Source organism: Clostridium sp. AF22-10 (assembly GCF_003478725.1).
Classification (GTDB): Bacteria; Bacillota; Clostridia; order Lachnospirales; family Lachnospiraceae; genus Otoolea; species Otoolea fessa.
In genome coordinates this window covers 115,343-161,796 of the sequence record NZ_QUFZ01000007.1, presented here as the reverse complement: position 1 = coordinate 161,796, position 46,454 = coordinate 115,343, and the positions used below count along the sequence as shown (strand labels likewise).

Annotated in this window: 44 protein-coding genes and 3 pseudogenes (1 of these 47 cut by a window edge); 39 read left to right on the top strand and 8 right to left on the bottom strand. The window is 46.1% G+C overall.

Going from position 1 to position 46,454, the window contains the following annotated elements:
* Positions 1 to 170 precede the first annotated feature (170 nt).
* Positions 171 to 836: a hypothetical protein gene (locus tag DWX91_RS07275; protein WP_118468472.1), complete on the top strand. Its 666-nt coding sequence runs from the start codon at positions 171 to 173 to the stop codon at positions 834 to 836.
* 164 nt (positions 837 to 1,000) lie between these two features.
* On the opposite strand, the gene DWX91_RS07270 is transcribed toward DWX91_RS07275, so the two are convergent.
* The gene (locus DWX91_RS07270) at positions 1,001 to 1,498 is read right to left on the bottom strand and encodes a hypothetical protein (protein WP_227589495.1); all 498 of its coding nucleotides are present in this window, start codon (positions 1,496 to 1,498) and stop codon (positions 1,001 to 1,003) included.
* A 254-nt stretch (positions 1,499 to 1,752) separates the two neighbouring features.
* Between DWX91_RS07270 and DWX91_RS07260 the strand changes: the two genes are divergently transcribed.
* The 6 genes from DWX91_RS07260 (at position 1,753) to DWX91_RS07235 (ending at position 6,130) form a co-directional block, all read left to right on the top strand.
* Positions 1,753 to 2,637 (top strand): endonuclease/exonuclease/phosphatase family protein, encoded by an 885-nt coding sequence (locus DWX91_RS07260; protein ID WP_147352818.1) that lies wholly within the window; start codon positions 1,753 to 1,755, stop codon positions 2,635 to 2,637.
* A 4-nt stretch (positions 2,638 to 2,641) separates the two neighbouring features.
* Positions 2,642 to 3,082: a hypothetical protein gene (locus DWX91_RS07255; protein WP_118468468.1), complete on the top strand. Its 441-nt coding sequence runs from the start codon at positions 2,642 to 2,644 to the stop codon at positions 3,080 to 3,082.
* A gap of 49 nt (positions 3,083 to 3,131) precedes the next feature.
* Positions 3,132 to 4,154: a hypothetical protein gene (locus tag DWX91_RS07250; protein WP_118468466.1), complete on the top strand. Its 1,023-nt coding sequence runs from the start codon at positions 3,132 to 3,134 to the stop codon at positions 4,152 to 4,154.
* A 361-nt stretch (positions 4,155 to 4,515) separates the two neighbouring features.
* Positions 4,516 to 4,893, top strand: a complete 378-nt coding sequence (locus DWX91_RS07245; protein ID WP_118468464.1) for a TnpV protein — start codon at positions 4,516 to 4,518, stop codon at positions 4,891 to 4,893.
* 47 nt (positions 4,894 to 4,940) lie between these two features.
* Positions 4,941 to 5,501 carry a CPBP family intramembrane glutamic endopeptidase gene (locus tag DWX91_RS07240; protein ID WP_118468462.1) on the top strand — a complete coding sequence of 187 codons (561 nt, stop codon included), beginning with the start codon at positions 4,941 to 4,943 and terminating at the stop codon, positions 5,499 to 5,501.
* A 35-nt stretch (positions 5,502 to 5,536) separates the two neighbouring features.
* Positions 5,537 to 6,130, top strand: a complete 594-nt coding sequence (locus tag DWX91_RS07235) for a VanZ family protein (protein ID WP_118468460.1) — start codon at positions 5,537 to 5,539, stop codon at positions 6,128 to 6,130.
* A gap of 94 nt (positions 6,131 to 6,224) precedes the next feature.
* Here DWX91_RS07235 and DWX91_RS07230 read toward each other — a convergent pair whose 3' ends face one another.
* Complete coding sequence (locus DWX91_RS07230; protein WP_118468458.1) at positions 6,225 to 7,031, bottom strand: helix-turn-helix domain-containing protein; 807 nt, start codon at positions 7,029 to 7,031, stop codon at positions 6,225 to 6,227.
* 483 nt (positions 7,032 to 7,514) lie between these two features.
* On the opposite strand from DWX91_RS07230, the gene DWX91_RS07220 reads away from it, so the two are divergent.
* The 9 genes from DWX91_RS07220 (at position 7,515) to DWX91_RS07175 (ending at position 13,556) form a co-directional block, all read left to right on the top strand.
* Positions 7,515 to 7,703 carry a hypothetical protein gene (locus tag DWX91_RS07220; protein WP_002304353.1) on the top strand — a complete coding sequence of 63 codons (189 nt, stop codon included), beginning with the start codon at positions 7,515 to 7,517 and terminating at the stop codon, positions 7,701 to 7,703.
* Positions 7,700 to 8,041 (top strand): DeoR family transcriptional regulator, encoded by a 342-nt coding sequence (locus DWX91_RS07215; protein ID WP_005930726.1) that lies wholly within the window; start codon positions 7,700 to 7,702, stop codon positions 8,039 to 8,041. The genes DWX91_RS07220 and DWX91_RS07215 overlap by 4 nt, the downstream gene beginning before the upstream one ends.
* Positions 8,034 to 8,330 (top strand): DUF3847 domain-containing protein, encoded by a 297-nt coding sequence (locus DWX91_RS07210; RefSeq protein WP_002594808.1) that lies wholly within the window; start codon positions 8,034 to 8,036, stop codon positions 8,328 to 8,330. Before DWX91_RS07215 ends, DWX91_RS07210 begins: the two co-directional genes overlap by 8 nt.
* 300 nt (positions 8,331 to 8,630) lie before the next feature.
* On the top strand, positions 8,631 to 8,843 hold the full coding sequence (locus DWX91_RS07205; protein ID WP_118468456.1) for a DUF6199 family natural product biosynthesis protein: 213 nt from the start codon (positions 8,631 to 8,633) through the stop codon (positions 8,841 to 8,843).
* A gap of 254 nt (positions 8,844 to 9,097) precedes the next feature.
* Positions 9,098 to 9,352 carry a CPCC family cysteine-rich protein gene (locus tag DWX91_RS07195; protein WP_118472994.1) on the top strand — a complete coding sequence of 85 codons (255 nt, stop codon included), beginning with the start codon at positions 9,098 to 9,100 and terminating at the stop codon, positions 9,350 to 9,352.
* Positions 9,353 to 9,373: 21 nt separating this feature from the next.
* Positions 9,374 to 9,778, top strand: coding sequence for a hypothetical protein (locus DWX91_RS07190; protein WP_002594806.1), 405 nt, complete (start codon positions 9,374 to 9,376; stop codon positions 9,776 to 9,778).
* A 182-nt stretch (positions 9,779 to 9,960) separates the two neighbouring features.
* Entirely contained in the window at positions 9,961 to 11,541 is a 1,581-nt protein-coding gene (gene mobQ / locus DWX91_RS07185) for a MobQ family relaxase (protein ID WP_118472995.1), read from the top strand.
* Positions 11,542 to 11,605: 64 nt separating this feature from the next.
* Positions 11,606 to 12,253, top strand: coding sequence for a CHC2 zinc finger domain-containing protein (locus DWX91_RS07180; RefSeq protein WP_118472996.1), 648 nt, complete (start codon positions 11,606 to 11,608; stop codon positions 12,251 to 12,253).
* Positions 12,219 to 13,556 carry a virulence-associated E family protein gene (locus tag DWX91_RS07175; RefSeq protein ID WP_118538579.1) on the top strand — a complete coding sequence of 446 codons (1,338 nt, stop codon included), beginning with the start codon at positions 12,219 to 12,221 and terminating at the stop codon, positions 13,554 to 13,556. Before DWX91_RS07180 ends, DWX91_RS07175 begins: the two co-directional genes overlap by 35 nt.
* 29 nt (positions 13,557 to 13,585) lie before the next feature.
* On the opposite strand, the gene DWX91_RS07170 is transcribed toward DWX91_RS07175, so the two are convergent.
* Positions 13,586 to 13,783 carry a tweety protein gene (locus tag DWX91_RS07170; RefSeq protein ID WP_082868657.1) on the bottom strand — a complete coding sequence of 66 codons (198 nt, stop codon included), beginning with the start codon at positions 13,781 to 13,783 and terminating at the stop codon, positions 13,586 to 13,588.
* 15 nt (positions 13,784 to 13,798) lie between these two features.
* On the opposite strand from DWX91_RS07170, the gene DWX91_RS07165 reads away from it, so the two are divergent.
* The 4 genes and pseudogenes from DWX91_RS07165 to DWX91_RS07150 form a co-directional block, all read left to right on the top strand.
* A complete protein-coding gene (locus DWX91_RS07165) occupies positions 13,799 to 14,032 on the top strand; it encodes an excisionase (RefSeq protein ID WP_016218019.1) in 234 nt (77 codons plus the stop codon).
* 110 nt (positions 14,033 to 14,142) lie between these two features.
* A complete protein-coding gene (locus DWX91_RS07160) occupies positions 14,143 to 15,342 on the top strand; it encodes a site-specific integrase (protein WP_118538577.1) in 1,200 nt (399 codons plus the stop codon).
* A 185-nt stretch (positions 15,343 to 15,527) separates the two neighbouring features.
* Complete coding sequence (locus DWX91_RS07155) at positions 15,528 to 15,992, top strand: low molecular weight protein-tyrosine-phosphatase (RefSeq protein WP_118472572.1); 465 nt, start codon at positions 15,528 to 15,530, stop codon at positions 15,990 to 15,992.
* Between the two features lie 45 nt (positions 15,993 to 16,037).
* Positions 16,038 to 16,262, top strand: a pseudogene (locus DWX91_RS07150) (SAM-dependent methyltransferase); the annotation flags it as partial.
* On the opposite strand, the gene DWX91_RS07145 reads toward DWX91_RS07150, so the two are convergent.
* Positions 16,259 to 16,525, bottom strand: a complete 267-nt coding sequence (locus DWX91_RS07145) for an acyl carrier protein (protein WP_118472573.1) — start codon at positions 16,523 to 16,525, stop codon at positions 16,259 to 16,261. The pseudogene DWX91_RS07150 and the gene DWX91_RS07145 overlap by 4 nt on opposite strands.
* 716 nt (positions 16,526 to 17,241) lie before the next feature.
* Here DWX91_RS07145 and DWX91_RS07140 point away from each other — a divergent pair.
* The 5 genes and pseudogenes from DWX91_RS07140 to DWX91_RS07115 all read left to right on the top strand — a co-directional run bounded on the left by DWX91_RS07140 (position 17,242) and on the right by DWX91_RS07115 (position 23,967).
* Positions 17,242 to 18,411 (top strand): iron-containing alcohol dehydrogenase, encoded by a 1,170-nt coding sequence (locus DWX91_RS07140; protein WP_118472623.1) that lies wholly within the window; start codon positions 17,242 to 17,244, stop codon positions 18,409 to 18,411.
* 712 nt (positions 18,412 to 19,123) lie between these two features.
* Complete coding sequence (locus DWX91_RS07130; protein WP_022358591.1) at positions 19,124 to 19,483, top strand: ArsR/SmtB family transcription factor; 360 nt, start codon at positions 19,124 to 19,126, stop codon at positions 19,481 to 19,483.
* A gap of 127 nt (positions 19,484 to 19,610) precedes the next feature.
* Entirely contained in the window at positions 19,611 to 19,829 is a 219-nt protein-coding gene (locus DWX91_RS07125; RefSeq protein ID WP_022358590.1) for a cation transporter, read from the top strand.
* Between the two features lie 169 nt (positions 19,830 to 19,998).
* Positions 19,999 to 22,002 carry a heavy metal translocating P-type ATPase gene (locus DWX91_RS07120; protein WP_118472624.1) on the top strand — a complete coding sequence of 668 codons (2,004 nt, stop codon included), beginning with the start codon at positions 19,999 to 20,001 and terminating at the stop codon, positions 22,000 to 22,002.
* Between the two features lie 286 nt (positions 22,003 to 22,288).
* Positions 22,289 to 23,967: pseudogene (locus DWX91_RS07115) on the top strand (DUF5722 domain-containing protein).
* Positions 23,968 to 24,186: 219 nt separating this feature from the next.
* Here DWX91_RS07115 and DWX91_RS07110 read toward each other — a convergent pair.
* The gene (locus DWX91_RS07110) at positions 24,187 to 25,530 is read right to left on the bottom strand and encodes a butyryl-CoA:acetate CoA-transferase (protein ID WP_118472575.1); all 1,344 of its coding nucleotides are present in this window, start codon (positions 25,528 to 25,530) and stop codon (positions 24,187 to 24,189) included.
* Positions 25,531 to 26,035: 505 nt separating this feature from the next.
* On the opposite strand from DWX91_RS07110, the gene DWX91_RS07105 reads away from it, so the two are divergent.
* The 7 genes from DWX91_RS07105 (at position 26,036) to DWX91_RS07075 (ending at position 34,241) form a co-directional block, all read left to right on the top strand.
* Positions 26,036 to 27,217, top strand: a complete 1,182-nt coding sequence (locus DWX91_RS07105; protein WP_022358586.1) for an acetyl-CoA C-acetyltransferase — start codon at positions 26,036 to 26,038, stop codon at positions 27,215 to 27,217.
* Positions 27,218 to 27,318: 101 nt separating this feature from the next.
* Positions 27,319 to 28,095: an enoyl-CoA hydratase-related protein gene (locus tag DWX91_RS07100; protein WP_022358585.1), complete on the top strand. Its 777-nt coding sequence runs from the start codon at positions 27,319 to 27,321 to the stop codon at positions 28,093 to 28,095.
* Between the two features lie 40 nt (positions 28,096 to 28,135).
* The gene (locus DWX91_RS07095) at positions 28,136 to 28,972 is read left to right on the top strand and encodes a 3-hydroxyacyl-CoA dehydrogenase NAD-binding domain-containing protein (RefSeq protein WP_117796102.1); all 837 of its coding nucleotides are present in this window, start codon (positions 28,136 to 28,138) and stop codon (positions 28,970 to 28,972) included.
* Positions 28,973 to 29,102: 130 nt separating this feature from the next.
* Entirely contained in the window at positions 29,103 to 30,254 is a 1,152-nt protein-coding gene (locus tag DWX91_RS07090) for an acyl-CoA dehydrogenase (RefSeq protein ID WP_107001362.1), read from the top strand.
* Positions 30,255 to 30,325: 71 nt separating this feature from the next.
* Positions 30,326 to 31,117 carry an electron transfer flavoprotein subunit beta/FixA family protein gene (locus tag DWX91_RS07085; protein ID WP_107001363.1) on the top strand — a complete coding sequence of 264 codons (792 nt, stop codon included), beginning with the start codon at positions 30,326 to 30,328 and terminating at the stop codon, positions 31,115 to 31,117.
* A 29-nt stretch (positions 31,118 to 31,146) separates the two neighbouring features.
* On the top strand, positions 31,147 to 32,202 hold the full coding sequence (locus tag DWX91_RS07080; RefSeq protein WP_117796101.1) for an electron transfer flavoprotein subunit alpha/FixB family protein: 1,056 nt from the start codon (positions 31,147 to 31,149) through the stop codon (positions 32,200 to 32,202).
* A 614-nt stretch (positions 32,203 to 32,816) separates the two neighbouring features.
* On the top strand, positions 32,817 to 34,241 hold the full coding sequence (locus DWX91_RS07075) for an MBOAT family O-acyltransferase (RefSeq protein ID WP_118472576.1): 1,425 nt from the start codon (positions 32,817 to 32,819) through the stop codon (positions 34,239 to 34,241).
* Here DWX91_RS07075 and DWX91_RS07070 read toward each other — a convergent pair.
* A complete protein-coding gene (locus DWX91_RS07070) occupies positions 34,238 to 34,969 on the bottom strand; it encodes an elongation factor P 5-aminopentanone reductase (RefSeq protein ID WP_118472577.1) in 732 nt (243 codons plus the stop codon). The two genes, DWX91_RS07075 and DWX91_RS07070, sit on opposite strands and share 4 nt — an antisense overlap.
* Positions 34,970 to 35,285: 316 nt before the next feature.
* Here DWX91_RS07070 and trxB point away from each other — a divergent pair, with 316 nt between their 5' ends.
* The 4 genes from trxB (at position 35,286) to DWX91_RS07050 (ending at position 40,631) form a co-directional block, all read left to right on the top strand.
* On the top strand, positions 35,286 to 36,203 hold the full coding sequence (trxB, locus tag DWX91_RS07065; protein ID WP_107001366.1) for a thioredoxin-disulfide reductase: 918 nt from the start codon (positions 35,286 to 35,288) through the stop codon (positions 36,201 to 36,203).
* Positions 36,204 to 36,414: 211 nt separating this feature from the next.
* Entirely contained in the window at positions 36,415 to 37,941 is a 1,527-nt protein-coding gene (locus DWX91_RS07060) for an SH3 domain-containing C40 family peptidase (RefSeq protein ID WP_118472578.1), read from the top strand.
* Between the two features lie 253 nt (positions 37,942 to 38,194).
* Positions 38,195 to 38,839 carry a cyclodeaminase/cyclohydrolase family protein gene (locus tag DWX91_RS07055; RefSeq protein WP_118472579.1) on the top strand — a complete coding sequence of 215 codons (645 nt, stop codon included), beginning with the start codon at positions 38,195 to 38,197 and terminating at the stop codon, positions 38,837 to 38,839.
* Positions 38,840 to 38,963: 124 nt separating this feature from the next.
* Positions 38,964 to 40,631, top strand: a complete 1,668-nt coding sequence (locus DWX91_RS07050) for a formate--tetrahydrofolate ligase (protein WP_118472580.1) — start codon at positions 38,964 to 38,966, stop codon at positions 40,629 to 40,631.
* Positions 40,632 to 40,812: 181 nt separating this feature from the next.
* Here the strand turns inward: DWX91_RS07050 and raiA are convergent.
* Together raiA and DWX91_RS07040 are read right to left on the bottom strand one after the other, a co-directional pair.
* A pseudogene (gene raiA, locus DWX91_RS07045) lies at positions 40,813 to 41,339 on the bottom strand (ribosome-associated translation inhibitor RaiA).
* Positions 41,340 to 42,013: 674 nt separating this feature from the next.
* Positions 42,014 to 42,856, bottom strand: coding sequence for a LysR family transcriptional regulator (locus DWX91_RS07040; protein ID WP_117796095.1), 843 nt, complete (start codon positions 42,854 to 42,856; stop codon positions 42,014 to 42,016).
* 379 nt (positions 42,857 to 43,235) lie between these two features.
* On the opposite strand from DWX91_RS07040, the gene DWX91_RS07035 reads away from it, so the two are divergent.
* From DWX91_RS07035 to DWX91_RS07025, 3 genes are all read left to right on the top strand, one after another.
* Positions 43,236 to 44,354, top strand: a complete 1,119-nt coding sequence (locus tag DWX91_RS07035; protein WP_207661056.1) for a 2-methylaconitate cis-trans isomerase PrpF family protein — start codon at positions 43,236 to 43,238, stop codon at positions 44,352 to 44,354.
* Between the two features lie 126 nt (positions 44,355 to 44,480).
* The gene (locus DWX91_RS07030) at positions 44,481 to 45,734 is read left to right on the top strand and encodes an SLC13 family permease (RefSeq protein WP_118472582.1); all 1,254 of its coding nucleotides are present in this window, start codon (positions 44,481 to 44,483) and stop codon (positions 45,732 to 45,734) included.
* Positions 45,735 to 45,868: 134 nt separating this feature from the next.
* On the top strand, positions 45,869 to 46,454 hold the 5' portion of the coding sequence (locus DWX91_RS07025) for a lactonase family protein (protein WP_118472583.1). The gene runs 464 nt beyond the window's last position; the window shows 586 of its 1,050 coding nt (coding positions 1-586); it begins with the start codon at positions 45,869 to 45,871; its stop codon lies beyond the right edge, outside the window.

Below are 46,454 nucleotides of genomic sequence, written 5' to 3'. Positions count from 1 at the left end.
ATAGGCGGTCAAAAAAGTTGAGTACTTAACTTTTTTGACTCTGTATAGTGTGAGACTATTATGGCAGAAAAAGGAGTGGAGGAACAGGTACTTGCTATGGAGCGTTTACTGCTATTCTGTGCCGTCAGAGTGATATATGTACTACCGAAAAAGAAAGGCAGGTACATATTATGAAAAATGGAATCAGATTTACACTGAAACCAAAGCAAAGACCGAAGCTGGCACAGAAGATTGGCAAAATACTTGGAACAGCACCGAATTATGAGCGGGTGCCAAGCTGTGCATACGATATTGCAGGATACCGACTGGACAAAGAGGGCGTGCTGCACATCCCAGAGGGAGTAGCGGTAGAAATGGTAGAACACTTAATTCGGCAATTACGAGAGTGTGGTTTTCAGGATGATGCGGAATTTACTGAAGAAGTCCCAATGCAGCAGGACAAGCTCACAATAGCAGTTCCGAGAGCATGCCTTACGGATACGGCATTGGAAAATCTACAGAAGATCATAACAAATAAGCAGACGCTTTTCCAAAAGGCATTTCAGACGGACAGCACCGAGGTTGAAATCACAGAGGAGAAAATTAACTTTGCATGGTTTCCATATACGGAAGATGGTGACGAGATAGCAGCATACACGCAATTTATCACAGGACTGTGTGATATGGCAAAAGATGCAAAAAGAGTATCATCAAAGCCGACCGAAACAGACAATGACAAATATGCTTTCCGATGTTTTTTGCTCAGGCTTGGCTTTATCGGAAATGAATATAAGACAGCAAGGAAGATTTTGCTTAGAAATCTGACTGGAAATTCAGCATTTCGTTATGAGAAATAAGGATAAAATCACACTGGGGTGTCGGTGCGGACCAATGCCCTTTTTCTATGAAAAATCAGTTGGGGCAACTTGTGGCAGATGATTTAGCTTATTCTTATAGAGCCTATATAGAAAATAACCTATATTACTTGCCACATCTTGCCCCAGTGTGAAAACAGCCGTGGTCACGCCCAGAGGTTGTCATTTTCTTCCTGTATTTTTCTGTGATAAGCTGTGCGGGATTTTCTGCGGTTTCGTTCCTTTTTACATTCTGGATTGTCACAGTATTTCTGACGGTTTCCGTTCTTGATGAATAGGCGGCCACAGCACTCACAGGTGGCAACACCAACCCGGTCCGCATAAGCAATCGGATAATCCGTAGGGATAGATACATATTGCGACAGGGCGAATCGGGCAGCATCGAATACAGAGTGAAAATCCGGCATGACCTTCAATTCTCCATTCTCATCTAATCCGAGCTTCATGGTTACTCCACTCATTTCATTCAGGTAAGCAGATATTTTACCGAGATGTTTCTGCATAGGAAATGAATTAAAATCTGCAAATTTATTTGTCCATGTGATCTGTGCAAGTTCTGCAGAAACATCAAGCTGTTCCAGACATTTTTTGAACATAAGGACAACAAGAGTGTCACGGTACAGTTTTTCTAAATCATCTCTCATCTCTTTTACAGCGAAAGTAAAACTTCCAAGAATATTGGTAGACACATCCCAATATTCTGCATCTTTATCTATACCCCATTTATACACATATCGGATTTGACGATGCTGAGGAAGAACTGAAGCGAATGGAAGACTTCGGAAAGGCACAGGCGGAGGTTGAACAGAAGAAGGAGAAACCGATGTCGCAGAAGATGTTTAAGGTAATTTGATATAGAAGATAGATAATGCTCCGGCTTGGCTGGGGCGTTTTTTCTATGGAAAAAGAAATAATCTATTGGTATAATATAATTGGAAGTTTATATGAAAAAGAGGTGAGAATAATCAAAATTCTATTTTGGAACATATATAATAAAAATCTAATTAGTCCACTAATTGATATGATAAAGGAAAATCAATTAGATATAGTTTCTTTGGCTGAAGCTGAAAATTTGGATATAACTGCAATATTGAATCATCTCAAATTAAGTGGTAATGAATGGAACGATATTCAGATTAGCCCGCAAAATGATATTAGAGTGTTGGCAAAGAAAGAAATTAAGATTATTCCATATAAAGAAGATGGGCATTATTCCATTTATAAGATAAAAAAATATGATAAAGTTGATTGTCTATTAGTAGTTGTTCATCTTTTGAGTAAAAAGACAAAATCTAATGAGGCACAATATAACCGTGCGAATGACATAGCTAGGGAATTGAATAAATATGAACAAGAATTTTTTGAAAATAATGAAAAACGGACAATTATAGTAGGGGATTTTAATATGCAACCATATGAGGCTGGAATATGTAGCGGTTATGGTTTTAATGCAACAATGTCAGCTAGTCATGCGGCTAAGAAAACTAGAAAAATTGATGGGAGAACAACATATCTTTATTTTAATCCTATCTGGGCTTTAATGGGTGCAAATAAATTAGTTCAAGGTTCTTACTATAATTCAGGAGACAAAGATGACCATGCAATATACTGGTATTCATTTGATTCAGTATTATTAAGACCATGTTATATTGATAAGTTTAACTGGGACTACTTTGAAATAATAGAAAAGACAGAGAATCACAACTTTGTTCCCAATACAACAATTGATAAAGAAAAATATTCTGATCATTTGCCAATAAAATTTGAAATTATAGGAGGATGAAAATATGGCTATAGATTTATGGGGATTTAAAAATGTAAAAGATTTGGAAAAAAATACTAGCGACTTTCCAGAAACAATCTTAAAAGAGCAGATATCTGCATTAGGAGATAAAACGGGATTTGTGCTTTATGGAAAACCTATTTATATGAAAGTGACAAATCATGAAGTTGAATATGGTGCAGCAACAATATTTAATGTAATAGTTCCGGCATTGGATGACTATAGTAAGACAGTGCTAATTATGTATTCTAATTTTGAACAGAATTATCCAGTTGCGATTTCAGTAGGGAAATCTTTCTCTGAGGATATGGATTTTTTTTGCCCGCAGTATGAATGTAAAAATATAGATGAATTTAAAGATGCATTGAAGAAAATCCTCAGTTCAGATGAAGTTATGGAAACCATTAAAACATTATATTCAAAGGCTAATATGTTGGGAAATTAAGCAGCATTAGTTAGCTCATTTATAATGGCTGCAGATAGGAGGTTATCAAATGTCACTTCAAGATATTTTACCATATAGATTACCGAATCATGTAGGAAAGCGTTTGATAGATCCGCATGTGGTCATTGTAGGTGCAGGTGCATCTATTGCTGCTTGTGAGATAGATAAAAATGGAAAGAAAGTTCCATTATTAAAAAATATACACAACATTCTTGGCCTTACGGATGAATTGAAAAAATATAATTTTTCGGATGAACAGATGGAGGATTTTGAAAAATTATTTTCTGATATAAATGGAAAAACTGAGTATAGAGATTTACAGAAAAAATTAGAATATGAAGTGTGCGATTATTTTAGCAAATTGCAGATTCCAGATGAACCAACATTATATGATTATTTGATTTTGTCGTTGACTGAAAAAGATGCAATAATATCATTTAACTGGGATCCATTTTTGATGCAAGCATATAAAAGAAATATATGTGTTGGGAATTTACCTGAGTTAATATTTCCGCATGGTAATGCTGGAGTCGGTTTGTGCTATGAGTGCAAAATAAAAGGGTATGCAAATTGTCTTTGTCCGAAATGTTTTAAAGAACTTGAGCAAATGCCATTGCTATATCCTATAGGAAAGAAAGACTATAATAGCAAGCCGATAATTGTTAATGAATGGAATTTGGCGAAATCTGTGTTGTCTAGGGCGGCGGGGATTACAGTATATGGTTATGGTGCTCCTGTTACGGATGTTGAAGCGGTGGAATTGATGAAATCAGCCAATCATTTAAGCCAGATGAAAGATATTGCTCCATTTACAATTATAAATTTGGCAAAAAATGAAGGTGAGCAGAGAAAAAAATGGTCTGAATTTTATGATGTAAAAATGTTTCTGTATTGTAATAAATTTGAAGAAACAATGCTGTGGAAAAATCCTAGAGTGAGTTTGGAAGCCTTGTTTGATGCGATTCTTCAGCAACAACCAAGAAGTGAAGAAAAGTCATTTAGAGAATTTTCAACGCTAACAGAGTTACAAGAATTTGTTAAGACCATTACAGAGTTTGATATGTGTATTTAAAATCCTTAGTAGTAAGCCTACCTCGTTTTACTACTAATTTTACTACTAACAGCCCGCAACAACTTGCTCCATCTTGCCCTATTTTGCCAAGATGCCATCCCAAACACACATTCTACAAATCCCCGGAATCCCTTGCAAAACAGGGCATTCCGGGGAAAATCAAGGAGAAATAAAACAATGATAAAAGTATTATTCATCTGCCACGGCAGGATTTACCGGGCATGATGAAAAGTCTCAAATCGTCTCATAAGCCCCGTTTTTAAGCGTTTTTTGTGCTTCAGTCTCAAATTTACCAAAGATTTACCAATATTTCTGGAGAGCCAGACTTGCAAAAAAATGAGCCAGAATGAGGAGATAAAACATGAGCGAATTGAAACCAAGAATAACGGAAAACGGAATTGATTATATCTTTGTTGGAGATTACTACATCCCAGACCTGAAACTGCCGGAAGAACACCGCCCCATTGGAAAGTATGGACGGCTGCACCGGGAATATTTAAGGGAAATCCATCCAGCCCGATTGAACACATTGACCTTGACTGGGGAGTTATGGACATATCTTTCAGACCTGAACGAACAGGCACAGGAACGGTTAGACACCATCATGGAGCAGATGAAAATTGCCGAGGGCGTAACCGAGGAATTAAAGTGTACCCGTCAAATGGAATGGGTGCGGCGGTGCAATAATATCCACAATCGGGCAGAAGAAATTGTTTTGCATGAGATAATTTATTCATAATAGTATGGTGTCAGGATTATGACAAATCAGAGGTTAAAAGGTGCGTTATGTTAAAAAGCATAGGGTTATATTTTAGAAAAATAGACTTTCTGAATTTTGCAGTTGGAGCTATAATGCCAATCATTGTATTGTTTATAGTTTATTCATCAGTCAAATCAAATATAATTCTTCAAGACACTGATTTTTTATCACTGTTGATGAATCATAAAGGGAAATTCATATTTTACTTTTTCGTGTCCTTTATTGAAGAAGTTATTTTTAGAGGAATTATTTTTGGGCTGTTGCTGCAAAAATGTAAAAATAAGTATTTGAGTTGCGTAATAGCTGCACTTATTTTTACACTACCACATATTTTTAATACCGATAATATTTCTGTTCTGGTAATGTTTATTTTTCCTTTTCTATATGGAATATTTGCTAATGAAATGTTTTACACTACAAAGAGTATTTGGATGCCCACAGGATTTCATTGGTTATGGAATTATACAATAACAAGTTTGTTTCTTGTTACAGGAACACAAAGTTTCATATATGTACATATCATAGCAGCAATGATTATAATGATACCGTTGTTTTACATTGTTATTGGGAAAACACGCGTAGAATGATTATGACAAATTAGAAGTTTTGGAGGTAGAAAAACGTGTATAGAATATATAGTGCACTTATCGAAATTGTTGCGGCAGCTGTTTTTATAATTCCTATTTGGTGCATATATAACAAGTTATGTTTTCATAGCTGGAAACGAACTATTATTTATATGGTATTTGGGTTTTATTTTACTGCAGTCTTAGCACTTGTAGGCTTTCCTAATATAGCATCTCTGAAAATTGATTTTGCAGTGAACATTATCCCGTTTTTGGATATGGTTTCGGATTTCATTAATGCTTGTTTGAATATACTTTTATTTGTTCCATTTGGTTTCTTTTTGCCGATATTGTGGGATAAATTTAGAAACATTAAAAATATTGCCTTAATGGGATTTATAGTTACAAGTTTAATTGAAATATCACAGATTTTTACTTTTAGAACGAGTGATATAAACGATATTATTACAAATACTGTTGGTACTATAATTGGATATTTTATTGTACATAGGATAACTGATAATTTTACGAAGCGAATCTTTTCAAATTCAAAAATGGGTGACTTTTACATAATATGTGTATCGGTAGCACTTATTATGTTCTTCCTTCAACCATTTATTTCATCATTGTTATGGAAAATGGTGCTGTAACTTCCAGTTTTCCACTCTGAAAACTTAACTGAATAACCCCAGCACAAACCGCTGCTACATGGAAGCCAACAAACCATGCAACAGCGGTTTTTCTTTATCGTTTTTTCCTCTGGCTGATAGGCGTTCCCATTTTCTTTGACTTTTTGAGAATCCGAATTAGCCAGCGAAATTCTTCATCTGACAGATTTTTATAGTTGATACCAAGCTGTTTGCAGTAAAGGACAACGAGCTTTTCATCCCGGCTACCCTTGAAGTTTTCGACCGCTTCCAGATTTTCTTTCAGTTCATTGGCAACGGTGGTCTGGGGTGCACTCTCACTGTCCTTTTTATGGGCTTCTCGAATATCCCGGATAATGAGATTGAGGTCATCCCGTACCATGTGACTGAAATATTCATCATCACTGATATGGGCGGCTTGCAGCACTTTCAAATGGGGGTCATCTTCGCCGGGGCGATACCGTTCAATGATTTCATGCCGGACGGTATCAACAAGTGCATTGAGGTTTTGAATCTGCATGGTGGCAATCCCGTCCACATAAATCTCAATGTCTGCAAGAAACTTGATAAAATCCTTATGTGTGGCAAGTTCACACAGCAGACGGTTGTTAATCCGACCGCTTTTCAGAAGTGCTACCATCTCATCACTCAAATGCAGCTCCCTTAATGGCGTGTTGATCTCCGCCCGGTTCTCTGTCCGGCAAAAGAGATAATCGAGGGACACCTCATAAAAATCTGCCAGCAGGATAAGGTTGCCATGATTGATTTCCTTATAGTCATCTTTTTCATAACTGCCAAGAGCCGATTTTGAAATACCCGTTTGCTCTGCCAGTTCTTCCAGTTTTAATCCTTTGTTTAATCGTAAATCTTTTAGCCGTTCCTGTATTGTAGTAGCTCCGTTCATTGAAGCAGTTCCCCCTTCTGACAACATTTATAACCGTTGAATTGATTATACCATATCAATTCCGCAATCGTGGAAATTTCTGATTTTTACCCCTAATTCCTACTTTGTGGACATACGGCATAGGGCACAAAAATGTTCTATGATACAGGTAGTTCATCGATGGATTATTCCAATCGAATGACCAGCCTGTGTGGGATATGCTTCCCCGGCGATGTAGTGCCATGACTTTTGGCAGGGATGTGGAGGAACCCTGACCGAAACGAGCATACCAAAGGGAGCGATACGCCGCTGTGAGATTCAGGGGAGGAACGACACCGGGGAGAACTGGCGAACTGACACCGAAATGATACCGAAACACGACAATCTGATAGGGGGATAGTCTACCCTATCGCTGATACTTCGGGAGATTTTAGGCGGCTCTATGGCTGTAATTTTGCCGAAAATCGCCCCGAAACCATACACGAAAACGGAAGGAAGCGCAATATGCCGAGAATGAGCAAAAAGAGGAAGCATGAGCTTTCTTTTTACCTCAATGACCGGGGGCGTGTCACTTACAACGAATTATGCCGGAAATGCCAGCATGGGTGCAAGCAGAGCTTCCGGGCGGTTGTGATTGACTGCCCCCGTTATTTATCCAAACGAGCAAAGAAAAAGGAGGAACACACCGAATGAATTTTGAATTTATGACGATAGACACACCATTGCCGCCCTGTATGGCTTTTCCAAGAGCGTTGACAGGGTTTCCAGTCAGCAGCACCGCAAAGGTCATGTACTGCCGGATGTTGGACGCTATGCTCTCCAATGGGCAGGAGGACGAGAACGGAATCCTGTTTGTCTGCTTCCCTGTCACAGCCATTGCCGCAGTCCTGTCCCGCAGCTCTATGACGGTCAAGCGTTCTTTGAATGAACTGGAAAACGCCGGACTTATCATGCGGGTGCGTCAGGGCGTTGGAGAACCAAACAGGATTTATGTGTTGATACCGGGAAAGGAGGACGCTGCCCTTGCCTGATACCTCAAAGCTGGAAAAGCTCAACCGGGAGCTGGAGAAAAGCGAAAAGAAACTGCGGAAAGCCATCAATGATGAAAAGGCATTGCAGCACCAGTTAAAGCAGCTTACCCGAAAGGAACGGACGCACCGGCTCTGTACTCGTGGCGGTATGCTGGAAAGTTTTCTGCAAGAGCCGGAACGCCTGACAGATGATGATGTCATGCTGTTGTTGAAACTCATTTTTCACAGGCAGGACACGCAGGAACTATTGAAGAAACTGCTGGAACGGGAGAAGCCGGAAACCCCTTAGTTTACTAAGGGCGCAATTATACACCACCCAAAGGTGGTGCATTGCGTTCTCCGAAGGCTCCTCGCCGGAGGGCTGTGATTTTCCGCAGTCATGGTCTGCTCCAAATCAAACAGGGGACGCTACGCTTCCCCTGCGCTGGCTGCCGCCAGCTACCCTTTTGTGGACTTGCCATCTGGGGACACCTTGCGCTGCAAGCTGTTCCCATCTGACAAGTTTCATAAAATACGCTATCTTTTCGATAGGTAATAAAGTATAATGAAATCAATAACAAACTGGACTTGAATAACGGGAGGGACGCCTATGTTATGGTCTATTAGTGGTGGAGTTATAATTTTTGTTTTAGGTGTGTTTATTTTTTTAAAGCCAGATTTAGTGTGGAAATTAACAGAAGCATGGAAATCTTATCGTGCAGATGAGCCATCTGAGTTATATCTGAAAACCACAAAAATTGGCGGTATTTTATTTGCTCTATCAGGAATTGTTATGATAATACTACCCTTTATTTTGAAATAATAACTTTCAGATTGCATGACGAGCGACAAATCAATTTTAGGAGGGATATAGATGCCGGTTATCGAGATTATAACGATTGTATTTGCAGCGATTACAATTTATTTGTGTTATGACGAATATAAAAAAGGAAAAATGAGTTTGAGGAATTTCAAAATAGTTTCTATATGCGAAAGTCTTGCGATTTTAGGAATGATATTTTTGATAATTTGCTGTTATTCAAATATGAAATTATAATGGGGAGCTAAAAATACGAAATGATGAAATATCAATGTCCTTGCTGCGGATATTTTACCTATAATGTTCCGGCAAATGAAGATTGTGGGTATATCTGTCCCGTTTGTTTTTGGGAGAATGACCCGTTCATTGCTTCTGATAACGAACCAAGCGACTCTAATCATGGAATAACACTAAAAGAAGCAAAATTAAATTTCTCAACATTTGGAGCTTGTGAAAAAGAAATGGTGTGTTATGTCCGACTACCAAGAGATGATGAAAAAGAAATTTCATAGTAGTGTGTAAAGGAGAATCAAATGAAGCATAAAAAGTTTTTGTTAATTGCACTGATATGTTTAATCGGTATAGGTATTAGCTTTCTTTTGTTTTCTGCTCATAGACCATTCAAAGATTTAGAGGCAGCAGATATTACTTCGGCAAGTGTTCGGTTATCGCCACCTGATACAACAATTCAGATAGTAGAAACAGAGGAATTAGTATCATATCTCAATGAGGTAGTTATTTACAATAAGGACAACTCATATACAGAATATGCCGGACAAGCAGTTATTTTCACTCTGTCTTTGGCAGATGGTTCTCAAGTGGAGATTATAGCATACAATCCATTTATTATAATTGACGGTATTGGTTATAAATGCAAATATGAACCTTGTGAAGCTCTTAATCATTATGCTAATGAGCTAATGACAAGAGAACCATAATTTTTAAGTGTACCATCTACCCATCGGTCAACTTGTCCCGAACTTTTACAACTAAATATCCGCCGCCCTCACAGCGGCACACCGAGCAGGAAATCTGAAAAAGGTCTCCTGCTTTTTTTCTGCCCAAAATGAGGTGGTAAAACGCCACCCCATCCACCAAGCGTAGAAAGGAGGGACACGAAATGCCCTGTCCACACAATGAAATCACGATTGTGCAGCGCAGCCAGCGACAGTCTGCGGTTGCCGCCGCTGCTTACCAGAGTGGCGAAAAGCTGTTCTGTGAATACGACCAGCAAGTGAAGCACTACCCGGAAAAGCGTGGCATCGTCCACAATGAAATCCTGCTCCCGGCAAATGCCCCACGGTCGTATGCAGACCGCAATACCCTATGGAACGCCGCCGAAGCGATGGAAAAGCAATGGAACTCCCAGCTTGCAAGGAGGTGGGTGCTTACCATCCCAAGAGAGATACCACCCGACCAGTACGCTGTCCTTGTCAGGGAGTTTTGTGAACAGCAGTTTGTTTCCAAAGGCATGATTGCTGACTTTGCCATCCATGACCCCCATCCACCGGGACACAACCCCCACGCCCATGTCCTGCTCACTATGAGGGCAATGGACGAACATGGAAAATGGCTTCCCAAGAGCCGCAAGGTTTATGACCTTGATGAAAATGGGGAACGGATGAAACTTTCGTCCGGCAGGTGGAAAAGCCACAAGGAGGATACGGTTGACTGGAACGACCAGAAGTATTGTGAAATTTGGCGGCATGAATGGGAGGTCATCCAGAACCGCTATCTGGAAGCCAATGACCGCCCGGAGCGTGTGGACTTGCGTTCCTATGCCAGACAGGGGCTTGATATTATCCCCACTGTCCATGAGGGTGCTGCTGTCCGGCAGATGGAAAAGCGTGGTATCCAGACGAATATCGGCAACCTGAACCGGGAAATCAGAGCCGCCAACCGCCTGATGAAGTCCATCCGGCAGCTTATCCAAAACCTCAAAGGCTGGATTACCGAGCTGGGCGAAAAACGGAAAGAACTGCTTGCACAAAAAGAGGCGGAGGAAGCGACACTTCTTCCCAATCTGCTGATGAAGTACATGGAGATACGAAAGGAAGAACGGAAGGACTGGACGAGGGCTGGACAGAACCGGGGGACTTCACAGGACTTAAAAGCAGTCAGCGAAGCCTTGTCCTATCTCCGGCAAAAGGAGCTTTCCACTGTGAAGGACTTAGAAGCATTTCTGGAAGCATCCGGGAAATCAGCCGCAGGTTACCGCAATCAGATGAAGCCAAAGGAAGCCCGCAGCAAAGTGATTGACGGGATTCTTGCCAGCCGGACAGCCTGCAAGGAATGTAAGCCTGTTTATGAAAAGTACCAGAAAATATTTTTTAAGAAAACAAAGGAGAAATTCAAGCAGGAACACCCGGAGGTTGCCCGGTATGAGAAAGCCACTGCCTACCTTGCCAAGCACCCAGACGATAAGGACCGCACCCAAAAGAAGCTGCAACAGGAGCAGGAAACGCTTCTGGAAGAAATCGCAGCCCTGAAAACACCGCTGACCGAGGTGCAGGCTGATTTGAGGAAACTGCGGGACATCCGCTACTGGGTACGGAAAGCAACACCCGGCACAGAAGAAAGCAAAGAGCCGCCCAAGAAACAGCCCATCAAAGAAGTCTTGCAGGATAAGGCAGACGAGAAAAAAGAACAAAGAAACGCCCCGGCACAGGCGAAACACAGACAACAGGATATGGAACTTTAACAGGCACTTGCCATTTTCAATCAGAGAATGTCAGGTGCTTTTTTCTTTTTAAGGAGGGATAGATTTGAATGTATTTGAAGCTGTGAAGCAGTCCGTCACAACCAGACAGGCTGCGGAGCATTATGGAATCCATGCAGGGCGGAACGGGATGGCTTGCTGCCCGTTCCATCACGATAAAACCCCAAGCATGAAGCTGGATCGGCGTTACCACTGCTTCGGCTGCGGTGCGGATGGGGATGTGATTGATTTTGCCGCCGCCCTGTATGGGCTGGGAAAGAAAGAAGCCGCCGTACAACTGGCACAGGACTTCGGGCTTTCCTATGAGGACTGGAAACCGCCGGGAAAGGCAAAAAAGCCCAAGCCCCGGCAGAAATCCCCGGAGGAACAGTTTCAGGAAGCAAAAAACCGCTGCTTCCGTATCCTTGCCGATTATCTCCACCTGCTTCGGGCATGGAGAAAGGAATATGTACCGCACTCCCCGGAGGAAGCCTTTCATCCCCGGTTTGTGGAAGCCTTGCAGAAGCAAGCCCAAGTGGAATATCTGCTGGATGTGCTGCTGTTCGGGGAAACAGAGGAAAAAGCAGCTTTGATTACGGACTACGGAAAGGATGTGATACAGCTTGAACAGCGAATGGCAGAGCTTGCAGCTACAGACGCAACAAGAACTAAAAAACACCATGAATGCCATGCAGCCGCCCCAGAGCGCCCCTGAAATCAAGGCGGGGCTGGAAACCACCGAGAAAGGCGGTGTCCGTCAGAGCATACGGAACTGTCTGACCGTATTCCAGCGTGACCCGCTGCTTTCCGGGGCTATCGCATACAACATCCTAACTGACCGAAAGGACATCATAAAGCCCATCGGCTTCCACAGAGAAAGCACCGCCCTGAACGATACGGACATGAAGTATCTGCTTCTCTATCTGGAAGAAACCTACGGGCTTACCAATGAGAAAAAGATTGATAACGCCATCGGGATTGTGGCGAATGAAAACAAGTACCATCCCATCCGGGACTACCTAAGTGCCCTTGTGTGGGACGGGACAGAACGAATCCGTTTCTGTCTGCGGCACTTTCTGGGGGCTGACGCAGACGATTACACCTATGAAGCGTTGAAGCTGTTCCTGCTGGGTGCAATCTCACGAGCCTTTCAGCCGGGGTGCAAGTTTGAAATCATGCTCTGTCTGGTCGGCGGTCAGGGGGCTGGCAAGTCCACCTTCTTCCGTCTGCTGGCAGTCCGGGACGAGTGGTTCTCCGATGATTTGCGGAAGCTGGACGATGACAATGTGTACCGCAAGCTGCAAGGTCACTGGATTATCGAAATGTCGGAAATGATGGCAACCGCCAACGCCAAGAGCATTGAGGAAATCAAGTCGTTTTTAAGCCGGCAGAAAGAGGTTTACAAGATACCTTATGAAACCCACCCGGCAGACCGCCCCCGTCAGTGCGTGTTTGGCGGCACTTCCAATGCCCTTGACTTCCTGCCCCTTGATCGTTCCGGCAACCGCCGCTTTATCCCGGTCATGGTGTACCCGGAGCAAGCCGAGGTTCACATTTTGGAGGACGAAGCTGCTTCCAGAGCCTATATCGAGCAGATGTGGGCAGAAGCGATGGAGATTTACCGAAGCGGCAGGTTCAAGCTGGCTTTCAGCCCCGCCATGCAGCGGTATCTCAAAGAACACCAGCGGGATTTTATGCCGGAGGACACCAAAGCCGGAATGATACAGGCGTATCTTGATAAGTACACCGGGAGCATGGTCTGTTCCAAGCAGCTCTATAAGGAAGCCTTGAACCATGCTTTTGACGAGCCGAAGCAATGGGAAATCCGGGAAATCAACGAGATTATGAACCAGTGCATTTCCGGCTGGCGCTACTTCCCAAACCCAAGAATGTTTTCCGAATATGGCAGACAAAAGGGCTGGGTGCATGAAAACCCGGCAACGGACTCCGGCAACCCGTCTGAAAAAACGATGGACGGTTTTGTGGAGGTCACAGAACAGATGGAGCTTCCATTCTGAAAATGACAGCCCGTTGCCCCCCCCTGTTGCTATCCCGTTGCCGAGCCGGTTGCCGGGAAAAACCCCTTATTTCCGGGCTTTTCTCCCTTATAACAACCAAAACAACAGAAAAATAAAAGAAAAGTATAAATAGTAACCATCGCCAGATTGAGATTGTTTGCAAGGTCTTTTGAAGCCCGTTGCCGGACTTCGTTGCCGACACCCTCTGTCTGGCTATTTTCATGCATGGAGGATAACTGCCTATGGCGAATAATAAGATGAATATTGAAGGAAAAAATTACTCGGATATTCCGGTGTGGCGTAGATATACGCTTACCATTGAGGAAGCAGCCAGATATTATCATATCGGCGAAGGAAAATTGAGAACGCTTATTGACACACATCCCAATGAGGATTTTTATGTGATGAACGGCAATCGTGCCCTCATTAAGCGTGAGAAATTTGAGAGGTATCTGGATCAGGCTACTGCTGTGTAAACAGAGCTGACAGATTTACCGATTTCACATGATATAACTATGCGGAGAGCTGGATTTGTGCTATGATAAGAGCGCAAGTCTGGCTCTCTTTTTTGAAAGGAGAGTTCACGATGAGTGAGAAAAGACGAGATAACCGTAATCGGATTTTGCGAGAGGGCGAGTACCAGCGTAAAGATGGGAGGTATCGGTTCCGCTATATTGATGAGGACGGAAAAGAGAAAAATGTATATAGTTGGCGTTTGGACAAGAATGACCCAATGCCAAAAGGGAAGAAGCGGGAGCCTTCCCTGCGTGAGAAAGAAAAACAGATTGAAGCGGATTTGTTTGACTGTATCGTAACCAACGGTGGCAACTATACTGTTTTGGAACTGGTAGAAAAGTATGTTTCATTGAAAACAGGAGTTCGTCACAATACGGTTGCCGGATATAAAACGGTCATCAATATGCTGAAAAAAGAGAGTTTTGGGAATCTGCGAATTGATAAGGTGCGTTTGTCAGACGCAAAGGCATGGTTGATTAAGCTCCAACAAATTGATGGACGAGGATACAGTTCCATTCATTCGATCCGGGGAGTTCTCAGACCAGCATTTCAGATGGCAGTAGATGATGACCTGCTTCGCAAAAATCCATTTGAATTTGAGCTGGCATCCGTCATTGTTAATGATTCTGTTACCAGAGAAGCGATTACCCGAAAGCAGCAGAGAGATTTGCTGAAGTTTATTCAGGAGGATAAGCATTTCAGCAGATACTATGATGCAATCTATATTCTTTTTCACACAGGGCTTCGTATTTCAGAGTTCTGTGGGCTGACGATTTCGGAGATTGAGTTTGGAGAAATGCGTATTAAGGTAGACCATCAGTTACAGCGTACTGCACAGATGCAGTATGTAATTGAAGAACCAAAAACTGACAAAGGTATTCGCTATGTGCCGATGACGGAAGCTGTCGCAGCGTGTTTTCGCAGAATTATTGCCAACCGAAAGACACCAAAAGTTGAACCGATGGTGGAAGGATACGCTGGATTTTTATTTTTGGATAAAAACGATATGCCGATGGTTGCCCTTCACTGGGAGAAGTACATGGAGCATATCATTCAGAAATACAACAGGATTTACCGTATCCAGATGCCGAAAGTTACCCCTCATGTATGCAGGCACACCTTTTGCTCTAATATGGCAAAATCCGGGATGAATCCGAAAACCTTGCAGTATATCATGGGTCACGCAGACATCAGTGTAACCTTGAACACTTACACCCATGTGAATTTTGATGATGCAAAGGAAGAAGTATATCGGATAGCGAATAGTTAAAAAAGCCCGTTGGTAAGGACGCTTGCTTTACCAACGGATTTACCAAGATTGCAGGGAAAAACACAAGAAAATACGAGAAGATTTGAGAAGATACCTTGAAAAGAAAGGAAAACTCAAAAGTCGGAAAACCCTGAAATATCAAGCGTTTGAGAAGAAATACAAGATTTAAATGGAGATATAAAAAGATGATTAAAGTATTATTTGTTTGCCACGGCAACATCTGCCGTTCCACCCTAGCCCAAAGTGTCTTCACCCACAAAGTCGCATCCCAAGGGCTTTCCGCCCACTTCCTTATCGACAGCGCCGCTACAAGCACCGAAGAAATCGGCAATCCACCGCACCGGGGGACGGTGAATAAGCTGAGGAAGGTTGGAATTCCTCTGGTGCCGCACCGGGCGCGGCAGGTGACGTGGGCGGATTATGAGAAATTTGATTATATCATAGGTATGGACAGTGCCAATATCCGAAATTTAAACCGGATGCTGAAAGGCGATCCGGAGGGGAAAATATATAAATTCCTCACATTTGCAGGTTCAGACCGTGACATCGCAGATCCGTGGTATACGGGTGATTTTGACGCGACGTATGAAGATGTTCTGGAGGGCTGTGTGGGTTTTCTGGCATATCTGAAAGAACAGGGACAGATATAACCAAAAGTTTGATGAGTATCCATTTCAGGTTAAGATGGAAGGAACGGACTGTTTCTGCTGCAATTTATCAGTGTGCTGGAGGAACATCCGGGCGATTCGTGGATTAAAAAATATATTTTCCCGGGCGTAATGGTTCTAAGTCTCTGGGAAATGATTTCTTGTGGTTCAGCAGATGGATTTTATATCCTGGATATGGAAAATCTGCGTCTGCACCAGATTTTATTTACAAAAGGAATTAATAATGACTTGCCGATGACACGCTGGTATTAATAAGTGGAGTGCTTTTTTATTTCCAGCTGAATCCGTTCGCAGAGATCCCTGACCGTGACAAACTCGATAAAATCCGTTTCCGGAATATCGATCTCGAAGCAGTCTTCGATCTCTGTGATAAAGTATACGATCAAAAATGAATCCAGCCCCAGATCGTCGATCAGGCGGTCAGCCGGTGTCAGCGGGCGGGTGATTTCTACGTATTCTGATAGAATGTCTTTTATTTCAACCAGGATTTCTTCCTGCGTCAGTTCGTGTTTCATGAGAAGTTCCTCCTAATATATGTGATTCATGCAGCTATTTTTATTGTAAATTTAACATAGAATCTGTGTTTGAGAGATGATTCTATTTGTGTGTTTATTTTATCATGAAACTGCCCGCTTGAGTAGATATATCCCTTAAAATAGGAGGAGCCGACAGGAACGGACTCCTGTCGGCGTAGGTATGAAAAAGTATATTATGAAAGGTCTTTTGCCTTTACGCGTATTACTATATCGAAAAAATGTGATAAAAGTATGTTCGGAATGTGAAGAAATCATAAATTTCGGAAAATATTTTGGAAGTGGATGGGGGAATAAAAATGACACGCAGATATAAGTTTGTGCAACTTTATTCATAAAAATGAAAATATATGCGTGAAATTTCTGAAAAAGATAGAATGTAAAAAGGTAATATGATATAATGAGCGCAAGTGAGCCAGAGAGCTGCTTGTAGATTTATGGCGAACGGCGAATGGCGATCACGATAGCTGCGTCAGCAGCGGTAAGCATCGAAGATGCGAATCGTGATATAATATGAACACTTACAGAGAACTTGTCAAATCTAGCGTGAGTTATAGCTGAACATTTGATGAATCTGAGATAAAGGAGAAAAATAATCAAAATAAAGATTCAAAAAAACATATCTACAAAGAAGAAGGCAGAACATCAGGCGGATGCAAAAGCATTTGCCGGAACGGGTTCAGAAAGGACAGGGAACGATGCGGGCGTTTACATTTGAAAATGCGACAAAGATTTATTTTGGCGGAGGCTGTGTGAAAGAGCACCTGCTGGAGGCGGTGAAGCCGTATGGGGAAACGGTGATGCTGGCATATGGCGGCGGCTCGATCAAGACGAATGGCATTTATCAGGAAGTGATGGATGTCTTAAAGCTGGCTGGAAAACAGGTGATAGAATTTTCAGGCATCATGCCGAATCCGACCTACAGCAAGGTGATGGAAGGGAAAAAAGTCGTACAGGAAAATCAGGTAGATCTGATTCTGGCAGTGGGCGGCGGTTCGGTCATGGACTGCAGCAAGGCGATCTCAATGGCGGCTGCGACGGACAAGGACGTCTGGGAGGAATACTGGATCAAAAAGGGCGAGATTGATTTTGAGCCGGTTCCGGTGGGCGTGATTGTGACCGTGGTCGGCACTGGAAGCGAGGTCAATGGCGAGGGTGTAATCACCCATGAGGAACAGAAAATTAAGACGAGCCGGAATTATCCGCGCTGCAATCCGGTGTTTGCGATGATGGACCCGAAATATACCTACACGGTTTCTCCACTCCAGACGGCAGCGGGCGGTTTTGATATGCTCAGCCATGTGATGGAGACATATTTCAGTGCACCGGATGAGGATAATCTTTCGGATGCGATCTCGGAGGCGTTGATGCGGAGTATTATTGCGAACCTGCCGGTGGCGATCCGGGAACCGGAAAATTATGAGGCGCGCAGCAACCTGATGTGGGCGTCCACGATGGCGGAGATTGGCATTATCAAATTAGGAAAACAGTGTGATTTTGAGGCGCATATGATTGAACATCAGATGGGGGCTTACACGGACTGCAACCACGGCATGGGACTTGGCGTGCTCCATCCGGCGTATTATCGTCGAATTTGCCGGGACGGCATCAAGAAATTTGTGAAATTTGCCGTAAATGTCTGGGGAATGTCACCAGATGGCGGCGATGAGGAAGAACTGGCATTTGGCGGAATTGATGCATTGCAGGCGTTTATTCATGAGATTGGTTTGCCGGGGACGCTGCGGGAACTGGGGATCACAGATCAGAGCCTGCTGAAAACGATTGCTGATTCATGTATCCGTAATGACGGCGGGTATCGGCAGCTGACGCACGCGGAAATCTTGGATATTTTGGAAGAGTGCTATTAGTACAAAGGAGGAAAATCATGCCACACATTGCAATATCTATGTACCGGGACGGAGCCGGGAAGAGAAGGCAGCGCTGGCTGAGAAGGTCAGAACGCTGGTATCAGAAGAATTAAAGAAGGATCCGAAGGTTGTGACGGTATCGGTTCATGATGTACCGGCTGAGAAATGGCAGGAACATTTGGATGCGATTCCGGGCGAGGAGAGATTCTATTAGAAGTCTAAGTCGGGGTTGCAGAAAGAGGCAAAAGATCATCAGACGATGGATAACCAATGGATAATATAGCTCAAGCAGTGTCAAAAAAATAAACTGCAAAAGATATATAATAATGAATAAAAAAGAACGGACTGTTCATAAATAGACAAAAAAGCATAGGATGTAGAGAATAGATATTTGAACTGTGCAGGATTACAGAGTATCATCTGTAATCCGGGCAGAAAGAAGCACATTTACGCGCATTACTTAGTGGATTTTGTCTGTATGAACAGTCTTTTTTGCAGCATTTTATAATTGAGAAAACATTTCATTTACTCCTTTTAAATTCCCACAAATATTTCTTGACATTTCCCAGTTACATTCATATAATGAACATATGAACAATGATTCATATAAAGAAAAATATTTCAAAGAAATCTTGATAAAATCCTGCAGACTGCTTTCACGAAAGAAGCAGTGAAGCAGGGCAGAAACGCGTAGCATGAAGGGAGAAATTGGATGGCAATTCATGATGTAGAGTGCTGTGAGGAGTGTGCTGTTCACGATGAGGTTGTGCAGTCGGTCCGGGGAATGCTGCCGGATGACGATGATTTGTATGATCTGGCGGAGCTGTTTAAGGTATTTGGTGATTCGACGCGGATCCGGATTTTGTTTGTGCTGTTTGAGTCGGAGATGTGTGTCTGCGACATTGCACAGCTGCTTAATATGACGCAGTCGGCGATTTCGCATCAGCTTCGGATTCTCAAGCAGTCGCAGCTTGTCAAGAGCCGCCGGGACGGAAAGTCGGTGTTCTATTCGCTGGCAGACGACCATGTTTACCGGATTATCAACCAGGGCTTTGAGCATATTAAAGAATAGCACGTTCCTTGAATGATGATAATGGATTGAATGAATGTGAAAGCGGTGCTATCTGTAAAGAAAAAATTGCAGGTCTCGGAAAGCAAACATTAAAAATTTATAACTCAATAAAAAGAGGAGGATTATCATGAAGAAGAAATTTAAATTAACTGATCTGGATTGTGCAAACTGTGCAGCAAAGATGGAGGATGCGATCAAGAAGCTGGATGGAGTCAATGATGCGAGTGTCAGTTTTATGATGCAGAAAATGACGATCGATGCGGATGACGCACGTTTCGACGAGATCATGAAAGAGGTTGTAGAAGTGTGCAAGAAGGTGGAACCGGACTGCATTATTAATATGTAAAATTGGAAAAGGAATAATCGGATCAAAAGCTGCTTTTTAAAAGAATAAAATCAGATTGTGTAATGCACAGAAGGGCAAAGTAAAAAGATATAGGCAAATGAGCTGTGCCGGCACATTTTCCTATATCTTTTTTTTCAGGGAACGTGTTTCCAGAATGAAGGGAGGCTTTATGAATCAGAAGCAGAAAACGATGCTGAAGCGGATCGTCGCGGCGGCAATCGTATATATCGCGGCGGCAGCAGCGAAAAAAATGAATGTATTTGCCGGAATGCCGCAGCCGTGGACAGAGTTAGTCGTATTTTTAATTCCGTATCTGATTATTGGATGGGATATTGTATACAAGGCGTTCCGGGGGATTAAAAATGGTCAGGTGTTTGATGAGAATTTCCTCATGACAGTAGCGACGTTCGGGGCGTTCGGTGTGGGCGAGTTTTCTGAGGCGGTTGCGGTTATGCTGTTCTATCAGGTTGGCGAGCTGTTTCAGAGTTATGCGGTCAACCGTTCGCGCCAGTCGATCAGCGATCTCATGAATATCTGCCCGGAATATGCCAATATTGAAAAAGATGGACAGATAGAGCAGGTCGATCCGGATGATGTGGAAGTGGATGACATCATCGTGGTACAGCCGGGAGAGCGGATTCCGCTGGATGGCGTGGTGGTAGAGGGTGAATCGATGATCGATACCTCGGCGCTGACTGGTGAATCGGTACCGCGCCGTGCGGCAGCCGGGGATGAAATCATCAGCGGATGTGTCAATGGCAGCGGGCTTCTGCGGGTGCGCGTGACGAAAGAATTTGATGATTCGACGGTGGCGCGGATTCTGGAGCTGGTGGAGAATGCCAGCAGCAAGAAGGCGAAGGTGGAGAACTTTATCACCCGGTTTGCCAGATATTATACGCCGGTGGTCGTGATCGCGGCGGTTGCTTTGGCATTTGTGCCGCCGATTGTGCTGGGCGGAGAATTTGGCGAGTGGATTCAGAGAGCTTGTATTTTCCTGGTAATTTCCTGCCCGTGTGCGCTGGTGATTTCGGTTCCGCTTAGCTTCTTTGGCGGCATTGGTGCTGCATCCCGCATCGGTGTGTTAGTCAAGGGAAGCAATTATCTGGAGGCAGTTTCGGAGCTGGATACGGTTGTATTTGATAAGACAGGCACCCTGACGAAGGGCGAGTTTAAAGTGACGGAGCTGCATCCGGCGGGAATCAGTGAGGATGAGCTTCTGGAGCTGGCGGCGTATGCCGAGAATTATTCGACGCATCCGATCGCGGAATCGATACGGGAGGCGTATCGTGAGAGAAAAGGCAGTTTGGCAGAAGCAGAAACTCAAAAGGCGAATGCGGGAACAGCAGAAATCGTTCTGGATACTGACAATGACACAATAAAAGAGGTGCAGTCCAAAGAGGGTGTGCAGGGAGTGGTACGCAAACCCCTGATCGACTTAACCCGCATCGGTGAAACCAACGAGATTTCCGGTCATGGTATCGAGACAACGATCGACGGTCACATAGTTCTGGCGGGTAATGGACGCCTGATGAAGAGTAAAAATATACCGTATCAGGAATGCGACGGCATCGGCACTGTGATTTATCTGGCAAAGGACGGAAAATTTGCCGGAAGTATCCTGATTGCCGATACGATCAAGCCGGAGACGGAGGATGCGATCCGTGGACTGAAGGCGGCTGGAATCCGCCGTACTGTTATGCTGACGGGCGACCGGAAAGCGGTCGGAGAGGCGGTGGCTGCGAAGGTTGGCATCGATCAGGCGTACACGGAGCTGCTTCCGGCGGATAAGGTGCAGAAGGTCGAGGAGATGCTGGCGGAGATGACCGGAAAGCGGAAGCTGGCATTTGTCGGCGACGGCATCAACGATGCACCGGTTCTCTCCCGCGCAGATGTCGGTATTGCAATGGGAAGCATGGGAAGTGACGCGGCGATCGAGGCGGCGGACATTGTCCTGATGGATGATAACCCGGCGAAGATTGCAGGTGTGGTTAAAATCGGACGCAAGACAATGGCAATCGCGCACCAGAATATCGTGTTTGCCCTGGCGGTTAAGGCGGTTGTGCTTCTGATGGGCGCGGCTGGAGTGGCTAATATGTGGGAAGCCGTGTTTGCGGACGTCGGTGTTTCCGTCATTGCAATTTTAAATGCGATGAGGGCATTAAGAACTAAATAATCGGTAATATCAAAAAGCTATGGCGGAAGGAATACTTGATGGTTCCGGAAACTGTAGCTTTTTAAACTTGCGGCTCTAAGGGATTTATATATAAAACCAATATTTGCAAGTGGTAAAAGAATAGGAATAAGAAAGAAATCAAGGCTTGGAAAAGATAAAATGCTGGGAATCATACAGGATTTCCAAAATAGTTGTAATAATCCTTAATAAAATAGTAATTGAATCTGACGGAAGAATGAAGTATGATCAAATACCATAGGATATTAGACGGAAAGGAAGGAACAGGATGAAAAAATGGATGAAAACGGCGCTTGTCCTGGCTGCAGCGGTCTGCCTGAGTGTGGCGGCTGCGTTCACAGCACTGGCGGCGCAGACGTTTCAGATAACCGCTTCGATCGGCTCCTGTCTGATTGGTTCGGGGCAGAATACAGTGGATATTTCACTTTCAAGCAACGGTGATACAACGGGGACGGACGGAAAGATTTATCTGTTTGAATTGCGGCCGTATGAGTCGGAGATTGGAAGCCGGACTGATTATGTCAGCAGCGTAGGCGCAGGGGAAACGAGGACCGTCTCGATTCCTTTAAACAAGGGAACTGCCCAGGACCGCCTTTACAGCCGGTTTGTTCCGGCAGTGTTTGACGGAACTACATTTACGGCAGTTGGCGTGGCACATTATATCACAAATCCGGAGGTGGTTGCATCCAATCAGGATGCGTTTAAGACGCCGCTGACGAAAAAGGGCTTGAATATCCAGTTAAATATGCTCAACGATGCATTTACACTGGGTGTCAAACATGTGGCGGTCAATATCGCATTTTCCCAGTTTTTAGGAAGTGGCATTGATTATGAGTACGATGGAAAAACGTATCATTTTAATAAGTCGGTGGTTGAAAATTATGACAAGGTGATCAGTACATATGTCGGAAAAGATATATCCGTGACGGCGATCGTTTTAAATGACTGGAATGACGCGCACCCGGAACTGGTTCATGCGGGAACTGCGAAATCTTCGAGCGCCAATTATTATATGTTTAACACGAAGACACAGGAAGGATTTGAGACAACGCGTGCGATCTTCGCGTTTTTGGCGGATCGTTACAGCGGCAAGAATCATAATTCAAATTATGCGAAGATTTCCAACTGGATTCTGGGCAATGAGATCAACAACCAGATTTGGAACTACATGGGACCGGCAGATTTGAATACATATGTATCCACGTATCAGCAGGCATTCCGCACGTTCTACACGGCGATCAAGAGCACAAGCGCGAATGACCGGGTTTATTTTTCACTTGATTTCTGGTGGGGAGCTCCGTATGAGAACCTGAACGATCAGGTGCATTATACGGGCAAAGGCATTGTTGATACGTTTAACGCTTGGCAGTAACGGAAGGCCAGATGGACTGGGGCATTGCCTACCATCCGTATCCGTACCCGATGACGGAACCGGAATTCTGGGATGATCCGGCAACGGGGCTGGTAACCGAGAGTGCAGATTCACCGGTTGTCAACTTTGCAAACCTGCATGTACTGACCGATTATCTGAATCAGGATTCGATGAAGACAGCATCTGGCGAGGTGCGCCATGTCATTCTGACGGAGGAAGGATTTACTGCACAGAGTCTGACGCGCGGCGATGTGTCGGATATCCAGGCGGCAGCATTTGCATATTCTTACTATATCGTGGACAGTAACCCGTATATCGACGCGTACATTCTGAGTCGTCAGGTCGATGCGCCGTCAGAGGTAAGGGCAGGCTTAAGCTTCGGTCTGTGGTCCTGTGATATGAATCAGGGCAATGAGATTGTAGCGGTAAAGGATCGAAAGCTCTGGAGAGTTTTCCACGACATTGATCAGAAGAGATACACGCTGGAAACTTCGAATTTTGCAAAATCAATCATCGGAATTAATAAGTGGTCGGATGTGATTCCGAACTTCCGGTGGAAGTCTCTGGAACAGTAGCGGATGGTAGACAGAGACTTGTAGAACAAAAACTATAAGAAAAAAGTATAAATAAAAAAGTGCCTTTCTTCTCGAAGAAAATTTCTTGAGAGGAAAAGCACTTTTTTTAGAAAATAAACGTATCTGGTGTATCGGAGAACCGGGAGTTTCAGATACCATAGATGGTTTGCTGGATTTTGTCTCCGAATTCTGCCGATTTTATCAGATCTTGAGTCCTTATCAGATCTTATTGCTCTGTCTCCAGATATGCATCTTCTCAGCTTCCTTAATCAGCTGATCGCGGAACTGCGGATGTGCAACGGAGATGATAGCCTCGCATTTCTGCCAGGTTGCAAGACCCTTTAAGTTTACTTTACCGTACTCAGTTACCAGGTAGTGCAGGTTTGCACGTGTATCGGTTACGATGGAACCCTGATTTAAAGTCGGGAGAATACGGGACTGCAGCTCGCCAGCCTTGTTCTTGAAGGTGGAGGAGCAGCAGATGAAGCTCTTTCCGCCCTTGGACAGGTAAGCGCCCAGAACGAAGTCAAGCTGTCCGCCTGCACCGCTGATGTGCTTGATTCCTGCGGACTCTGCATTTACCTGACCGAAGAGGTCGAGGTCAACCGCGTTGTTGATGGACATGAAGTTGTCCAGGGCTGCGATGGTGCGGACGTCGTTGGTGTAATCAACCGGAGCACTCATGCAGGCCGGGTTGTTGTTTAAGTAGTCATACAGTTTCTTGGTACCAGCGCCGAATGCGTATACCTGACGGCCTTTGTCCAGTGCTTTGTGAGCGCCTGTGATCTTGCCGGCTGCGGCAATATCAACGAATGCGTCAACGTACATCTCGGTGTGAACACCCAGATCCTTTAAGTCAGATTTCGCAATCAGGGAACCAACTGCGTTCGGCATACCGCCGATACCTAACTGTAAGCAGGCACCATCCGGGATCTCGTCTACGATCAGTTTTGCAACTGCTTCATCGACATCAGTCGCTGCTGCGCCGCCTCCCATCTCTGCGATGGTCGGGTTGCTGCCCTCTACGATCATGTCTACGTTGGAGATATGAACGCCGTTCTCAAATCCGCCGAGGCAGACCGGCATATTTTCATTGACCTCTACGATGACAACCTTGGAAGTCTCGCAGCAGGCTGCCATATGGGAAGCATTTGGTCCGAAGTTGAAATAACCGTGCTCGTCCATCGGAGCGACCTGGAATACAGCTACATCCGGTTTGGTTGCGGACTCACGATAGTATCTCGGAAGCTCGGAATAACGGATCGGAGCATAGAAGCTGAATCCCTGTGCGATTGCCTTTCTCTCGATACCGCTCATGTGCCAGGAGTTCCAGGTCATATGAGCTGCCGGGTTTTCGATCTTGAAGATCTCCGGTACCCACATCAGGATACCGCCGCGGAAGTTTACATTCTCCAGTTCCGGAAGACGTTTTGCGATAGCAGCATCGACTGCTACCGGAGTGCCGGTGGTCCAGCCATAGTCAACCCAGTCGCCAGATTTAACGACGGAAGCAGCTTTTTCAGCGGAAACCAGCTTTTCTGCATACAGTTTCTTGTAATCCATACTTATTCACCTTGTCCTTTTTAATAATATGAAGAAGTCCGTACAAATGCGTGATTCGGACATCCCCCGTTGTTTATCAGTGTATCATCTCCACTACCCCTTGTCAACGAAAGAGGCGGAGGACAAAATAGGGGAAAATGACGACATATTCATATTTATGAATTACAGATATAAGTGTATGTAAATAGAAGAAGAATGACTTTGTCTATTAATTCACAAACAAAATACCACGTTGGTTATAATGCCAGAGAAGACCACTTTTATTGAGAAAACGGAAGAAAAAAATTGTGCATTCCGCCTAAAGGCGATCAGAACGATGTAGAAATAAGTGGATTGTACGCGGAAAAATGAGAATCTTAAATCTTTATAAATCCATTGATAATTATTTGACAGGAGCCGCGTGGGGTGTTAAGATACAAATACACTATCATATTTATCACTATTTTACTATTTACTGCAGTTGTGTTATTTACGTGGTGGATCATTTTCAAGGAGGATTTTTTCAATGTCTAAGAAAGTCGTAATTGCAAGTGCATGCCGTACCGCAGTAGGTTCTATGGGTGGCCAGCTCAGTACTGTTCCAGCAGCTGAGATGGGTGCCGTAGTTATCAAGGAGGCTCTGAAGAGAGCAGGCGTTGCTCCGGAGCAGGTTGATCACGTATACATGGGATGTGTTATCCAGGCTGGCCTTGGTCAGAACGTAGCACGTCAGATGTCTCTGAAAGCTGGTCTTCCGGTAGAAGTTCCGGCAGTTACCCTGAACGTGGTTTGCGGTTCTGGTCTGAATGCTGTAAACGCAGCAGCAGATATGATCCTTGCAGGCGATGCTGACATCGTAGTAGCTGGTGGTGCAGAGAACATGTCCGCAGCTCCGTATGCTCTGATGAAGGCTCGTTACGGATACCGTATGAACAATGCGACCATGATCGACACCATGGTAAATGACGCTCTGTGGGATGCATTCAACGATTACCACATGGGTATCACCGCTGAGAACATCTGCGATCAGTGGGGTATCACAAGAGAAGAACTCGATGAGTTTGCAGCAGCTAGCCAGCAGAAGGCTTGCGCAGCTATCGAGGCTGGACGTTTCAAAGACGAGATCGTTCCGATCGAAGTTAAGAAGAAAAAAGAGACTGTTATCGTAGATACCGATGAGGGTCCGCGTCCGGGTTCCACTGTAGAGATTCTTGGCAAGCTTCGTCCGGCATTCAAGAAAGACGGACGTGTAACAGCTGGTAACGCTTCCTCCATCAACGATGGTGCAGCAGCTGTAGTTGTTATGAGCGAAGAGAAAGCAAAAGAACTGGGTATCAAACCGATGGCTACATGGGTAGCAGGCGCTCTGGGCGGTGTAGATCCGAGCATCATGGGTATTGGACCGGTTGCAGCTACCAAGAAAGTTCTGAAGAAGACAGGCTGGAAGGTAGAAGACTTCGACCTGATCGAGGCAAACGAGGCATTCGCAGCTCAGTCTATCGCTGTAGCTCGTGACCTTGGCTTCAACAAAGACATCCTGAACGTAAACGGCGGTGCAATCGCTATCGGACATCCGGTAGGAGCATCTGGCTGCCGTATCCTGACAACTCTGTTATACGAGATGCAGAAACGTGACGCTAAGAAGGGTCTGGCTACTCTGTGTATCGGTGGCGGCATGGGCTGCGCAACGATCGTTGAGAGAGACTAATTTCTGACGCAGAACCGGAGTCGTCGGGGCTTATCCCCGGCGCTCCGGCTGTTTCTGGTTTTACGTATTTCAATTCAAGAGCTTTTTAGGAGGAACTGGAAGTGGGATTTGTAGACTATGAGGTAGACGGACACGTCGCAGTCATAACTATTAATCGTCCGAAGGCACTGAACGCGTTAAACGAGGATGTGCTGAAGGATATTGAAGCTGCATTTGATGCAGTAGACCTTTCCGAAATTCGTGCAATTATCCTGACCGGCGCAGGAGAGAAATCTTTCGTAGCCGGTGCTGACATCGCTGCTATGAGCGTGATGACCAAGGAGCAGGGCGAGCACTTCGGTAAATTCGGCAACGATATTTTCCGCAAGATCGAAACTTTCCCGGTTCCGGTTATCGCGGCAGTAAACGGTTTCGCACTCGGCGGCGGCAATGAGCTTGCCATGAGCTGTGATATCCGTATCTGCTCGGACAATGCATTATTCGGACAGCCTGAAGTAGGTCTTGGTATCACACCAGGCTTCGGCGGTACACAGAGACTCGCACGTCTCATCGGACCGGGCAAGGCAAAAGAGATGGTATTTGCGTCCCGCAACATCAAAGCGGATGAGGCATACCGTGTCGGACTTGTAAATGCTGTTTATACACAGGAAGAGCTGATGCCGGCTGCGAAGAAGCTGGCAGGCGCTATCGCAAAGATGGCTCCGATCGCTGTCAGAAACAGCAAGAAGGCGATGAACGACGGACTTCAGACTGATATGGATCAGGCTATCGTGATCGAGGAAAAACTGTTTGGCGGATGCTTCGAGACAGAAGATCAGAAGAACGGTATGCAAGCATTCCTTGAGAAACGGAAAGTGGAGCAGTTTAACAATAGATAGTTAGTTAAATTATAGTTGTATAATTTCAGGAGGATTTGTCATGAAAGTTGGTATTATTGGTGCAGGAACCATGGGTTCCGGAATTGCTCAGGCATTTGCCCAGGTAGATGGATATGAAGTATGCCTGTGTGATATTAACGAAGAGTTTGCTTCCAACGGCAAACTGAAAATTTCCAAGAACTTTGAGAAGAGAGTAGCAAAAGGAAAGATGGCAAAAGAGGATGCAGACAAGATCCTTGCCAGAATCCATACCGGCGTTAAGACTATCTGCAGCGACTGCGATCTCGTAGTTGAGGCAGCAATCGAGAACATGGAGATCAAAAAACAGACCTTCAAAGAGCTGGGCGCTATCTGCAAGGCAGACTGCATATTCGCTACCAACACCTCTTCTCTGTCCATTACTGAGATCGGTGCAGGTCTTGACCGCCCGGTTATCGGTATGCACTTCTTCAACCCGGCTCCGGTTATGAAGCTGGTTGAGGTTATCGCAGGCTTAAACACTCCGGTAGAGATTGTTGACAAAGTTAAGAAGATCTCTGAAGAGATCGGCAAGATCCCGGTACAGGTAGAAGAGGGCGCTGGTTTCGTAGTAAACCGTATCCTCATCCCGATGATCAACGAAGCTATCGGTATCTACGCTGAGGGCGAGGCTTCTGTAGAGGGTATCGATACCGCTATGAAGCTGGGTGCTAACCATCCGATGGGACCGCTTGAACTGGGCGACCTGGTAGGTCTGGACGTTGTTCTGGCTATCATGGAAGTACTTCAGTCTGAGACTGGTGACCCGAAGTACCGTCCGCAGCCGCTTCTTAGAAAGATGGTTCGCGGCGGCAAGCTTGGCCGTAAGTCTGGCGAAGGCTTCTACAAGTACAACTAATATGTACATAAGTCTGGCTTCTTGACCAGATGAAAACATAATAGAGTACCAGATTTTTAAGAACCGCAACGGGGCGGCGCTTAAAGCCGCCTCTTAAGCGTATATAAGAAAATGATGGAGGAATAGACACATGGATTTTACATTAAGTAAAGAGCATGAAATGGCGAGAAAGTTATTCCATGACTTCGCCGAGAACGAAGTAAAACCTTTGGCACAGGAAGTTGACGAGACAGAGCACTTCCCGGAGGAAACCGTTAAAAAGATGCAGAAGCTTGGCTTCATGGGCATCCCGGTTCCGAAGGAGTATGGCGGACAGGGCTGTGATCCGTTAACATACGCTATGTGCGTTGAGGAGCTTTCCAAAGTTTGTGGTACTACCGGCGTTATCGTATCTGCACACACATCTCTGTGCTGCGATCCGATCCAGACTTTCGGTACTGAAGAGCAGAAACAGAAATACCTGGTTCCGCTTGCTAAGGGCGAGAAGCTTGGTGCTTTCGGTCTTACTGAGCCGGGTGCTGGTACAGATGCTCAGGGTCAGCAGACCAAGGCTGTATTAGACGGCGACGAGTGGGTATTAAACGGCTCCAAAGTTTTCATTACCAATGGTAAAGAGGCTGACATTTACGTTATCATCGCTGTAACAGGCGTTGTTGAAGTAAAGGGCAGAAAGAAAAAAGAGATCTCTGCATTTATCGTAGAGAAAGGAACTCCGGGCTTCACCTTCGGTACCAAAGAGAAGAAGATGGGTATCCGTGGATCTGCTACATACGAGCTGATCTTCACAGATTGCCGTATCCCGAAAGAGAACCTGCTTGGCCAGAAGGGCAAAGGTTTCCACATCGCTATGCATACCCTGGATGGCGGACGTATCGGTATCGCTTCCCAGGCACTTGGTCTTGCAGAGGGCGCTCTTGAGAGAACTGTTGATTATGTAAAAGAGAGAAAACAGTTTGGTCGTGCTATCGGTCAGTTCCAGAACACTCAGTTCCAGCTGGCAGATATGGCTACCAAAGTTAAAGCAGCTCAGCTCCTTGTTTACAGAGCAGCCGTTGCTAAGAAGACACAGAAAACCTATTCTGTAGAAGCAGCTATGGCTAAACTGTATGCAGCAGAGGTTGCTATGGAAGTTACAACCAAGGCTGTACAGCTTCACGGTGGTTACGGCTACACGAGAGAGTACGACGTAGAGCGTATGATGCGTGATGCTAAGATCACTGAGATCTACGAGGGTACATCTGAGGTTCAGAGAATGGTTATCTCCGCTGATCTGTTAAAATAATTCAGTCTGCAGAGAAATCAGAACAATCTCAGTCCTAGAGAAAAAAGAAAAAAATAAGGAGTGAAAATACCGTGAAAATTGTAGTTTGTGTAAAACAGGTTCCGGATACCAAAGGCGGAGTTAAATTTAACCCGGATGGTACTCTTGACAGAAGCGCAATGCTGGCAATCATGAACCCAGATGATAAAGCAGGTCTGGAGGCAGCGCTTCGCTTAAAAGATCAGTATGGTGCAGAAGTTACCGTAGTTACTATGGGTCTTCCGAAGGCTGAAGAGGTTCTTCGCGAGGCTATGGCTATGGGCGCAGACAATGGTGTTCTTGTAACTGACCGTGTACTTGGTGGTGCAGATACCTGGGCTACTTCCCAGACAATCGCAGGCGCACTTCGCAACCTGGATTATGACTTAATCATTACTGGCCGTCAGGCTATCGATGGCGATACCGCTCAGGTAGGTCCGCAGATCTCCGAGCACCTTGGCCTTCCGGTAATCAGCTACGCTCAGAAGATTCGTGAAGTAAACGAAGCTGAGAAATACATCGTAGTTGAGCGTCAGTATGATGATAGATATCATGTAGTAAAAGCACAGCTTCCGTGTCTTTTAACCGCTCTTGCAGAGTTAAACGAGCCGCGTTATATGACTCCGGGCGGAATCTTTGATGCATATGCAAAAGAGATCACCGTTTGGGGCAGAAAAGATCTGAAAGAGGTTGAGGATTCCAACCTTGGTCTGAAGGGATCACCGACACAGATCGCAAAAGCTTCCGATAAGGTAAGAAAGGGTGCTGGCGAGAAAGTAGAACTTGATCCGGCAGCTTCCGCAGATTATATCGTTGGCAAACTGGCAGAGAAACACATTATCTAATTATTTTATAGAAAAGAGTGGTGAATAAGATGAACAACTTAGAAGCATATAAGGGCGTATTTGTCTTTGCACAGCAGGTGGATAATGTTATCAGCAATATCGCTTTTGAGCTGATTGGCAAAGGTAAAGAATTAGCAAAAGATTTAGGAGTAGAGGTAACCGCTGTTTTAGTTGGTTCTGACGTTAAGGGTCTTGCAGATCAGTTAGCAGAGTACGGTGCAGACAAGGTTATCGTTGTAGACGATCCGGAGTTAAAAGAGTACCGTACAGAGCCGTACACACATGCAATCGCATCTGTTATTGAAGAGTTCAAACCGGAAATCTTCCTGATCGGTGCTACTGCAATCGGTCGTGACCTTGGTCCGCGTGTTTGCGCTAGAATCCATACAGGTCTGACTGCAGACTGTACAAAACTTGATATCGGTGATTTCCCGATGAATCCGGTTCCGGGTAGAGAGACAAAGCACAATCAGCTGCTTATGACTCGTCCGGCATTCGGCGGCAACACCATCGCTACCATCGCTTGCCCGGATTTCCGTCCGCAGATGGCAACCGTTCGTCCGGGTGTTATGCAGAAGGCTCCGAAGGAAGCTGGCAAAAAAGCTGTTGTTACTGAGTTCAATCCGGGATTCACAAAGAACAACAAATATGTTGATATTCTGGAAGTTGTTAAGGCTGTATCCAACACCGTTGATATCATGGATGCTAAGATCCTTGTATCCGGCGGTCGTGGCGTAGGAAGCCCGGAGAACTTCAAGATTCTGGATGATCTGGCAGAGGCTATCGGCGGTACCGTAAGCTGCTCTCGTGCAGTTGTAGATGCTGGCTGGAAGCCGAAGGATCTTCAGGTAGGTCAGACAGGTAAGACTGTTCGCCCGAACGTATACTTTGCAATCGGTATCTCCGGTGCTATCCAGCATCTGGCAGGTATGGAAGAGTCTGACATCATCGTTGCTATCAACAAAGATGAGTCTGCTCCGATCTTCGATGTTGCTGACTACGGCGTAGTAGGTGACTTAAACAAGATCGTTCCGATGCTGACTGAGAAGATTAAAGAAGCAAAAGCAGCAGCTAAGAACAACTAATTAAAATTAGGAAGAGAAATCTTCTTAGCATATAGCAGTAGAGTTTTGTATGTTTTTCTCTGATAAATATATGAGACAGCGCCGGCTGGACGGATTTACTCCACCCAGTACTCCGCAGTCCCGTGCCAGCGAGTAAAGAGAACCCTGTTTCCGAGGTGATGAACCTGGGAGGCAGGGTTTTTTTGTGTAATAGGAAATTGCGTCCTATGAAACAAAAAACGCTCCGCGAGGATGCGCACTCGCGCGAAGCATAAATATGTCGCAAGCGACCGCGCTCGGCGCGAGAATGTGCCAAGGCACATTCTTTTTCATGTAATAGAAAATTCCTTGGAATTCCTTATTACACAAAAGTCACATTCTTTATTCTGGTCAAAAACACTTGACAGATTAAGGGGGATTACCCGTATAATAGAGTGTCTGGAATATAGATATGATTTATCTGCTATATAAGAAAATACAGGTTACTGTTCACGGGTAGGCACTTTTGGAACCGAAAGTGCCGTAAGAAAACGTGGTGGCGGCAGGAATTTGCCGTATTTAAATGCGAAGCCACGGCAAATTCCGTTACTGGGCACGTATGTGTGAACAGCAACAAATACAGGATGGTATGGTTTATGTTATTTAGTTCCCTTGTGTTCCTATGGTATTTTTTGCCAGCGGTATTTTTGCTTTATTTTATAACGAAAAATCTGCATATCCGCAATGGCGTCCTTCTGGCTGCCAGTCTCTTTTTTTATGCGTGGGGCGAGCCGAAGTATGTGATTCTGATGCTTGTTTCGATCGGGCTGAATTATTTCTTTGGATTGTGGATTGGGAGGATGCAGAGTAAACACAGAATGCGCCTTGCTGTTACAACTTGCGTGTTTTTAAACCTCCTTCTTCTGGGCTATTTCAAATATTTTAACTTCGCAGTCGAGATTGCAAATTCTCTGTTAAGCCGCTTTGCGGGCGGCGCACATACACTTTCTTTCCGCGAGATTGCTCTTCCGGTCGGAATATCCTTCTACACGTTTCAGGCGCTTTCCTACGTGGTGGATGTGTACCGGGGGACGATTCAGGCGCAAAAAAATATCTTTCATCTGGCGCTTTATATTTCTTTCTTTCCGCAGCTCATCGCGGGACCGATCGTCAAGTATCACGATGTCTGCGAACAGATTGGGAACCGGCAGTGTACGGCGGAGGGGATGGCGTATGGAATCAAGCGCTTTTCCTACGGACTGGCGAAAAAAATGTTGTTTGCTAATACCTTTGCGGCGACGGTAGACTGGATGATGGAGAAACCGCTGGCACAGCTGGGAACGGTCAATGCGTGGATGTTGGCGGTTTTGTACACACTTCAGATTTATTTTGATTTTTCGGGATATTCGGATATGGCGATCGGATTGGGAAAAATGTTTGGATTTGATTTTATGGAGAACTTCAATTATCCGTATATCTCTACCTCGATCCGCGAGTTCTGGAGACGCTGGCATATTTCACTCTCGACCTGGTTTAGGGAATATCTTTATATCCCGCTGGGCGGCAACCGGAAAGGGCAGGTGCGGACGTATATTAATCTGCTGATTGTCTTTTTTGCGACCGGGCTCTGGCATGGCGCTGGGGCAACCTTTATCATCTGGGGATTGTACCATGGGCTGTTTCTGGTGGTGGAACGCATGGGACTTGGGAAGCTATTGGAGAAGAACTGCTTCCGGGGACTGAATCACATCTATACGGCGTTGGTTGTAGTGGTTGGCTGGGTGTTCTTCCGCGCCGATACGCTGGCGGATGCGAAAGTGATCCTGCATCAGATGTTTACCTGGGAGAACGGCATCTATCCGGCGTCGCTGTTCGTGAATCGGAAGGTGATTTTTCTTGCGGTGCTGGGCGTGCTGCTTTCGGGCATCGTGCAGAGTATATGCCCGAAGCTGCGGGAGCATTTGTATGAGAAAGAAGTGACAAAGACAGTGGATATTGTGATTATGGCTGTGCTGCTGTTTTTGTGTACCATGTATCTCGTCAGCAGCACGTATAATCCGTTTATTTATTTCAGGTTTTAGATCCAGCCGCCGTCCAGTTGAATTATCTGTCCCGTTAAATAGGAGTTCTCGCTCCCCAGCTGGTATGCCAGTTTTCCGACTTCCTCGGCACGCCCCATACGTCCGGCTGGAATTTCTTCCAGCAGGGCATTCCGTTCTTCTTCATCGAGAAACTGGTTCATTTCGGTGTCAATAGCGCCGCAGGCGATCGCGTTGACCTGGATGCTGCTCGGCGCAAGTTCCTTCGCGAGGGCGCGCGTCATGGCGTTGATGCCGCCTTTGGTGGCAGAATAGGCGACTTCGCAGGAAGCGCCGCAGACGCCCCAGACGGAGGAAATATTGAGAATGCGTCCCGATTTGCGTGACACCATCATCGGAACAGCGAGGCGGCAGCAGTTGAAGACGGAGGTCAGGTTGGTATTGAGAATGTGGTTCCACTCGTCCGGCGTCATATCCTGGAACAGACCGATGTAGGAAATCCCTGCATTGTTGACGAGGACATCCAGGAAACCGAAGCGCTCCCGGATCGCGTCAAACAGGCGGGAACAGCTCTCAAAATCGCCCGCATCGCCCATCCAGGCAAGGCAGGAAACGCCCAGCGCTTCGATTTCGCGCTGGGTCTTTTTTAATTCTTCTTCCCGCCTCAGGCAGGTAATCACGACATCCCAGCCATTCCTGGCGTAGGTTAATGCAATCGCTTTCCCGATTCCGCGGGAAGCGCCGGTTACGAGGATAGTTTTATGATTCATGGCAGTAAACTCCTTATATGCGAATGTTTTTAAGAATTGCGGGAGCACGCAGTGCAGAGCAATTCGGTATTAGAGGGGTCAAAAGCTTTTGACCCCAACATCATATTTGATTGAATTATAGCATGTATTTAAAATTCATGAAATAGTTTCATTTTTCTGCCTGTCATAAAATCGTAAGAAATTTTCATCCATTTTTTGCTCTTCTGCGTGTTTTACAGCATTGTATGAAAGTGCCAAAATGTGTTATACTAAAACCAAATGGATCTGACACAGCGATAGAGCGGATCAATTACCGAACAGATTCGGAAGAAAGGAACTGTATACCATGTATGATATAATAATCATTGGTTCCGGACCAGCTGGCTTGAGTGCGGCGATTTATGCACAGCGGGCATGTCTGGACACGATTGTGATAGAGAAGAATGGAATCAGCGGCGGACAGGTGCTGAATACCTGGGAGGTGGACAATTATCCGGGATTTCCGGGTGTGACCGGCTTTGAGCTTTCCAGACAGTTCCGGGAGCATGCAAACAAGCTGGGAGCAAGAGTTGTACAGGATGAGGTCGTGCAGGTCGAGCTTTCAGGAAATGTGAAGAAAGTAGTCTGCGAGGAAGAGACGTATGAGGCACGCTGTGTGATTCTGGCATCCGGAGCACATCACAGGACGTTGGAGGTGCCGGGAGAAGAGGAACTTCGCGGGGCAGGCGTTTCATACTGCGCGACCTGCGACGGGGCATTTTTCCGGGGAAGGACGGTTGCCGTTGTGGGCGGCGGCGACGCGGCGCTGGAAGATGCAATTTTTCTTGCACGGATGTGTGAAAAAGTATATATCGTCCACCGCAGAGACAAGCTTCGCGGGGCAAAACGGCTGCAGGAGCGCTTACAGGCGCTTGAAAATATTGAATTTGTCTGGAACAGCGAGACGGTTGCGATTGAAGGGAACGCTCAGGTGGAGGCGTTGCGGCTGAGACAGACCAAAACCGGAGAAGAGAGGCGGCTGGACGTGGATGGTGTCTTTATTGCGGTCGGAATCGCACCGGAGAGTGAGCTGTATGCGGGTCAGTTAGAGCTTGATGAGCAGGGCTACATCCGGGCGGATGAGAGCGGTCAGACGAGCGTTCCGGGCGTATTTGCAGCCGGAGATGTCCGGACCAAGGCGTTGCGCCAGATTTTGACAGCGGCATCGGACGGTGCAAACTGCGTGGCATCTGCAGAGCGATATCTTCAGGCATAACTCATTTTTAACATAGAAGAAAACAGAGTAACTGTTTAGTAGGTCTGCGCATTTACTGCGCTGACCGTACGAAAACATGGGTCAGCAGGCAAAAATCCCATTGCCGTAGGCAATTTTTAATGGATTTTTGCGCGTGACTGTGAAGGTACTGAACAGTTACAGTTTGAGATAAAACGACGGAACAGAATGGACAGAAGAGTAGGAGGTTCTTATGAGAAAAACGCTGAAATTTCTGATAGCATCAGGAGCGTGCCTTGTGATGGCAGGGACGGGACAGATGAGCGCCCAGGCGGCGATGAATCTGGAGACGGATGCCCCGGTCGCTGGTGCGTCAGTGGCGATCAATAATTACTATGCGAGCAGCTTGAACCCGGAAAAAGAGCTGGCGGAGGCATTTGCTTCTAAAGAAGTTCTGGCAGTGGCGGGAGCCGGTCAGACGGGCGTGGCAGGCGGCGCGCAGACAGCCAAACCGGCACAGGTGGCAGCAGAGACGAAAGCCCAGCCAAAGGAGACAACTGGCGAGACTGAGGCGGTTGTCCGCGCGATGTCCAAGTCGATCTACGATAATATCGCGATTTCCCGTGTGACCAATTATGTCAATGTTCGCGCACAGGCGAGCACAGGCAGCGAGGTAGTCGGAAAGATTTACAATAACTGTGCGGCGACAATTCTGGACACGGTGGACGGCGAGGGCGGCAAATGGTACCATATCCAGTCGGGTTCCGTGACCGGTTATATTAAAGCACAGTATTTTGTGACCGGTGAGGAGGCGTCCAAGATTGCCAGGGAAGTCGGCACAACCTACGCGAAGGTTACAAATACCTCTACGCTTCGCCTGAGAGAGACGCCGAGCTTAGAGGGCAAGACGCTGGATCTTCTTTCTGCCGATGCAGAGTATGAGGTGATCGGAGAAGAGGGCGATTTTGCCAAGATTTCCGTCGATAATGATCTGGTCGGATATGTGTATAAAGATTATATTACGACGCAGGTAGACTTTAAGCAGGCAGTTTCCGTAGCTGAGGAACAGCAGCAGAAAGCTGAAGAAGAAAAACTGAAACAGGAAGCGAATGCGGCGATCGAGAACCTGGAACAGGTAAAGAAGAAAGCCGAGGAAGAGTCGAGGGCAGCGGAAACCACGGCAGCTGCCAAAGAGACGACCAAAGCACCGGAGACTTCCTACAGCGGAACAATAGAGGCGAATCCGAGCGAAAGCAAGGCAGCTGGGACGACAGCGGCAGCCAAGGAGACGACAAAGGCAGCTGAGACGAAAGCGCCGACTACCGCGGCAGCGACGAAAGCGACCACTGCAAGCGGCGTTGGACCGGGCGGCGGACCAGGCACAGGCGGTACGTCTTCTTCTGGAAATGAAGTAACAAATGCTACCCGTTCTGCGGTTGTGGCATATGCAAAGCAGTTCCTTGGAAATCCGTATGTATACGGCGGAACCAGTCTGACAAACGGCGCGGACTGTTCCGGATTTACAATGAGTGTATTTGCACATTTCGGTATTTCAACCGGACGAAGCTCGAGAGATCAGGCGGCAAAGGGCAAGGAGGTTGCGGTCAGCGCAGTACAGCCGGGCGATCTGCTTTTTTATGCGAGCGGCAATTATATCAATCACGTAGCACTTTACATAGGCAATGGACAGGTTATCCACGCAAGTACGGCAAAGAGCGGCATCAAGATTTCGCCGTCCAACTACCGAACACCGTGTAAGGCAGTTTCATTCTTAAATTAGTAAACGCAGATAAAGGAGTATATCGGTTCTTACGGAACGATTTCATATCCGTAGGGCTCGGTGGGAATACCGCAAAATTACGTTGCCAGCGGGGCAGAAGATTTCTGATCGGTGAGACAAGCAATTTTGCGGTATTTTTCATTTTCATAGGAAAATGTATGCACTCGCGCGAAGCAGAAACATGTCGCAAGCGACCGCGCTCGGCGCGAGAATGTGCCAAGGCACATTCTTTTTATAAAAAAGGAGAAAAATCATGGCAGAATTAAGAGAACTTTCCGTAAACCAGTTTGTAGAAGAAACTGCTTCGAAGGCGTCTGTACCGGGCGGCGGAAGCGTGTCGGCGATGGTGGGAGCGCTGGGTGCGGCATTGATGGAAATGGTGGCAAATCTGACGATCGGAAAGGAAAAATATGCCGGGGTGCAGGAGGAAATGCAGGCACTGGCAGCTGAGGGCGCTGCGCTGCATGAGGAGTTGCTGGCAGGGATCAAAAAGGACAGCGAATCGTTCAATGGATATATGAGAGCGCTGAAGCTTCCGAAGGAGACGGAGGAGGAGAAAAAAATCCGCACTGCCGCCCTGCAGCAGGGGTTAAAAGAGGCGACCGAAGCGCCGCTTGCGATTGCGGAGTCAGCGGTAAAGATTTTTCCGATGGCGGAAGCGGTCGTAAAGAGGGGCAATAAAGGTGCCGTTTCCGACGGTCTGATTGCGGTGATGTTAGCCCGGACAGCGGTTGTGGGTGCGCTCTTTAATGTGAAGATCAATCTGGCATCGATCAAGGACGAAAGTTATGTATCAGAACTTGAGAAAAGAGTAGAAAAACTGGAATCGCTTGCAATTTTTTGTGAAAAATCAATTTTGTGTCTTTCCAAATTGTCAGACACAGTATATAATAGATAACATTCACAGCCTTTCCGGGAAATTCACAGGGGGATCTTTTTTACAGAAGATAAAGCAGATAACATTCACTGTGTGAAAACTTCCGGAACAGGCAAAACCGCAAAAACAGGGAGGTACAGGAGTAATGATGACAGATATTGAGATTGCACAGGCAGCGAATCCACTGAAAATCGGTGAGATTGCACAGGCGGCAGGCGTAGACGAGAAGTATCTGGAGCAGTATGGAAATTATAAGGCAAAGGTTGACTACAATCTTCTGAAAGAGACCGAGGGCAAGGATGGAAAATTGATTCTGGTGACCGCGATCAACCCGACTCCAGCCGGAGAAGGAAAGACCACGACCACGGTCGGTCTGGCAGACGGATTGAAACGTCTTGGCAAAAAGGTAACTGTAGCGCTTCGTGAGCCGTCGTTGGGACCGGTCTTTGGTGTCAAAGGTGGTGCAGCTGGCGGCGGATATGCACAGGTCATTCCAATGGAGGATATCAACCTCCATTTTACCGGTGATTTCCACGCGATCGGCGCAGCAAACAACCTGCTGGCAGCGATGCTGGACAATCATATCTATCAGGGCAATGCACTCCGCATCGATCCGAAGCGCATTACCTGGAAGCGTGTTGTCGATATGAATGACCGTCAGCTCCGCAACATCGTAGATGGTCTGGGACGCCGCGTGGATGGCGTGACCCGTGAGGACGGATATGACATCACGGTTGCCAGCGAGATCATGGCAGTTTTGTGCCTGGCACGCAACATTACGGATCTGAAAGAACGCCTTTCCAAGATTATCGTAGGTTATACCTATGACGAGGAACCGGTCACTGCCGGTGATCTGAAAGCAGCGGGCGCGATGACGGCTCTTTTAAAGGATGCCCTGAAACCAAACCTGGTACAGACCTTAGAGCATACACCGGCATTTATCCACGGCGGTCCGTTCGCGAACATCGCGCATGGATGTAACTCCGTCATTGCGACAAAGATGGCATTAAAGCTGGGTGATTACACGATCACAGAGGCTGGCTTCGGCGCCGACCTGGGTGCGGAGAAATTTCTGGATATCAAGTGCCGGATGGCAGAGCTGAAACCGTCGGCGGTCGTTGTAGTAGCGACGGTACGTGCCCTGAAGCATCACGGCGGCGTGGCGAAGGCTGACTTAAACGCAGAGAATCTGGAAGCACTGGAGAAGGGACTTCCGAACCTGATGCAGCATGTAGAAAATATTACCAAGGTATATGGACTTCCGTGTGTCGTAGCGATCAACCGCTTCCCAATGGATACCGAGGCAGAATTAAAGCTGATCGAGGACAAGTGCCATGAGGTCGGTGTCAATGTGGCTCTGTCCGAAGTATGGGCGAAAGGCGGCGAAGGCGGCGAGGAGCTGGCAAAAGAAGTCATCCGCCTGTGCGAGACTGAGAGCGATTTCCACTATTGCTACGAGACCGATACAACCATCGAGGAGAAGCTGGATGCGATCGTGAAGAAGATCTACCACGGTGACGGCGTTGTACTCACGGATGCAGCAAAGAAACAGGCAAAACGCCTGACTGAGCTTGGATTTGGTAACTATTCGATTTGTATGGCGAAGACGCAGTACAGCTTTTCGGACAATGCGAAGCTGCTCGGCGCACCGAAGAACTTTACGGTAACTGTCCGCAACCTGAAAGTATCCGCGGGCGCAGGATTCATCGTAGCGTTGACCGGCGACATCATGACGATGCCAGGACTTCCGAAGATGCCAGCGGCAGAGAAGATCGATGTCGATGAGAATGGACGGATCACGGGTCTGTTCTAAAAAAAGAAGTAACTGTTCAGTAGGTCTGCGCATTTACTGCGCGTGACTGTGAAGGTACTGAACAGTTACGAAAAGAAATAGAATATGAATGGAACTTAACACAACGCAAAAAGGGGAACTGCCACATGGCAGCTCCCCTTTTTGCCAGGAAACTTGTCTACTTATAGTACGAAGCGATGAATTAAAATTCTGGTTCAATCAATCCGTAGGTGTTGCCTTTACGTTTGTAAACAACATTGACCTGCTCGGTCTCGGAATTCAGGAATACATAGAAACTATGTCCTAAGAGTTCCATCTGTACACAAGCCTCTTCCGGATCCATCGGCTTCATAGCGAATTTCTTTACTTTGACGATATCTACTTCGTCGTTGGAATCATATTCTTCGTTTATGAAGAGGTCAGAGAATGCAACGGCTGCCTGTTTTTTGTCTACGATTTTATTCTTATATTTTTTGAGCTGACGCTCGATGATTTCTTCTACCAAATCAATCGATACATACATATCGTTGCTTTCCTGCTCAGCACGGATGATGGTGCCTTTGACAGGATGGTAACCTCGATCTTCTGACGATCTTTCTCAACCGTAAGTGTGATATTCACTTCAGTGTCCTGATTGAAGTATCGCTCTAACTTTCCGATCTTCTCCTCTACAGCTGCTTTTAACCCCGGGGTAACATTGATATTTCTTCCAGTAATCTTATAACGCATAATCATCGCTCCTTTTTATTGGGATGGCTATAGTATACCACTTTTGGATGTTAAATTCAACCTTTTTCACAAAATTGTCAACACAATTAATTGAAAAACAGGTCGAAATACTGTGTCGTTTGATTTTTCACGAATTGCTGTTGTTTTATAAGGGATTTGCGCGCGGTTTGTGCGGCGGACAATGAAATATGAAAAAAGAGTCTTGCAGGATAGGGCAGAATGGGTGTGTTTTTGCAACAGAAAAAGGTCGAAAAAGCTAGAAAAAACGGGGGTTTGGAGGCAATGCAAGGGTTCTTCATTTGTCAATAGATCTGCTTGTATTTTTGGAAGAAATATGCAAGTTTATGAGATCTGAACAAAAAAGAAATCAAAATGCGCCGGGGAAAACGGGGGCTTCGTGAACAGACGGAAATTGTGGATAATGTGGATAAGTCGGTGTAAAACTCCATTTTCCCTAAAAAAGGGAGAAAATGGGTGTGCAAAACTTATCCACAAAACTGGGGACAAAATGTGGATAATGTGGACAACAAGAAAGTCGAACATATATTTTGTGCAACTTGTCTGGTTTACCATAAAGTTGGCGGGATGGCAGAAGAAAAAACGTTTTACCTGGATAGGCAGGGAGGCGGCGTTTTACAGCAGGCATCCTGAACGGGAGCGAAGCAGGGTGGCATTTAGAGAAGTTCCAGAAACTTCTTGACCTGCGGAAGCCGATCACTGGTGGGCTGGCAGAGCAGATACGTATTGCGGACGAAGGGCGTGCCATCCTGCCAGAAAAGTGCCTCGGTGTAGCCGTCAAAATTATTCAGGCAGATGGACGGCAGGATACTCCAGCCAAGCCCATACCGCACCATTTCCTTGCAGGTATCGATGCTGTCGATCTGGAAATTCCGTCGGATGCCGGTCAGTCCACGCGCTTCGAACCAGGAGAAAAGCTGGGAATTTAAGCCGGAGTCGGTGTTGTGGCTGATGTACGGATAGTCGGTCAGAGGACGCCCTGCGTCCTCGCGGCTGCAGATCAGGCACATGGGTTCGGAGGCGAGAAGAATCTTTTTGCCGTCCCAGTTATATTCGCCGCGCAGGATGGCGAGGGAGATTTCTTCTTTGCAAAGCATCTTGTAGAGCTGGCGGCTCTGCTCGGTCGTGATATGCACCTCTACTTTGGGATAGCGGTCTGTGTAGTCCTTGAGGATTGCCGGGAGGCGGTAGTGGGCGTAGTTCAGAGAACAGCCGAGTCGCAGCGTGCCGCAGATATAGTCCTGGCTGGCGGCAGCGAGTTCTTCCATCTGCTCCATATTTTTTAGGATCGTGCGGGCGCAGGGCAGCAGGCTTTCGGCTGCCGGGGTGAGGAGCACGCCGCGCTTGGAGCGGATGAGCAGCGGACAGTGCAGTTCTTCTTCCATCTTCTGAATCCGCTTGGTGATGGCAGGCTGTGTCATATAGAGAGACTGCGCCGCCTTTGTTATATTTTTGTGCTGGTCGAGCGCCAGCAGCAGTTCATAGTCACGTTTATCCATATCGAACTCCTTATCATTCCAAATCGTTATGAAGTTTGATAAGATCATACCATTTTACAGCGGATGGGGCAATGAGTTATAGTATGTATAAGAAAAAATTAATAGTAAGTTGGTTGCTGTTCACAGGTAGGCACTTTTGGAACCGAAAGTGCCGTAAGAAAACGTGGTGGCAGCAGGAATTTGTAACTGTCCACAGGTGGGGATTTTCTGAACTGAAAATTTCGTGCGATACAGGTCAGGAGCCAAGGAAAACTCCGTTCAAAACACAGCACAAGGGCAGCTGCAGATGTGAAAGTAAAAACACAACGTAGAAGCAGTGAAACAAAAAAGAAGGTTCAATGAAAATAAGCATTATAGGAGAAGGAGGAGAATTATGTACATGAAAAAATATCCATGTGTCTACATGAGAGGAGGTACCAGCAAAGCGGTATTTTTCCACGAGAAGGATCTGCCGGAGGATAAGAGTCTTTGGGATGATATTTTCCTGAAAGTCATGGGTACCCCGGATGTGAAGCAGATTGACGGCATGGGAGGAACGGTTTCCTCGACCAGCAAGATTGCGATCATTGCACCGTCTGACAAGCCGGGCGTGGATGTGGAATACACATTCCGTCAGGTGGATATCGTGATTCCGAGAGTGGACGGAAGTGCAAACTGCGGAAACATCTCATCGGCGGTTGGTCCGTTTGCGATTGATGAAGGTCTGGTTCCGGCGGTTGAGCCGATCACGGTGGTGCGCGTGTTAAATACGAACACCAATAAGATCATTGAGGAACATGTCCGCGTTGAGGACGGCCATGCGATGGTACACGGCGACGAGGTAATTCAGGGGGTTCCGGGAACAGGTTCCCGCATCGATATGTATTTTGAGGATCCGGCTGGTTCCAAGACCGGAAAGCTGTTCCCGACCGGTCAGAAAAAAGAGGTATTCGATGTACCGGGATATGGTCCGGCGGAAGTGACTGTACTTGATTGTTCGAACCCGATGGTATTTATCAAAGCATCGGATCTGGGAATTAAGGGATCTGAGCTTACGGAACTGAATCAGAATAAAGATGTGATGGAACACATCGAGCGTATCCGCGGCATGGCGGCAGTGAAATGCGGTTTCGTGGAGAACTGGGAGGACGCGCGGACGAAATCGACGTCGGCTCCGAAAGTTTCCATCGTCTCTGCTCCGCAAGACTACATTAATATGGATGGAAATGAAGTAAAAGCGGATACGATGGATCTCTGTTGCCGGGCGATCTCGGTCGGCGCACTTCACAAGGCGTACCCGATGACTGTAGCAGTCGGAACAGGCGCAGCAGCACGGATTTCAGGCACAATCGTCAATGAGATTGTCAACCCGGCGCCGGATCAGGATATTATCCGTCTGGGACATGCGAGCGGCGTGACCGAAGTGGATGTTAAGATGGACGGCGAAAAAGTCATCAAGGGCGGCGTGACACGGACGGCGAGACGTATCATGGACGGCTGGGTGTATGTGAGAGACTAATGCAGGAAATGAAAGTGGAAGATAGCTGGAAAAGTAAAAAAGCAAGCTTTTCCACATTGCAATGGACGTCGTAAAAGAATAAAGGTAACCTGGCAACAAACACAAGATAGAAGAGGGAGAATGATTATGGGACTTCAGGTAATAGCACTTGGATGCCTGATTGGGGCGATTGTACTTGGATTTGTGAAGAAAACAAATGTAGGTCTGGTCTGCTTCGGTCTGGCTTTGATACTGGGAAAAATTGGCGGCATGGGTGCGTCAGATATCTATAAGGGATTTCCATTTAAGCTGTTTGCAACCTTGCTCGGAACGATGCTGTTTTTCAGCCTCTTACAGCAGAATGGAACTCTGGAAAAAATATCGGATCGTCTGATAGGACTTTGCGGGAAACATTTATTTTTAGTACCGATTATTATTTATGTAGTTAGTTTTGGTTTATCTGCAGCCGGACCGGGCGCGATCAGCGTGCAGTCGGTTACCGTCCTTTTTGCAGTTGCATTGGCAGTACAGATGAAGGTAAGTCCGATTTTGATGGGCGTCATGGCGATTCTCGGTGCGGTCGGCGGAACGGCTTCCCCGATTGCCCTGACAGGTATTATCGTAGGTGATATGATGACAGAGATGGGAATTGAAGGTTCCATCAACAATATTTTCATCGGTGTCAGCGTCAGCAACTTTGTCTGTGCAGTTGCGATGTATATCCTTTTAGGCGGCTACAAGCTGCGCGGAAATGCAGAGAGCGGCGAGAAAAAGGTAGAGAAATTTACGCGGGATCAGTGGCTCAGCCTGATTGCTCTGGTAATCATGGTTGTGCTGGTTGTCGGCTTCTCCTATGATGTAGGACTTCTCTGCTTCACACTGGCAATGATTCTGATTTTACTTGGAACAGCAGATGAGAAAAAAGCGATTAAGGCGATTCCGTGGAGTGTTCTGATTCTGATTGCAGGTGTCAATGTTCTGATGAATATTACCCAGACAATGGGCGGCATCGACCTGCTTTCCTCCATCCTGGCATCCTTTATGACGAAGCGGACGGCTGGTCCGATCATGGGCTTTACGGCAGGCTTAATGTCCTGGTTCTCCAGTGCAAACGGCGTTGTATTCCCGACTCTGATTCCGACGGTTCCGGATATCGCATCCCAGGTGGGCGGTGCATCCGTCATGCAGATTATCACTGCAATCGTGTGCAGCGCAACCGTTGCAGGTATCAGCCCGCTTTCAACCGGCGGCAGCCTGATTCTGGCAAGCTATGCACAGGAGACGGACTGCGGAGATAAAGAGCAGCAGAAGATGTTCGGTACTCTGTTTGCGCTGTCTGCGACGGTCGTTGTGATTGTGTGTGTACTGACCTTCGTTGGAGTGACAAGTTTTGTTGGATAATTGACAGAGTCAAGAGGAGAAAGCCGAAGTTCAGAAACTTGAATGCCATTTTGAATGGATTTGGTGTTGAAAATGGAACAGGCAGGTTTCTGAACAAACGTTAAGTGAAAGTTTAAGGAAAGGGAGAATCTACCATGAAACAGTTCGCATATGTAGGATGCCGCACCACCAAGGAGCGCAACGCCCGCGGCAAAGGCATCCGTATTTTCGAAATAGAAAATGGAACCTGGAAACCGGTTGGACTTTTAGAAGGTCCGGTGAATCCGTCCTATTTTTGTCTGAATGAAGCACAGGACATGCTGTATACCATTCATGGTGATTACAGCGAAGTCAGCGCTTATCGAATCCAGCCGGATGGAAAACTTGTCTACTGCAATACAGTGGGCACACATGGAACGAATCCGGTGCATCTGGTGCTTGACAGAAGCGGAAAATGGTTGTATGTGGCAAATTTACAGACCGGTGCAGTTTCACTGATTCCGGTGCTGAAGGATGGAAGTCTTGGAAAAATCAAGGAATTGTATTTCATTTCCGGTAACGGCGGTCCGGGTTATATTTCTCATCCGCATCAGACGATGCTTGACCGGAGCGGACGCTGGCTGGCAGTTCCATCCCAGGGACGGCTTCAGGGTGTCGGAAAAATTACATTATTTGAAACAAACGGAACAGAAGGAACACTGAGAGAGCATTTTGCCATCAAGGGACGCACAGGGGCAGAGC

Coding starts and splice junctions, on each gene's coding strand:
- DWX91_RS07140 (WP_118472623.1), top strand. CDS start 17,242: ATGCGGGCGTTTACATTTGAAAATGCGACAAAGATTTATTTTGGCGGA.
- DWX91_RS07030 (WP_118472582.1), top strand. CDS start 44,481: ATGGGACTTCAGGTAATAGCACTTGGATGCCTGATTGGGGCGATTGTA.
- DWX91_RS07255 (WP_118468468.1), top strand. CDS start 2,642: ATGGCTATAGATTTATGGGGATTTAAAAATGTAAAAGATTTGGAAAAA.
- DWX91_RS07205 (WP_118468456.1), top strand. CDS start 8,631: ATGTTATGGTCTATTAGTGGTGGAGTTATAATTTTTGTTTTAGGTGTG.
- DWX91_RS07080 (WP_117796101.1), top strand. CDS start 31,147: ATGAACAACTTAGAAGCATATAAGGGCGTATTTGTCTTTGCACAGCAG.
- DWX91_RS07145 (WP_118472573.1), bottom strand. CDS start 16,525: ATGAAACACGAACTGACGCAGGAAGAAATCCTGGTTGAAATAAAAGAC.
- DWX91_RS07250 (WP_118468466.1), top strand. CDS start 3,132: ATGTCACTTCAAGATATTTTACCATATAGATTACCGAATCATGTAGGA.
- DWX91_RS07165 (WP_016218019.1), top strand. CDS start 13,799: ATGGCGAATAATAAGATGAATATTGAAGGAAAAAATTACTCGGATATT.
- DWX91_RS07260 (WP_147352818.1), top strand. CDS start 1,753: ATGGAAAAAGAAATAATCTATTGGTATAATATAATTGGAAGTTTATAT.
- DWX91_RS07155 (WP_118472572.1), top strand. CDS start 15,528: ATGATTAAAGTATTATTTGTTTGCCACGGCAACATCTGCCGTTCCACC.
- DWX91_RS07195 (WP_118472994.1), top strand. CDS start 9,098: ATGATGAAATATCAATGTCCTTGCTGCGGATATTTTACCTATAATGTT.
- DWX91_RS07190 (WP_002594806.1), top strand. CDS start 9,374: ATGAAGCATAAAAAGTTTTTGTTAATTGCACTGATATGTTTAATCGGT.
- DWX91_RS07095 (WP_117796102.1), top strand. CDS start 28,136: ATGAAAGTTGGTATTATTGGTGCAGGAACCATGGGTTCCGGAATTGCT.
- DWX91_RS07175 (WP_118538579.1), top strand. CDS start 12,219: ATGAATGCCATGCAGCCGCCCCAGAGCGCCCCTGAAATCAAGGCGGGG.
- DWX91_RS07275 (WP_118468472.1), top strand. CDS start 171: ATGAAAAATGGAATCAGATTTACACTGAAACCAAAGCAAAGACCGAAG.
- DWX91_RS07110 (WP_118472575.1), bottom strand. CDS start 25,530: ATGGATTACAAGAAACTGTATGCAGAAAAGCTGGTTTCCGCTGAAAAA.
- DWX91_RS07240 (WP_118468462.1), top strand. CDS start 4,941: ATGTTAAAAAGCATAGGGTTATATTTTAGAAAAATAGACTTTCTGAAT.
- DWX91_RS07075 (WP_118472576.1), top strand. CDS start 32,817: ATGTTATTTAGTTCCCTTGTGTTCCTATGGTATTTTTTGCCAGCGGTA.
- DWX91_RS07170 (WP_082868657.1), bottom strand. CDS start 13,783: ATGCATGAAAATAGCCAGACAGAGGGTGTCGGCAACGAAGTCCGGCAA.
- DWX91_RS07125 (WP_022358590.1), top strand. CDS start 19,611: ATGAAGAAGAAATTTAAATTAACTGATCTGGATTGTGCAAACTGTGCA.
- DWX91_RS07215 (WP_005930726.1), top strand. CDS start 7,700: ATGAATTTTGAATTTATGACGATAGACACACCATTGCCGCCCTGTATG.
- DWX91_RS07120 (WP_118472624.1), top strand. CDS start 19,999: ATGAATCAGAAGCAGAAAACGATGCTGAAGCGGATCGTCGCGGCGGCA.
- DWX91_RS07130 (WP_022358591.1), top strand. CDS start 19,124: ATGGCAATTCATGATGTAGAGTGCTGTGAGGAGTGTGCTGTTCACGAT.
- DWX91_RS07055 (WP_118472579.1), top strand. CDS start 38,195: ATGGCAGAATTAAGAGAACTTTCCGTAAACCAGTTTGTAGAAGAAACT.
- DWX91_RS07105 (WP_022358586.1), top strand. CDS start 26,036: ATGTCTAAGAAAGTCGTAATTGCAAGTGCATGCCGTACCGCAGTAGGT.
- DWX91_RS07040 (WP_117796095.1), bottom strand. CDS start 42,856: ATGGATAAACGTGACTATGAACTGCTGCTGGCGCTCGACCAGCACAAA.
- DWX91_RS07050 (WP_118472580.1), top strand. CDS start 38,964: ATGATGACAGATATTGAGATTGCACAGGCAGCGAATCCACTGAAAATC.
- DWX91_RS07220 (WP_002304353.1), top strand. CDS start 7,515: ATGCCGAGAATGAGCAAAAAGAGGAAGCATGAGCTTTCTTTTTACCTC.
- DWX91_RS07270 (WP_227589495.1), bottom strand. CDS start 1,498: ATGAGAGATGATTTAGAAAAACTGTACCGTGACACTCTTGTTGTCCTT.
- DWX91_RS07090 (WP_107001362.1), top strand. CDS start 29,103: ATGGATTTTACATTAAGTAAAGAGCATGAAATGGCGAGAAAGTTATTC.
- DWX91_RS07230 (WP_118468458.1), bottom strand. CDS start 7,031: ATGAACGGAGCTACTACAATACAGGAACGGCTAAAAGATTTACGATTA.
- DWX91_RS07245 (WP_118468464.1), top strand. CDS start 4,516: ATGAGCGAATTGAAACCAAGAATAACGGAAAACGGAATTGATTATATC.
- DWX91_RS07035 (WP_207661056.1), top strand. CDS start 43,236: ATGAAAAAATATCCATGTGTCTACATGAGAGGAGGTACCAGCAAAGCG.
- mobQ (WP_118472995.1), top strand. CDS start 9,961: ATGCCCTGTCCACACAATGAAATCACGATTGTGCAGCGCAGCCAGCGA.
- DWX91_RS07060 (WP_118472578.1), top strand. CDS start 36,415: ATGAGAAAAACGCTGAAATTTCTGATAGCATCAGGAGCGTGCCTTGTG.
- DWX91_RS07070 (WP_118472577.1), bottom strand. CDS start 34,969: ATGAATCATAAAACTATCCTCGTAACCGGCGCTTCCCGCGGAATCGGG.
- DWX91_RS07160 (WP_118538577.1), top strand. CDS start 14,143: ATGAGTGAGAAAAGACGAGATAACCGTAATCGGATTTTGCGAGAGGGC.